This window comes from Flavobacterium flavigenum, assembly GCF_027111255.2.
GTDB lineage: Bacteria > Bacteroidota > Bacteroidia > Flavobacteriales > Flavobacteriaceae > Flavobacterium > Flavobacterium flavigenum.
On the sequence record NZ_CP114285.2, the window covers coordinates 1,499,459 to 1,557,129 of the forward strand.

At 33.4% G+C, this 57,671-nt stretch carries 51 protein-coding genes and 2 tRNA genes (1 of these 53 cut by a window edge); 16 read left to right on the forward strand and 37 right to left on the reverse strand.

Translation table 11 applies throughout. The features are described 5' to 3' along the window. The first annotated feature begins 441 nt into the window (after nucleotides 1–441). Both OZP09_RS05600 and OZP09_RS05605 read left to right on the forward strand, forming a co-directional pair. Nucleotides 442–1,527 carry a Ppx/GppA phosphatase family protein gene (locus OZP09_RS05600; RefSeq protein ID WP_281310436.1) on the forward strand — a complete coding sequence of 362 codons (1,086 nt, stop codon included), beginning with the start codon at nucleotides 442–444 and terminating at the stop codon, nucleotides 1,525–1,527. 47 nt (nucleotides 1,528–1,574) lie between these two features. Beyond that, on the forward strand, nucleotides 1,575–1,949 hold the full coding sequence (locus tag OZP09_RS05605; protein WP_223683395.1) for a hypothetical protein: 375 nt from the start codon (nucleotides 1,575–1,577) through the stop codon (nucleotides 1,947–1,949). Nucleotides 1,950–2,129: 180 nt separating this feature from the next. Here OZP09_RS05605 and OZP09_RS05610 read toward each other — a convergent pair whose 3' ends face one another. The 9 genes from OZP09_RS05610 to OZP09_RS05650 all read right to left on the reverse strand — a co-directional run bounded on the left by OZP09_RS05610 (nucleotide 2,130) and on the right by OZP09_RS05650 (nucleotide 11,661). Next, nucleotides 2,130–3,395 (reverse strand): MFS transporter, encoded by a 1,266-nt coding sequence (locus OZP09_RS05610; protein WP_269236936.1) that lies wholly within the window; start codon nucleotides 3,393–3,395, stop codon nucleotides 2,130–2,132. A 68-nt stretch (nucleotides 3,396–3,463) separates the two neighbouring features. Continuing rightward, nucleotides 3,464–3,928: a GNAT family N-acetyltransferase gene (locus tag OZP09_RS05615; RefSeq protein ID WP_269236937.1), complete on the reverse strand. Its 465-nt coding sequence runs from the start codon at nucleotides 3,926–3,928 to the stop codon at nucleotides 3,464–3,466. Between the two features lie 194 nt (nucleotides 3,929–4,122). Next, a complete protein-coding gene (locus tag OZP09_RS05620; RefSeq protein WP_269236938.1) occupies nucleotides 4,123–4,599 on the reverse strand; it encodes a hypothetical protein in 477 nt (158 codons plus the stop codon). Between the two features lie 116 nt (nucleotides 4,600–4,715). After that, nucleotides 4,716–5,975, reverse strand: coding sequence for a cysteate-C-fatty acyltransferase (gene capB / locus OZP09_RS05625; RefSeq protein ID WP_269236939.1), 1,260 nt, complete (start codon nucleotides 5,973–5,975; stop codon nucleotides 4,716–4,718). Nucleotides 5,976–6,131: 156 nt separating this feature from the next. Next, entirely contained in the window at nucleotides 6,132–7,346 is a 1,215-nt protein-coding gene (locus OZP09_RS05630; protein WP_269236940.1) for a hypothetical protein, read from the reverse strand. Nucleotides 7,347–7,593: 247 nt separating this feature from the next. Continuing rightward, a complete protein-coding gene (gene ric, locus OZP09_RS05635; RefSeq protein WP_269236941.1) occupies nucleotides 7,594–8,325 on the reverse strand; it encodes an iron-sulfur cluster repair di-iron protein in 732 nt (243 codons plus the stop codon). A 16-nt stretch (nucleotides 8,326–8,341) separates the two neighbouring features. After that, the gene (locus OZP09_RS05640) at nucleotides 8,342–10,576 is read right to left on the reverse strand and encodes a nitric-oxide reductase large subunit (RefSeq protein ID WP_281310437.1); all 2,235 of its coding nucleotides are present in this window, start codon (nucleotides 10,574–10,576) and stop codon (nucleotides 8,342–8,344) included. Nucleotides 10,577–10,668: 92 nt separating this feature from the next. Next, entirely contained in the window at nucleotides 10,669–11,190 is a 522-nt protein-coding gene (gene azu, locus OZP09_RS05645) for an azurin (RefSeq protein ID WP_281310438.1), read from the reverse strand. Between the two features lie 21 nt (nucleotides 11,191–11,211). Next, nucleotides 11,212–11,661, reverse strand: coding sequence for an RrF2 family transcriptional regulator (locus tag OZP09_RS05650; RefSeq protein ID WP_163394196.1), 450 nt, complete (start codon nucleotides 11,659–11,661; stop codon nucleotides 11,212–11,214). A gap of 203 nt (nucleotides 11,662–11,864) precedes the next feature. Between OZP09_RS05650 and OZP09_RS05655 the strand changes: the two genes are divergently transcribed. Further along, on the forward strand, nucleotides 11,865–12,644 hold the full coding sequence (locus tag OZP09_RS05655) for an NYN domain-containing protein (protein WP_269236944.1): 780 nt from the start codon (nucleotides 11,865–11,867) through the stop codon (nucleotides 12,642–12,644). A gap of 35 nt (nucleotides 12,645–12,679) precedes the next feature. Continuing rightward, nucleotides 12,680–14,194, forward strand: a complete 1,515-nt coding sequence (locus OZP09_RS05660) for an FMN-binding glutamate synthase family protein (protein WP_269236945.1) — start codon at nucleotides 12,680–12,682, stop codon at nucleotides 14,192–14,194. Between the two features lie 161 nt (nucleotides 14,195–14,355). Here the strand turns inward: OZP09_RS05660 and OZP09_RS05665 are convergent, their stop codons facing one another. The 3 genes from OZP09_RS05665 to OZP09_RS05675 form a co-directional block, all read right to left on the reverse strand. Further along, nucleotides 14,356–14,793: a hypothetical protein gene (locus tag OZP09_RS05665; protein WP_281310439.1), complete on the reverse strand. Its 438-nt coding sequence runs from the start codon at nucleotides 14,791–14,793 to the stop codon at nucleotides 14,356–14,358. Between the two features lie 231 nt (nucleotides 14,794–15,024). Continuing rightward, a complete protein-coding gene (locus OZP09_RS05670) occupies nucleotides 15,025–15,441 on the reverse strand; it encodes a hypothetical protein (RefSeq protein WP_269236947.1) in 417 nt (138 codons plus the stop codon). A 5-nt stretch (nucleotides 15,442–15,446) separates the two neighbouring features. Next, on the reverse strand, nucleotides 15,447–15,896 hold the full coding sequence (locus tag OZP09_RS05675) for a NanQ anomerase/TabA/YiaL family protein (RefSeq protein ID WP_269236948.1): 450 nt from the start codon (nucleotides 15,894–15,896) through the stop codon (nucleotides 15,447–15,449). A 149-nt stretch (nucleotides 15,897–16,045) separates the two neighbouring features. On the opposite strand from OZP09_RS05675, the gene OZP09_RS05680 reads away from it, so the two are divergent. From OZP09_RS05680 to OZP09_RS05695, 4 genes are all read left to right on the forward strand, one after another. Beyond that, a complete protein-coding gene (locus tag OZP09_RS05680; protein ID WP_269236949.1) occupies nucleotides 16,046–16,450 on the forward strand; it encodes a ribosomal maturation YjgA family protein in 405 nt (134 codons plus the stop codon). Then, nucleotides 16,416–16,994 (forward strand): non-canonical purine NTP diphosphatase, encoded by a 579-nt coding sequence (locus OZP09_RS05685; RefSeq protein ID WP_269236950.1) that lies wholly within the window; start codon nucleotides 16,416–16,418, stop codon nucleotides 16,992–16,994. Before OZP09_RS05680 ends, OZP09_RS05685 begins: the two co-directional genes overlap by 35 nt. 194 nt (nucleotides 16,995–17,188) lie before the next feature. Further along, a complete protein-coding gene (locus OZP09_RS05690; protein ID WP_269236951.1) occupies nucleotides 17,189–19,087 on the forward strand; it encodes a DEAD/DEAH box helicase in 1,899 nt (632 codons plus the stop codon). A 172-nt stretch (nucleotides 19,088–19,259) separates the two neighbouring features. After that, the gene (locus tag OZP09_RS05695; protein ID WP_223682626.1) at nucleotides 19,260–20,033 is read left to right on the forward strand and encodes a carboxypeptidase-like regulatory domain-containing protein; all 774 of its coding nucleotides are present in this window, start codon (nucleotides 19,260–19,262) and stop codon (nucleotides 20,031–20,033) included. 91 nt (nucleotides 20,034–20,124) lie between these two features. On the opposite strand, the gene OZP09_RS05700 is transcribed toward OZP09_RS05695, so the two are convergent. Continuing rightward, nucleotides 20,125–21,585: an aminoacyl-histidine dipeptidase gene (locus OZP09_RS05700; protein ID WP_269236953.1), complete on the reverse strand. Its 1,461-nt coding sequence runs from the start codon at nucleotides 21,583–21,585 to the stop codon at nucleotides 20,125–20,127. Nucleotides 21,586–21,694: 109 nt separating this feature from the next. Between OZP09_RS05700 and OZP09_RS05705 the strand changes: the two genes are divergently transcribed. The 3 genes from OZP09_RS05705 to OZP09_RS05715 are packed head-to-tail and all read left to right on the forward strand — an operon-like array spanning nucleotide 21,695 to nucleotide 23,935. Beyond that, on the forward strand, nucleotides 21,695–22,756 hold the full coding sequence (locus tag OZP09_RS05705; RefSeq protein ID WP_281310440.1) for a DUF3810 domain-containing protein: 1,062 nt from the start codon (nucleotides 21,695–21,697) through the stop codon (nucleotides 22,754–22,756). A gap of 42 nt (nucleotides 22,757–22,798) precedes the next feature. Continuing rightward, nucleotides 22,799–23,293, forward strand: a complete 495-nt coding sequence (locus tag OZP09_RS05710) for an RNA polymerase sigma factor (RefSeq protein ID WP_269236955.1) — start codon at nucleotides 22,799–22,801, stop codon at nucleotides 23,291–23,293. Between the two features lie 9 nt (nucleotides 23,294–23,302). Next, nucleotides 23,303–23,935, forward strand: coding sequence for a DUF8845 family protein (locus tag OZP09_RS05715; protein WP_269236956.1), 633 nt, complete (start codon nucleotides 23,303–23,305; stop codon nucleotides 23,933–23,935). Nucleotides 23,936–23,968: 33 nt separating this feature from the next. Here OZP09_RS05715 and OZP09_RS05720 read toward each other — a convergent pair whose 3' ends face one another. Both OZP09_RS05720 and OZP09_RS05725 read right to left on the reverse strand, forming a co-directional pair. Then, nucleotides 23,969–24,799 carry a lysophospholipid acyltransferase family protein gene (locus tag OZP09_RS05720; RefSeq protein ID WP_269236957.1) on the reverse strand — a complete coding sequence of 277 codons (831 nt, stop codon included), beginning with the start codon at nucleotides 24,797–24,799 and terminating at the stop codon, nucleotides 23,969–23,971. 126 nt (nucleotides 24,800–24,925) lie between these two features. Further along, complete coding sequence (locus tag OZP09_RS05725; RefSeq protein WP_281310441.1) at nucleotides 24,926–25,576, reverse strand: NUDIX hydrolase; 651 nt, start codon at nucleotides 25,574–25,576, stop codon at nucleotides 24,926–24,928. 91 nt (nucleotides 25,577–25,667) lie between these two features. Between OZP09_RS05725 and OZP09_RS05730 the strand changes: the two genes are divergently transcribed. Then, nucleotides 25,668–26,102 carry a DUF4268 domain-containing protein gene (locus OZP09_RS05730; RefSeq protein ID WP_281310442.1) on the forward strand — a complete coding sequence of 145 codons (435 nt, stop codon included), beginning with the start codon at nucleotides 25,668–25,670 and terminating at the stop codon, nucleotides 26,100–26,102. Nucleotides 26,103–26,181: 79 nt separating this feature from the next. On the opposite strand, the gene OZP09_RS05735 is transcribed toward OZP09_RS05730, so the two are convergent. From OZP09_RS05735 to OZP09_RS05755, 5 genes are all read right to left on the reverse strand, one after another. After that, nucleotides 26,182–26,592: a hypothetical protein gene (locus OZP09_RS05735; RefSeq protein WP_269236959.1), complete on the reverse strand. Its 411-nt coding sequence runs from the start codon at nucleotides 26,590–26,592 to the stop codon at nucleotides 26,182–26,184. Between the two features lie 16 nt (nucleotides 26,593–26,608). Then, a complete protein-coding gene (locus tag OZP09_RS05740; RefSeq protein WP_281310443.1) occupies nucleotides 26,609–27,553 on the reverse strand; it encodes an NAD(P)H-dependent flavin oxidoreductase in 945 nt (314 codons plus the stop codon). Between the two features lie 7 nt (nucleotides 27,554–27,560). Continuing rightward, nucleotides 27,561–29,165, reverse strand: coding sequence for a S8 family serine peptidase (locus OZP09_RS05745; RefSeq protein WP_281310444.1), 1,605 nt, complete (start codon nucleotides 29,163–29,165; stop codon nucleotides 27,561–27,563). A gap of 44 nt (nucleotides 29,166–29,209) precedes the next feature. Further along, complete coding sequence (mnmA, locus tag OZP09_RS05750; RefSeq protein ID WP_269236960.1) at nucleotides 29,210–30,397, reverse strand: tRNA 2-thiouridine(34) synthase MnmA; 1,188 nt, start codon at nucleotides 30,395–30,397, stop codon at nucleotides 29,210–29,212. A gap of 211 nt (nucleotides 30,398–30,608) precedes the next feature. After that, on the reverse strand, nucleotides 30,609–31,334 hold the full coding sequence (locus tag OZP09_RS05755; protein ID WP_281310445.1) for a toxin-antitoxin system YwqK family antitoxin: 726 nt from the start codon (nucleotides 31,332–31,334) through the stop codon (nucleotides 30,609–30,611). Between the two features lie 244 nt (nucleotides 31,335–31,578). Here OZP09_RS05755 and OZP09_RS05760 point away from each other — a divergent pair, with 244 nt between their 5' ends. Further along, the gene (locus OZP09_RS05760; protein WP_269236961.1) at nucleotides 31,579–32,022 is read left to right on the forward strand and encodes a hypothetical protein; all 444 of its coding nucleotides are present in this window, start codon (nucleotides 31,579–31,581) and stop codon (nucleotides 32,020–32,022) included. A 149-nt stretch (nucleotides 32,023–32,171) separates the two neighbouring features. Then, entirely contained in the window at nucleotides 32,172–33,950 is a 1,779-nt protein-coding gene (locus tag OZP09_RS05765) for an AMP-dependent synthetase/ligase (protein WP_281310446.1), read from the forward strand. Between the two features lie 80 nt (nucleotides 33,951–34,030). Here the strand turns inward: OZP09_RS05765 and OZP09_RS05770 are convergent, their stop codons facing one another. Then, nucleotides 34,031–34,732, reverse strand: coding sequence for an outer membrane beta-barrel protein (locus OZP09_RS05770; protein WP_269236962.1), 702 nt, complete (start codon nucleotides 34,730–34,732; stop codon nucleotides 34,031–34,033). A gap of 85 nt (nucleotides 34,733–34,817) precedes the next feature. Here OZP09_RS05770 and OZP09_RS05775 point away from each other — a divergent pair, with 85 nt between their 5' ends. Further along, nucleotides 34,818–35,621, forward strand: coding sequence for a hypothetical protein (locus tag OZP09_RS05775; RefSeq protein ID WP_269236963.1), 804 nt, complete (start codon nucleotides 34,818–34,820; stop codon nucleotides 35,619–35,621). A gap of 91 nt (nucleotides 35,622–35,712) precedes the next feature. Here the strand turns inward: OZP09_RS05775 and OZP09_RS05780 are convergent, their stop codons facing one another. The 16 genes from OZP09_RS05780 to OZP09_RS05855 form a co-directional block, all read right to left on the reverse strand. Continuing rightward, a complete protein-coding gene (locus OZP09_RS05780; protein ID WP_281310447.1) occupies nucleotides 35,713–40,779 on the reverse strand; it encodes a DUF4132 domain-containing protein in 5,067 nt (1,688 codons plus the stop codon). A gap of 92 nt (nucleotides 40,780–40,871) precedes the next feature. Next, nucleotides 40,872–41,306 (reverse strand): hypothetical protein, encoded by a 435-nt coding sequence (locus OZP09_RS05785; protein WP_281310448.1) that lies wholly within the window; start codon nucleotides 41,304–41,306, stop codon nucleotides 40,872–40,874. A gap of 205 nt (nucleotides 41,307–41,511) precedes the next feature. Further along, on the reverse strand, nucleotides 41,512–42,141 hold the full coding sequence (locus tag OZP09_RS05790; RefSeq protein WP_269236967.1) for a putative polyvalent protein kinase domain-containing protein: 630 nt from the start codon (nucleotides 42,139–42,141) through the stop codon (nucleotides 41,512–41,514). A gap of 30 nt (nucleotides 42,142–42,171) precedes the next feature. After that, the gene (locus OZP09_RS05795; RefSeq protein ID WP_269236968.1) at nucleotides 42,172–43,269 is read right to left on the reverse strand and encodes a nucleotidyltransferase domain-containing protein; all 1,098 of its coding nucleotides are present in this window, start codon (nucleotides 43,267–43,269) and stop codon (nucleotides 42,172–42,174) included. Beyond that, on the reverse strand, nucleotides 43,266–44,996 hold the full coding sequence (locus tag OZP09_RS05800; protein WP_269236969.1) for a hypothetical protein: 1,731 nt from the start codon (nucleotides 44,994–44,996) through the stop codon (nucleotides 43,266–43,268). Before OZP09_RS05800 ends, OZP09_RS05795 begins: the two co-directional genes overlap by 4 nt. Next, nucleotides 44,996–46,867, reverse strand: a complete 1,872-nt coding sequence (locus OZP09_RS05805; protein ID WP_269236970.1) for a hypothetical protein — start codon at nucleotides 46,865–46,867, stop codon at nucleotides 44,996–44,998. Before OZP09_RS05805 ends, OZP09_RS05800 begins: the two co-directional genes overlap by 1 nt. 4 nt (nucleotides 46,868–46,871) lie before the next feature. Next, nucleotides 46,872–47,618: a nucleotidyltransferase domain-containing protein gene (locus OZP09_RS05810; protein ID WP_269236971.1), complete on the reverse strand. Its 747-nt coding sequence runs from the start codon at nucleotides 47,616–47,618 to the stop codon at nucleotides 46,872–46,874. A 245-nt stretch (nucleotides 47,619–47,863) separates the two neighbouring features. After that, complete coding sequence (locus tag OZP09_RS05815) at nucleotides 47,864–48,661, reverse strand: TatD family hydrolase (protein ID WP_269236972.1); 798 nt, start codon at nucleotides 48,659–48,661, stop codon at nucleotides 47,864–47,866. 419 nt (nucleotides 48,662–49,080) lie between these two features. Next, the gene (locus tag OZP09_RS05820) at nucleotides 49,081–49,980 is read right to left on the reverse strand and encodes a phosphatase domain-containing protein (RefSeq protein WP_281310449.1); all 900 of its coding nucleotides are present in this window, start codon (nucleotides 49,978–49,980) and stop codon (nucleotides 49,081–49,083) included. A 10-nt stretch (nucleotides 49,981–49,990) separates the two neighbouring features. Further along, a complete protein-coding gene (locus OZP09_RS05825) occupies nucleotides 49,991–51,175 on the reverse strand; it encodes a DNA ligase-like domain-containing protein (RefSeq protein ID WP_269236975.1) in 1,185 nt (394 codons plus the stop codon). 3 nt (nucleotides 51,176–51,178) lie between these two features. After that, complete coding sequence (locus tag OZP09_RS05830) at nucleotides 51,179–52,456, reverse strand: class I SAM-dependent methyltransferase (RefSeq protein ID WP_281310450.1); 1,278 nt, start codon at nucleotides 52,454–52,456, stop codon at nucleotides 51,179–51,181. Between the two features lie 204 nt (nucleotides 52,457–52,660). Next, complete coding sequence (locus tag OZP09_RS05835; RefSeq protein WP_269236978.1) at nucleotides 52,661–53,680, reverse strand: RNA ligase; 1,020 nt, start codon at nucleotides 53,678–53,680, stop codon at nucleotides 52,661–52,663. Nucleotides 53,681–53,767: 87 nt separating this feature from the next. Beyond that, a complete protein-coding gene (locus OZP09_RS05840) occupies nucleotides 53,768–54,391 on the reverse strand; it encodes an AbiV family abortive infection protein (RefSeq protein WP_269236979.1) in 624 nt (207 codons plus the stop codon). Nucleotides 54,392–54,475: 84 nt separating this feature from the next. Beyond that, nucleotides 54,476–56,716: a hypothetical protein gene (locus OZP09_RS05845; protein ID WP_269236980.1), complete on the reverse strand. Its 2,241-nt coding sequence runs from the start codon at nucleotides 56,714–56,716 to the stop codon at nucleotides 54,476–54,478. Nucleotides 56,717–56,957: 241 nt separating this feature from the next. Beyond that, nucleotides 56,958–57,082 (reverse strand) — tRNA-OTHER (locus OZP09_RS05850). A 181-nt stretch (nucleotides 57,083–57,263) separates the two neighbouring features. Then, a tRNA-OTHER gene (locus OZP09_RS05855) sits at nucleotides 57,264–57,380 on the reverse strand. Nucleotides 57,381–57,583: 203 nt separating this feature from the next. On the opposite strand from OZP09_RS05855, the gene OZP09_RS05860 reads away from it, so the two are divergent. Further along, a protein-coding gene (locus OZP09_RS05860) for an HD domain-containing protein (protein ID WP_269236981.1) crosses the window boundary here: on the forward strand, nucleotides 57,584–57,671 show its 5' end (the start). The gene runs 527 nt beyond the window's last position; 88 of the gene's 615 nt are visible here — the first part of the coding sequence; it begins with the start codon at nucleotides 57,584–57,586; its stop codon lies beyond the right edge, outside the window.

The following is a 57,671-nucleotide window of genomic DNA, read 5'->3' on the forward strand; positions in this document are numbered from 1 at the left end:
GCTTGACTTTAGTTAATCATTAATAAAACCTGATTTATCATTAACAAAATTCCTACATAAACATTTTCAGCAATTAAATTTAATAACATATACGGGATTTTGAGGATTTAAGTTTTTAAAATCGTTGTATAACGTTGTTATTTTAAAAAATCCGAGAATTTTCTGTAGATGAAGGACTGTAAAATATTTAGCAGAATGAATCTTTAGTAATATCAAATAAATACAAATTTAAATCCGATATATTATTTAGAATCATTTATCTATCAAAGCTAAAAAATAAAGAAAGAAAAACATTGTAGAATTAATTCTACACAAGATTAATTGATCGACTACAAATTTCTCTCCAGTTAATAGTGAAATTTGTCCTTTTAAAAAACTTCACTAATTGATACCCTGCATTCAGAAATAATTCAGTAATTAAAGTATTCAACAAAAAATACAATGCATACAAAATCAATATATTATACATTAATCGTAATTCTTTTTTTCTGCTTAAAATCTTTTGCCCAAAAAGATATGTATGCGGGAATAGAAATTGGAAGCAAAGGAATAAAATTTTCGGTAATTGATGTAAATAATATCAAAAAAGGTGATTACAGCATCATTGCTTTCTGGACAGAAAATGTTGGTATTGCTAAAAATATTTCTATTGATGGCAGCCTTGCCCAGGATGATATAAATAATGCAGTAAATATTGTGTACGGGAATTTGCTGACCATTAAAAAAAAATACAATGTTGCTGATGAAAATATTTTTATTGTTGGGTCTTCCGGAGTAGCAATGGCAAATAATACGGCAGATTTAATTAATAAAATAAAATCCCTGACCAACAAGGATCTTGATTTTATTGATGCTGATACTGAGGGTAAAATGCTCCTAAAAGGTTCTATACCTCCAACAGAATACGGTGACGCATTAATCCTTGATATTGGGGGAGGCAATACCAAAGGAGGATACGTAAATGTTTTGGAAAATAAATTTGAATTTTTCCCTCTAAATCTGGAATATGGTACGATTACTTTAACAGAAGCTATAAATAAAACCATTGTAATCCCAAGTGAGATTAATAGTATGTCTGTTTACAAGGAAAAAGCATTTGAATACGCTCCTATTTTAAGAGAAAAAATAAAGAATGTACTTAACTCTAAACCAACTTCACTAAATAAGAGGAAAATTTATTTATCCGGAGGTGCACTTTGGGCTTTTACCACTCTTTTTTATAGCAAAAATAATGAAGACGATCATTTTGTACCGCTACAATTGCAGGATATTATTGATTATGATGCTATTTTAAAAAATAATTTTACTGTATACGAAAACTTAGCTAAAACCAATAAAAATGCGGAGAAAGTTATAAATACCTACAGTCAGAGGCATTTAATTGCTGCCAATACTATTTTAATAGCCAGCCTGGAGAGCATTCCTAATCTGAAGTCAAAAAAAATATATTTTGCGAAAGAAGGGCAAATTGCATGGTTAGTATCGTATGTAGTAGACCGTTCAAAAAAGATTAAGAGTGTTTTTTAACATTTAGAAACAAAAAATTATATAAAAACAATTAAAAACAATTTATAATGTCAGATTTTTTACAACAGTTTGGGGATGAAATTAAGAAAAACGTTCCTGGTTATATCGCAATTGCGATAACCGAAATTAAAAGTGGTATTTCTTATTACAGCAATTCCGCAGTATCCAGTTTTGATCCTGAACTTGCTTCTGCCTTCAATCTTGAGGTAGTTAAAGCAAAACTGAATGCCATAAATGCACTTGGATTATCCCAATCAATCGATGAAATCATGATTTCGCTTACAGAACAGATTCACATCATTGACATTTCAGAAAACAATGAATATTTTATTTATTTAGCAGTAGATTCTACAAAAGCCAATTTAGGATTAACCAGAGCTTTACTGAATAAATACAAGAAAGAGATTTCAGGTAAATTATAATGCTTTGCAAATCTTGCCTGAATATTAAATCTGATGAAACTGAATGAAGTTCTCATAAAATGATTGAGAAATTTACTTCGTGATTAAAAAGCTTATTGAGAATTATTTCAATAAGCTTTTTTAGTTGTATTGATTTAATAAAATTGGACTGGCATTTATTTGTGATAAACGGACACTATTCTACTCCATTTTTGATTCAGAAAACAAGGATTGAATAATTTTAGCCTTAATCTGTTCCTTTTCTTTCTTCACAATAAAGATCAGCTGATATGCCAAAATAAAGCCTGCAAATCCAAGGCAGGACAAGAATATCCAGTTTGCTTTATAGCCGTACAATTCGATAATTGCCATGCCCGATTTGGTACTTAATATATGGGCAACACTATAACTCATTGTAAAAGCAGCCATGAATTTACCTTCCTGTTTTTTAAGAGACCTTTTTTTAACAAATGAATTAGCAAACGGAAAAGTCAGCATGATCCCAATTGTCATAAAAATCATCATCAAAATTAAGGCAGCAACATTGTGTTCAATCAATAAAAATAAATAACTAACGCTCATGGCAAGAATACCGTAAGAAACCATTAGTAGTTTATTGATATTTCGCGATTCTACAAAAGAAACAATTGAGAGTTCAAAAAGTAATATTATCACTCCGTTTAAAGCCAGAAACAACCCGCTTTCGACACTTGTAAAGTTAAAGACTTCCTTATAATAAAGGGATAAGGTAGTAAACATCTGAAAAAACAATATGCCTGTTATCAATGTAACTACCAGATGTATTAAAAATGGCTTATCCTCCAGTAATGAATTTTCTTCTTTTAAGTATTTAAAGGCATTGAGCTTATAGAGCAGTTTTTTCTCTTTCACAAAAAACGCAAATAATAAAATACTCAAAATACAGGTCAGCCCGTCAATGTAAAATAAAAAACTATAACTTGAAAGTGTAATAATAATTCCACCTATCAAAGGGCCGAACATAAAACCTAAATTAACTGAGGAACGAATTAAGGATATTGCTTTTGTTCGCTCTTTTTTGTCTGCGTAAGTATCTAATGAAACCAGCATTGCCGGCCTGTACATATCTGAAATTGTGGTGAGAAGTAAAACACCAAAACAGAAGCTGTAAAAAGTAGTTAGAAACTGAAGCAGAATAAACAGTAAACCACTTGTAAAAAGACTAAACACCATTACTTTGTAAAAACCTATTTTATCTGATAATTTACCGCTGATCCAGGTTCCGATAAAAGAGCCAGTACCAAAAAAAACCATAACCCAACCGATCTGACTATAACTAAAGTGCAATTCTTCCAGCATATATTTAGAAAGAAATGGAACAACCATTGCGCCTAGCCTGTTAACAAATGTAGTCACTGCCAGAACTTTTACTTCGGCAGAAAACTGCGTAAAATTTTTAATATAATTTTTAAGTAATCGTATTATCATATGTTTAGCACTTATATTTTATTCTAAAATTTTAATTGGATATTTTACATTTAAGCAACTTTATATTCTCATAGTTTAATTTCGTAGTAATAATAATTAGAAATAAAACTTTTCCGGATGAAGCCAAAACTTTCGTAAAGCTGGTGCGCTGCAAAATTTTCGGTATCTGTATTTAATGAAATATGCTTAACATTATTTATCCGGGCATTATCAAAACATGCTGTCATGATTTCCCTGCCAATTGATTTTCTTCTAAAATCTGTTTTAACATAGAGATAGGAGATATGCCAATTGTATTCAAAAACAGACAATGGGTTTATTTTATAATGCAATACAGCAAAAGCAACTACTATATCCTGCTGCTTCTTGACAAATATTTTTGCCTTATTCCGGCATAATTTATCTTTAATAAATAATACGGCATTTTCTAAATTAAGAAGTTTCTCATCAATTAGTTTAGATTCATAAATGATGTCTTTTACCGAGTCAAAATCATTAGGGGTAATCTCATAAACATCATTTAATTTATTCATATCAAATTTCCACCAACGCTTAATTTACATTAGCTTAACAGAAGCAAATTTAATTTTTATACGAGAAAAAACAGATGCTTTAGAGTCGAATAATATTAATGCTGGTGTAGAATTAAAACTACATGAGAATAGCTATAAAACAAAACGTCCGAAAAAATTCGGACGTTTGTTGTTATTATATGTTTTATAACTAGTTACTCAGTACAGTCTACTTTAGTCAATGTATTTTTCGAATCAAATTTTAATTTCTTTTTATCTTTAAAACTTACCTTATCATTAGCGGTAACAGTTTCTCCATATCCTTCGATAAAAGTTCCGTCTTTTTGCAGAAATACAACCTGTCTTACAGAAGAAACTCCCTCTGAATTAAATGTGTAATCAGCAATCAGGGTGTCGCCAACCATGTTCCCGATTATAGTGCCTTCGTTTTTGTCTTTACCTGCTAAATTATAGCTTAGTTTTCCGTTTACTTCCTGATGCGAGTTTACGTTAAAACTCATTTCGATTACACTTCCATTCGAATTCCAGGTATAACACTGATCTCCTGCAGGCTCTACAATTTCTGCTTCTTTAGGAGCGCTTGGAGTAATTTGAGGTTGCGGCTGTGTTGTTTCTTTTTTACAGGACAAAACACTAAACATAATGATTACTAATACTGATACTTTTTTCATGATTTTTTATTTTTACTGTTTATTTCTATAAAATTAATTCAATATAAAAAAATCCACTCTTATCAGGAGTGGATTTTTTTTATATAATTTCCATATCAGGAATTGAATTTTTTTAATTAAGAAACATCAACTGTAGTGCGTTCTGCAATCTCTTTGTATGTACCATTAACTAATTTTTCGCGAATGGCTTCGAACGCTGTAAGTGTCTCTTCAATATCCGCCAAAGTATGAGAAGCAGTAGGAATCATTCTTAACAAAATAATCCCTTTTGGAATAACAGGATACACAACAATAGAAAGGAAAATACCATAGTTTTCTCTTAAATCGTTTACCATCACCATCGCTTCAGGAATACTTCCTTCTAAATATACTGGTGTAATACAAGTGTTTGTATCACCTATATTGAATCCTTTTTCTTTAAGGCCACTTTGCAATGCATTTACGTTTTCCCAAAGTTTATCTTTAATAGCAGAAGATTTACGTAATAATTCTAAACGTTTTAAAGAACCAAGTGTCTGGATCATTGGTAATGCTTTTGCAAACATTTGAGAACGTAAGTTGTATTTCAGATAATCGATAACTGTTTTGTCAGCTGCTACGAAAGCACCAATATTAGCCATAGATTTTGCAAAAGTTGAGAAGTAAACATCAATACTATCCTGAACTCCCTGCTCTTCTCCTGCTCCTGCTCCTGTTTTTCCTAAAGTACCAAAACCATGTGCATCATCTACTAATAATCTGAAATTGTATTTTTCTTTGAAGGCAACGATTTCTTTTAATTTTCCCTGCTGACCACGCATCCCGAAAACACCTTCAGTAATAAATAAAATACCTCCGCCTGTTTCTTCGGCCATTTTTGTAGCACGCTGCAGGTTTTTCTCCATACTTTCAAGATCATTGTGCTTGTAGGTAAAACGTTTACCCATGTGCAAACGAACACCATCAATGATACACGCATGCGAATCTACATCGTAAACAATAATGTCATTTTTAGTCACCAAGGCATCAATGATTGAAACCATTCCCTGATAACCAAAGTTCAATAAATAAGCTGATTCTTTCATTACGAATTCAGCCAGTTCATTTTCTAATTGTTCATGATATTTAGTGTGTCCAGACATCATACGCGCTCCCATTGGGTAAGCAGCACCAAACTGTATTGCTGCCTCTGTATCTGCCTGACGAACTTCCGGATGATTTGCTAAACCTAAATAATCATTTAAACTCCAGTTTAGAATATCTTTTCCGTGAAATTTCATTCTTGGACCTAATTCACCTTCTAATTTTGGAAAAACATAATATCCTTCTGCCTGAGAAGCCCATTTTCCTAGAGGCCCTTTATTGTCCTGAATTCTTTCGAATAAATCTTTTACCATAATATAATAATGTCGTAATAATTTTAACTTAAATCAGCGAGCAAAAATAATCATTATTATTCTAAAATTCAGAGAGTCATTTATTTTTATTGAAAAATACTCAGTATAATCTATTTAACAAGACTAAACCTGAAATAATTCATAAAAAAATAAATATCAAATTACACTTCTTTTAGTTGTCAGAGATGCCATAATTAAAGCCAGCCCCAGTACCAAAAGAATGCTAAAAATTAGAATACTGTGATAATAACCTGAAATACTTCCTTCTCCAAAAAAGAAAAACAAGCCCTGAAGAAACAACAAAACTTCTGTCAAAATATATCCTGAAATAAAGCATTTCACCCCTGTTTTTAATAGGGGAGAATTGGGAGAAAGCATTTTATTCTGAAGCAAAATTCCAAACAAAAATCCGGTTATAATTCCTAAAGTCGTTAAATGAATAAATCCAATTACAAAATTTCGGATTTGATGGGATACTTGAGCTAAATTTGAAAAAATAGTTAGCAATTGGATTCCGACTTTGAGAAACAAAGAACATAAAGCCAAACCGTAAACACTTTTTGTTGTTTTATCTAAAGTATTTTTGAAATGATTGATTTGAGGTTTGAGCATTTTGTAGAAGTAAATAAAAGCGCCAAATTGAAGCAAAACTCCCAAAGCATTAATATAGCTTAAAATATCTTTTTCGACAAACCAGCGAACTGGAAAACAAACCGTTAAAAGCGTAGAAACAATCATCAAAAAGTAAAACTTCTTAAACTTAACCTCATCAATTTTATCCTGAAATTGTTTTAAAAACAAAGCCAAAATTGCCAGTATAAACCAGCCATTAAACTGAAAATGAACAAAAAACTGAATCGCAATCTGATAAAAAGCACTTTGTTTTCCTAATGTACTTACAGCTGGTCCAAGGCACCAAACCCCTAAAGTCGATAACATCATAAATAATACTGAAGTCAATAAAAGTTTTTGTGACGGAGATTTATCTCTCAAACTGTCTTTCCAGACCAAACGACAAAAAACGTAACTCAATACAATATGCAGTGTCGAAAACATAATCGAAAACAAAGCATATCCCTGGATTGGAAAAGCAATCATCATTCCGATAACCGAAAATTCTGTCAACCAAAATAAACGGTTGTAAATTGGTTTCAGGCTTTTTTCTTTTGGAATAAAAAAATGAACCACCAAAACATAAACAATCATATAAGCCCAGCCCAACATGGCAACATGCGAATGCGCATGAAGCAGAAAACTATAGTTTAAAAAATCTAAAGAAAAAAGATACATAAAACGCATTAATAATCCGAAAACGCAAGCAATCAGAAAATTAAAAAAACAGCAAAATATCCAGCTTTTTTGAGAATTCATAAATGAATAAATTTTGTTTAAACACATAGATACATAGCTTCTGCAATAGTATAAAGGCATTTCACTTGCATAAATACACATAGCTCTATGCGTTAAAAATCTAGATTTACTCCCTTTTATTCGTAAAAAATCTATGTTTCTATGTATTTAATTTGAATTAAAATTAAGATTTCCTGAAATAAAAAACACCGATAATTATCATGTTTAGATATTTTATCGATGCTTTTCGAACTATTAAAATTAACCTTTATTGTACTTCTACAAATTCTTTTTCTAAAATCACCGCTTTTGGAAATAAAATATTGTTTTCCAAATGAATGTGTTTGTGCAAATCTTCTTCGAATTCCTTGAGCATTGCAAAAGTTACTCTGTAAGTGGTACAGGCATCAGCCGGCGGATTGTAATTATCTGTTAAAGCAGCAATTTCCCTAAAACGCTCTCCTTCATTATCGTGTTCGTGCATCATCATTTCAATCGGATTTGAAACTGTTCCGAAAGAAGGCTGAGATAAAATACCATCAGATTCTTTGGTTTTCACCATTCGTTTTATAAATGGGAATAAAACCAATTCTTCTTTTTTCATGTGCTGAGACAATTCGCCTGCACAGCCAATAAAAAGCTCATTAATTCTGAATAATTCTGGGTGATTAGCGCCATGCACTTTACATAATTTGTCTAAAAACGGAAGCAGTACATTTGTCTTTTCTTCAACATAACGGTGATGCGTTTTCTCAATATAATCTGCTAATAAATCTAAAGGCCATGAATTAAAATCGATGGTTCCACCGTTTTGTGATTTTAAAACTTCATAAACATTTTCTAATAAAGTAGCCGCATCAATATTTTGTTTTTCGCAGACTTCACTAACTGTCCGGTTTCCTTTGCAGCAAAAATCAATTTTATATTTTGAAAAAACTGCGGCTGTTCTAAAATCCTCAGCTACAAATGATCCTATTGTTTTGTTTTTTAAATTTTCCATGATAATCAATTTTATATTATTTTTTGTTTTTTAATGTCAGTTCAAATACGAACCACGCCATTGTAATAAATCCGATTCCGAAAATTGAATCTCCAATGGCACGAAGCCATTTTAAAGTAATCATTGCTGGCTGCTGCATTAACTCTGATGAACGGGCATACCACATTCCGTGATTGATACTTTCAATTGCCTGCCAAACTCCGATTGGAAGAAGGCTCAAAATTGCCATTAGGAATAAACCAATGTTTAAAGACCAGAAAGTAATTTTAAGTAGTTTATTGTTCCAGCTTACATTTCGGTATAAACTTCTTAGTACAAACAATACCAAACCAATTCCTAACATTCCGTAAACCCCAAATAAAGCCGTGTGCCCGTGTAAAGGCGTTGTGTTTAAACCTTGTACATAATAAAGCGCAATTGGCGGATTAATAATAAATCCGAAGATTCCGGCTCCAAGGAAATTCCAAAATGCCACAGAAATCATAAAGTAAATCGGCCATTTGTAATCGGCGATCCATTGTGTTGATTTTGAGATTTTATAGTTTTGATATGCTTCAAATCCGATTAAAGTTAGAGGCACAACTTCTAATGCGCTAAATGTTGCTCCCAAAGCCATAATTGCTGTTGGCGTTCCGGAGAAATACAAGTGATGAAATGTTCCTAAAATTCCTCCGGACATGAAAATAATCGTTGCAAAAAGCACATTTAAAGTCGCTGTTTTCGTTTTCAGTAATCCCAAACGAACAAATAAGAACGCAATTACAACCGTTGCAAATACTTCAAAGAAACCTTCAACCCAAAGGTGAACTACCCACCATCTCCAATATTCGGCAATCGCTAAATTAGTTTGTCGTCCCCACATTAATCCAGCTCCGTAGAACATGGCAATTGCGGTACAGGAAACTAAGAACAATATGATTAAGTTTTTCTCTTCTGTTTTTTGTTTTAAAACTGGAAGCAAAGGTCGAATCATTAAAGCCAACCATAAAAATAATCCCACTAAAAGGAAAATCTGCCAGAAACGGCCTAAATCAACATATTCGTAACCTTGGTGTCCAAACCAGAAGTTTTGTACTAAATTCAGTTTTTGCATTACCCCGAACCATTGTCCAATCATTGAACCTAAAACGACAATCAAAAGCGCAACAAACAAGAAGTTGATACCAAAACACTGGAATTTGGGATCCTTACCAGAAACCGCCGGAGCAATATACAAACCAGTTGCGAGCCAAGCCGTTGCAATCCAGAAAATCGCTAACTGTGTGTGCCATGTTCTTGTTACAGCGTATGGTAAAATCTGATCAATAGGAATGCCGTACAAACCATTTCCTTCCACTCCATAATGCGCAGTGATGATTCCGAAGACCATTTGCAAAACCATCAGTAAACTCACAATCCAGAAATACTTGGTCACCAATCCCATAGATTTTGTCTTGCCTTGTTTGATAATCGGATCTTCTTTTGGCAGAGGAAATTCTTCTTCTTCACCCGATTTTGCGTGATAAAAAACTAAGATTCCGACACTCAAAATCAGTAAAATAATACTTACCCCTGACCAGGCTAAAAGTTCAGTCGTTGCTTTATTTCCAACCAATTCATCAGAAGGCCAGTTATGTGTGTATGAAATATTTCCATCAGGGCGATTGGTAACAGTTGCCCACGTCGCCCAAAAGAAAAAGGCATTCATTTTATGCATTCTATCTCTATCTTTAATAGAGTTTTTCGGAATAGCATAGTCGCCGCGCAGTTTATCAAACTTCGGATCGTTTGTAAAAAGACCTTTATAATATTCGCTTAGATATTCTATTGCTGCCAAACGGTTTTCAGAAATCGTAAGAATACCTGTATCTGGATTGTAACGATTGATTCTAACATCATTCTGTAAACGAATCTTTAGAGCCGATTGTTTCTCGGCATCTAATTCTTCATATTTTTTATTGAAATCTTTTTGGGCGTAAATATCCAATATAAACAAAGCTTCCCTATGCAGCCAGTCAGCTGTCCAGTCCGGAGCCACGTAGGCGCCATGTCCCCAGATAGATCCTACTTCCTGACCACCTATACTCTGCCAGATATTTTGCCCGTCTTTTATTTCGCTTTCGCTAAAAATAACTTTTCCGGAATCGGTTACGATTTCTTTTGGAACCGGCGGCGCCTGCTGATAAATTTCATAACCATAATAACCAAGCACTGCAAATGATATACTCATTACCAATGCAAAAACAATCCATAATTTTTTTTCTCTTTTCATCTTTTTTTGATTCAATAAAAGACTTTTTTATCTTTTATTAGTTTTTAAAAAAACTCCAAAATCTATTTTAAAGTATCTGGAGTGTTTGTTATTTACTCAACAATTAATACCCCTTTCATCATGGCTACGTGACCTGGGAAAGAGCAAATAAATGGGTAAGATCCTTTTTTATCAATTGTAAACTCAATTGTATCTTCTTCCCCGCCTCCAATTAATTTAGTGTGTGCAACAATGGAAGCTTTCTCAGATTCCGGGATATAGTCCGTTGCTTTAGCTTCATTGGCTTTCAAGGCAAAGGCTGACTGGTCTGTTCCTTCCTGAAGGATCACTAAATTGTGTCCCATTGCTTCTTTTGGAATTTTACCAACGTGTTTTAAAGTCAGTTTAATTGGTTTTCCTGCTACAGCTTTCAATTCGTTTGTATTAAACTGCATTTGGTCATTTCCTTCAATAAGCAAAACATTTTCTTCAGCTGCTACAGGTTGTACACCCTCTGTTGATGGTTCCGTTACTTCTGTTGATTCTTCTGTCGGAACAGTTTCTTTTTTTCCACAAGAAGTTATGGTTAAAAATCCCATTAGGATTAGTAATGAAAGTTTGGTTTTAGTATTCATTATTAAAATATTTATTAAATGTTAATCATTAATATTCAGTGTTTTTAAAAAGAAATCACCAGATTTTACACCTGAAGCAAGCTGCTCTAAAGTCGTTTTAGCAAGCATTTCTAAAAGAAGCCCTCTTATCTTTTTAAACTCATGGTGTACCGGACACGGATGATCTTCAGAACATTCTTTTAAACCAATGCCACATCCTCTGTAAATTTTATCACCGTCAATGGCATCTACAATCTGAATCAGCTTGATGGATTTTACAGCTTCATCCGAAACTTCAAAACCGCCCCCTACTCCTTTTGCCGAATGAATGATTCCGTTTTTAGTGAGAATCTGCATAATTTTCGCCGTAAAAGGTTCCGGAGAGTCAATTTCTTTGGCAACATCTTTTATTCCAACCCTAATCCCTTTCGAAGAATTGGTTGCAATAAAAATAGAAGCCCTGATTCCGTATTCACATGCTTTTGAAAACATACTTTTGATAATTTAATTTCTTTACAAAGATAAAGAGGTTTTTAATTAAAGACAAATTTATCCTTAATTAATTTTGATGAAGCAAAATTTATTTATAACCAAAATAATTATTGCTCCAGAAAACACTTATTCAGCTACAAATTCTAATAAAAACCAATTTTAATTTTAACTTTGAAAGTAATTAATGTTATAATATCCAAACAATGGCTCTGAGCAACTCAAAAGAATTAAAACTGGCCGTTCTTATTGATGCAGACAACGTTCCTTACAGCAATGTAAAAGGTATGATGGAAGAAATTGCAAAACTGGGAACTCCTACTACAAAAAGAATCTATGCCGACTGGACTAAACCAAATTCTAACGGATGGAAAGGTGTATTACTGGAACATGCAATTACCCCTATTCAGCAATACAGCTATACAGTGGGAAAAAATTCTTCAGATTCGGCCCTTATTATTGATGCGATGGATTTGCTGTATTCAGGCAAATTAGACGGTTTTTGCATTGTATCGAGCGATAGTGATTTTACGCGTTTAGCCATTCGGTTAAGGGAATCCGGCATGAAAGTAATTGGTATTGGGGAAAAGAAAACCCCAAACTCCTTTATTGTGGCCTGTGACCGTTTTATTTATATTGAGGTTCTGGATGGTGCTATTCAAAAGAAAAAACCAAAAACAAACACAACAGATTCTAAAAAGCCTGTTGAAAAACCATCTGCAAAAGCATTAAACAAAATAGACGATGGCACTATTGATTTAATTGAAGCCACAATCGAAGATATCGAAGATGATGATGGCTGGGCATTTTTAGGTGATGTCGGAAACCTGATTGTGAAGAAAAAACCCGAATTCGATCCCCGAAATTACGGTTTTTCCAAACTTACACCTATGCTGAAATCATTAACAGATATTCTCGAAATAGACGAAAGAGAGTCTGACAAAAAAGGAATCAAGCACGTTTATGTGAGATTACGATTTAATTAATTCAAATTATTATATTTTTTTAAAGTTTTATAAGCATGAGAAAAAAATTCTTTATTTACGGAGTTTTATTGTTTCTAATTGTTGCCACAATTTATTATTACACCGGACGAGGCTATTTACTCGTTTTTACTATCCCCGTTTTATTGGTTATTGGATTTTATAACACTTTACAAAAGAAACATGCTATTTTACGAAACTTTCCTGTTTTAGGCTACTTCAGGTATTTATTCGAAATGATTGCACCTGAAATTCAACAGTATTTTATCGAAAGATCGACTGATGGAAAACCTTTTTCAAGAAATCAGCGCTCAATGGTATATCAAAGAGCAAAAAATATCGATTCAAGCACTCCTTTTGGAACGCAACAAAATTTAAATACAGACAGTTACGAAGGAATTAAACATTCTATCTTTCCGGCTAAAGTTAACGAAGAACTTCCTCGTGTACTGGTTGGCGGAAAAGACTGTAAACAGCCTTATTCTGCTTCTTTATTTAATGTTTCCGCAATGAGTTTTGGTTCACTGAGCGAAAATGCCGTTCGCGCCATCAATATTGGCGCTAAAAAAGGTGATTTTTATCAAAATACAGGAGAAGGCGGATTGACTGAATATCATCTTGCAGGAGGCGGCGATATTACCTGGCAGATAGGTACAGGTTATTTTGGATGCCGTGATGCGGATGGGAATTTCAGTCCTGAAAAATTTTCAGAAAAAGCAAATCTCCCAAATGTAAAAATGATCGAAATCAAACTTTCGCAAGGAGCAAAACCAGGTCATGGAGGCGTACTGCCTGCTGCTAAAAATACTGAACAAATTGCAAAAATCAGAGGTGTCGTTCCTCACACCATGATCCTATCTCCTCCCGGTCATACTGCATTTTCTGATGCAAAAGGCCTGATTCATTTCATTAAACAATTACGTGACTTGTCAAACGGAAAACCAATCGGATTTAAATTGTGTATCGGAAACACAGCTGAGTTTGAAGCTATTTGTCACGAAATGATTGCTGAAGATATCTATCCTGATTTTATTACGGTTGACGGCGCTGAAGGAGGGACAGGAGCTGCCCCACTGGAATTTGCAGATGGTGTCGGGATGCCTTTTGAACCGGCTTTAATATTTGTAAATCAAACTTTGAGAGCATTAAATATTCGTGACAAAATACGTATTATCGGGAGTGGAAAAATCATTTCTGGCTATTCTATTCTGCATGCTGTTGCTTTGGGTGCAGATATGTGCAACAGTGCGAGAGGCTTTATGTTTTCACTTGGATGTATTCAGGCATTGCGCTGTCATAATAATGAATGCCCAACAGGAGTCGCAACTCAAAATAAGATGCTCATGAAAGGTTTGGTCGTTACCGATAAGTCCGAACGTGTATATCATTTCCATAAAAATACACTTCATTCCGCCAATGAACTTTTGGCAGCAGCCGGAAAAACATCCTTTGCTGATGTTGATATCAATATATTCATGAGAGGTGATGAATTCACCAATCTCTCAGAATTATATTTCCCGGATAACTTAAAAAATGTTACCGGGCGCAATTAATACAAAAGAGAGTGTCCGAAAAGTCGAGCTACCTTTCTGAGAATCGTTTATATGAAAATTGTTTCCGATAGGTATCCGAATATTTAACACATAAAAAGAGGCTGTCCTTACTTTTCGGACAGCCTCTTTGTTTTATTTCAGCTGTACTCCAAATATTAAAATTAAAGCTTTGCTGTTACTTTTTTTTCTGTTGTAGCACCTGATCCTGTTAATGCGGCTAATTCTTCCTGACCTATTAATTTTTGTGCAATTATGGAATTATTATAAGCCAAAAAGTAAACATCAAACTTGACACCTTCATCAACTAACTCTTTTGAAATTTGATCGTTTTGTATCATTCCTTTTAACAAATCAGGAAATGACTCGCTATACGTCTGTTTATTCTCATCTGTTTCCTCGAGATTAGTTTCAATTCTAATCTCAATTTTATTGTCATTTAAAAATGCTTTAGCACTTGTACTAGTAATATTGGAACCTTTAATTGAACTTGAGGTATTGTAGGCAGTTACATGTTCCTGTATTTTTTGTTTTGTGTTTTTACAGCTTGCCAACATTAATACGACTGCAAAACAAAATGCGATTTGAGTAATTTTAATCATAATTTTTTAGGTTTTTAGGTTAATTTTATTAGACTTAACTCAAACATAATGAAATATTAACACAAAAAAAACGTTTGTATAAATTAATAAAAATTACATTTTTAAAAACCAATCGAATCTATAAGAATAAGATTAACAAACCTTTACGAAAAATAAACAAAAAGAGCCTCAATAATAGACTTAATGAGGCTCTTTGAAAAAAAACTTTGATTTTCTTCCTAAAAAATAATTTTACAAAAATTTACTTAGTCCCTCCTTATTTAGAATTTCGTGGACAAAAACTGTATTATCATCAGCTAAAAAATAAACATGAAATATTACTCCTTCCTCAATTAGCTCTTTAGGAATTTGACTTTTCTTAATCATTTCTTTCAACAAAAGAGGAAAACTTGCTTCAGCATTTTTTTTATTCGTTTCGTTCTGTTCTAAATCTGTTTCGAATCTTAATTCAATTTTACTATCATTGATATAACCTCTGGCTGTAGTAAGTGTGACATCATCTGCTTTAAAATGTGCAGCCTCTTTATTATAAGCAACAACATACTCCTGCAATTTTTGTTTTGTGTTTTTACAGCTGATTATCACTAATAAAGCCAGGACAGTAAATACAATTTTGGATGTTTTATGAATCATATCTTTATACTTCATAAATGTTAAATTTCAACTTTAATTACAATTTTATTCAGCATTCCGTCAGTTATCATTGGTGCATGAACATCTTCCGGGAAAAGAATTACAAATTGATTTTTATTTAACTTGAAAAACATATCAGGAGCATCACTAAAGAAACGTACATCTTTCTCATCATTATAACCTCCGTTTGGCGTTTTACAATTGGCTCTCGGTTTCCATGCAAAAGTTTCAGTTTCACTGATGCAAAACTGGATATCAATATTTTTGTCATGACATTCAAAAGTGGCTAAGCTTTCTTCAACAGTTTTTCCTTTTCCCTGAAATCCAAAAAATTTTACTCCTTCAGTTTCATATTTAAAATCCGCAGGTAGATTTTCTAAATCATTTTCGCGCAAATAATCAAAAGCCTTTTTGAATGACGGATGTAACACTTCATATTTCGCTGCATTTTCTAACGAGTCTATAATCATAATTCTATTGTAAATTGAGTTGAATTTTTATTGTAAAAATAGGATTTAATTTATTCCAATCTATAATTTATCTGATTTAGTAAATCAATTGCAACTTCTTCGTAACTTTGTTTATGCCAAATTTTCTTTAGAACAAGCAAACATTTCCTTTGAAAAATCCCCGAATCCATTATATCTCATCATTTATTATTGTTGTTTTTCTTGGAATTATTTCACGAAAAATTAATTTTATCCCTCTATGTTTCGGAGATTTTCTTTACGCAGTTATGATTTATATTTTGACAAGAATCTTTCTTTTTAAACATAAACCGGTTCAAATCGCAATTATTTCTTTACTTATCTGTTACAGCATTGAATGCTTTCAGCTTTATCAGGCTGGCTGGATTGCCGCAATTAGAAAAACTATTTTTGGAAAATACATACTGGGACAAGGTTTTCTATGGACGGATCTTATAGCTTATACCTGCGGAATTACAATTACATTTATTATTGAGAAAATTATTTTAAAAAAAACATCATATGAAACTCGTCTTCGCATCAAACAACAAAAATAAAATCAAAGAAATCCAGAGCATTCTAAAAGAATCAATACAATTATTGAGCCTCGAAGAAATTGGCTGCCATGAAGAAATTCCGGAAACGGCAGATACTATTGAAGGAAATGCAGTTCTAAAAGCCAATTATATAACCCAAAAATATGGCTATGACTGTTTTGCAGACGATACCGGTTTAGAAGTTCATGCATTAAATGGGGAACCCGGCGTTTATTCAGCAAGATATGCAGGAGAACAAAAAGATTCGAATGACAATATGAACAAACTCCTGGAAGCTTTAAAAGACAAATCAGACAGAAGCGCGCAATTCAAGACCGTTATTGCATTAAATTTAAATGGTTCGCAGCATTTGTTTACCGGAATAGCAAAAGGAAATATTACTTTAGATAAAACAGGAAACAACGGTTTTGGATATGATCCGGTTTTTCAGCCAGAGAATTATACCGAAACATTTGCCGAACTGGCTTCTGAAATAAAAAATAAAATCAGCCATCGTGCGAAAGCAACTCAGCAACTAATTGATTTTCTGAATTCAAGAAAATAATTGTTTAAAATACAACATTTAAATAGGTAAAATTTATATTTTCAGACGTAAAATTCTTCATTTAATTATCAAATCGATTTTACAAGAAAGATAACTTTTTGATTATCAAATCATAACAAATACATAATTCTTAAAAATGGATTAGTTTATCTGAAATATTAACAGTAATTTTGCACCCTATTTTAAAAATACATATGAATAAATTTGAACAATTAGGATTGAATGAATCGTTACTGAAGGCGATTTTAGATCTAGGATTTGAGAATCCGTCAGAAGTACAGGAGAAAGCGATTCCCCTATTATTGGAAAAAGATACAGATATGGTTGCGTTGGCTCAGACAGGGACAGGGAAAACGGCAGCTTTCGGTTTTCCGCTAATCCAAAAAATTGATGCTGACAACAGAAATACACAGGCATTAGTTTTATCGCCAACAAGAGAACTTTGTTTACAGATTACCAACGAACTTAAAAACTACTCAAAATACGAAAAAGGTATTAATGTGGTAGCAGTTTACGGCGGGGCTAGTATTACAGAGCAAGCTAGGGACATTAAGAGAGGAGCACAAATTATTGTGGCAACTCCGGGAAGAATGCAGGATATGATCAACAGAGGTTTGGTTAACATTAAAAATATAGATTACTGTATTCTTGATGAGGCTGATGAGATGTTGAACATGGGATTCTATGAAGACATCGTATCTATTTTATCTGATACTCCAGACGAAAAAAACACATGGTTGTTCTCTGCAACTATGCCGCAAGAGGTTGCCAGAATTGCAAAACAATTTATGAGCGATCCACTAGAAATTACTGTTGGAACAAAAAATTCAGGTTCTGCAACAGTTTCTCACGAATTTTACTTAGTGAATGCACGTGACCGTTACGAGGCTTTGAAACGTTTAGCTGATGCTAATCCGGATATTTTCTCTGTGGTTTTCTGTCGTACTAAAAGAGATACTCAGGCTATTGCCGAAAAACTTATTGAAGACGGATATAGTGCTGCTGCATTACACGGAGATTTATCTCAGGCACAGCGTGATGGTGTTATGAAATCTTTCCGCGGAAGACAAATTCAGATGCTTGTTGCGACTGACGTTGCTGCACGTGGAATTGATGTAGACAATGTAACTCACGTTGTAAACTACCAATTACCGGATGAAATTGAGACATACAACCACCGTTCAGGACGTACAGGTAGAGCCGGAAAATTAGGAACTTCTATTGTAATTGTTACAAAAAGTGAGTTGCGTAAAATTTCATCTATCGAAAGAATCATCAAACAAAAATTCGAAGAAAAACAAATTCCTTCCGGAATTGAAATCTGCGAAATTCAATTGCTGCACTTAGCTACAAAAATTAAGGATACTGAAGTTGATCACGAAATTGACAACTACTTACCAGCTATTAATACTGTTCTTGAAGGTTTATCTAAAGAAGAACTGATTAAAAAAATGGTTTCTGTAGAATTTAATCGTTTCATCAATTACTATAAAAAGAACAGAGATTTATCATCTCAATCTGGCGAAAGACGTGAGAGAAATGATTCTGAACTAAGAGAATTCAATAATAACGGAGCAGTTCGTTATTTTGTAAACATCGGTTCAAGAGACAATTTCGACTGGATGACATTAAAAGACTACCTGAAAGAAACATTAGACTTAGGTCGTGATGACGTTTTCAAGGTAGATGTAAAAGAAGGTTTTTCTTTCTTCAACACTGATCCGGAACATACTGACAAAGTAATGGAAGTATTAAACAACGTACAATTAGAAGGACGTCGTATTAATGTTGAGATTTCTAAAAACGATGGCGGCGGAAGACGTGACCACAATAACCGTGGTGGAGGAAGAAGTTCAGGACCAAGAAGAGAAGGTAACTTCGCTCCAAGACGTGAAGGCTCTGGTGGTGGATTCAGAAGCGACAGAAACTCAGCTCCAAGACGTGAAGGTTCCGGAGGTGGTTTTAGAAGCGAAAGAAACTCTGCTCCGAGAGAGGGAGGTTTCAGAAGAAATGAAGGAGGTTCAGACAGAGCGCCAAGACGTTCTGAAAGCTTTGGTGATTCGCCAAAGCCAAGAAGACCAAGAAGAGACTAATCATTTGATTATCTTAAATATAAAATCCCAAATTCCAGACAAAATTGGAATTTGGGATTTTTTTTACATCTAAGAATCTTCCTTCTGTCTTTGTTAATTTTCTGATAATTATATTCAGATACTGCAAAATATTTAATCCTGATTTACTACTTTTAGTGCTTTAAATCAGGATATGAAATATTTCGCAGTTTTCTTTTTTACATTATTGTCAGCTATTGGTTTTTCACAGGAAACTACACCGACTTTTCCTCAAAGGGTTTCCGGTTACATCTATAACGATAACAGTAAAGAACCTATTCCTAATGTAAATGTCATCAACACCAACAAAGTCCGTGGTGCTATGTCTGATGCCAAAGGATATTTTGAAATAGATGTACAGGTTAATGACACACTCCATTTTTCTATTTTAGGTTTTCAATCCCTAAGAATCAGAGTAACAAATGACTGGGTAAAAAATAAGGTTACGAGAATTCAGCTTACAGAAAAAGCAATTGCCCTGGAAGAAGTTGTTATTGCACCATTTCATTTGACAGGTTATCTGGAAGTAGACTCAAAATTAATTCCAACAAAAGAAAACTACCGCTACAGTATTTCAGGACTCACACAAGGTTATGAAGCTGGTGAATATTCTCCAAACGCTTTTGGAAAAGTTTTAGGTTCTATTTTCAACCCCGCCGATATGCTTTATAATTTCTTTGGAAAAAATGGAAGAGAACTCAAGAAGCTTAAAGAAATGAGAAAAGATGATACTGTTAGAAATTTACTGGAATCAAAATATGATCGTGAAACAGTAGCTGTTCTTTTAGGAATAAGTAAGGATGAAATTCCTCAAATTTTAGAGCGCTGCAGCTACTCAGAAGCTTTTATCCAGGAAGCAAATGATTTACAGATTATGGATGCTATCAGTGCCTGTTATGAGCAATATAAAGTATTGAAACGAAATTAAATTTTACTATAAAAATTAAAATCCTCAATCGTAATAATTGAGGATTTTTTATTTTCAGTCCTAAACGGATTGCAATATTTTCTAAAAACTATTATTTAACTGGAATATTTGCCAGAATTTCCAGAACAAATTTCCAGTATTTCTGAGCAGAAGAAATACTCGCTCTTTCATCCGGAGAATGTGCACCGTGAATTGTTGGCCCAAAAGAAATCATGTCCATATCAGGATAATTAGTCCCTAAAATACCGCATTCTAAACCAGCATGGCAAGCTACCACTTTTGGTTTTTCGCCATTTTGTTTTTCATAAATATTTTTTAAAACTTCTAATATTTCAGAATTTACATTTGGCGTCCAGCCCGGATAAGAACCTGAAAGTTCTACTTCACAACCAACTAATTCAAAAGCAGAACGCAAAGAATTTGCCAGATCAAATTTGGATGATTCTACAGAAGAACGCGTTAAACATCCTACCAAAATCTCTCCGTCCTTGATAATAACACGAGCAATATTATTTGAAGTTTCTACTAAATCAGACATATCTGCGCTCATTCTGTAAACACCGTTATGAGCAGCATAAATTGCCCTGATAATACCTTCCTGAACACCTAAATCCATTACTTTTTCAGGCAAATCAGTTTTTACGATTTCTATAGATAAATTCGGTTCAGTAGTTTTATATTCCGTTTTAATATCGTTGATAATTTCCTGCATATCAAAAATGTAAGCTTCATCAAACATTTCAGAAATAATGACTTTTGCAACACTTTCTCTTGGAATTGCATTTCGTAAACTTCCACCATTAATTTCAGCAATCTGAAGTCCGAAGTTTTCAAAAGCATCAAACAACAAACGGTTCATAATTTTATTGGCATTCCCTAATCCTTTATGAATATCCATTCCTGAATGACCACCATTTAATCCTTTTACTGTAATAGTGTAACCTACAGAACCTTCCGGAACTTCCTCGTCATGATACGTTCTTGTTGCCGTTACATCAATTCCTCCGGCACATCCAATATCAATTTCATCATCCTCTTCAGTATCCAGATTCAACAAAATCTGACCTTGCAAAATTCCGCCTTTTAAGTTTAAAGCACCAGTCATTCCGGTTTCTTCATCAATTGTAAATAAAGCTTCAATTGCAGGATGCGGAATATCTTTGCTTTCCAGAATTGCCATAATTGTCGCTACTCCAAGCCCATTATCAGCTCCAAGTGTAGTTCCTCGCGCACGTACCCAGTCACCATCCACATACATATCGATTCCCTGAGTATCGAAATCAAAAACAGTATCAGCATTTTTTTGGTGTACCATGTCAAGGTGTCCCTGCATTACTATTGGTTTGCGGTTTTCCATTCCCGGTGTTGCCGGTTTTCTGATGATTACGTTTCTGATTTCGTCTTCAAAAGTTTCCAAACCTAAACTGTTCCCAAAATTTTTCATAAACTCAATTACACGTTCTTCCTTTTTTGACGGACGCGGAACTGCATTTAAATCTGCAAATTTATTCCAAAGTGCTTTTGGCTCCAGATTTCTTATTTCCTGACTCATATATTTTGTTTGATGTTTAACAATTAAGAGCTCCAAAGTTACAAAGTTTAAATTCTTTTTCGATACTAATTAATATTGTATTTATATTTACGTATCCAAAATATATACTGTGAAATCAAAATACATTTTACCTTTATTTCTTTTAATTCAGATTATCTTTTTAAAAATCCTGCCTTTCTATCCGGATTTTGTTGAAGGAGCTTACAGCAACAATTTTTATATCCGAATTTCACATTTCTCCAGAACACTTTTAGGCAAAATTCCGTTTTCTGTTGGTGACTGTATTTATGCTGTTTTAATTATTTCAATAATCAGCTGGTTTTGGAAAATCAGAAAAACCTGGAAGACAGAATGGAAAGATCATATCCTGATAATCTTAGGCAAAATATCTGTTTTTTACTTTTTCTTTCATCTTTTATGGGCTTTCAATTATTACCGTGAACCCCTTTTTCAAAAGATGGATATTAAAAAAGAATACACTGATGCTGAATTGCTGGCTTTCACTAAAAGATTAATTATCAAAACGAATGAAATTCAGCTACAGATTACCAAAAATGAAAACACGAAAGTGATTTTTCCGTACTCCCAGAAAGAAGTTTTTAAGATGAATCTAAACGGATATGATAATCTGGCTAAAGAATATCCTTATTTTAAATACAAAACCTTAAGTATTAAAAAATCATTATTCAGCATTCCTCTTACTTACATGGGCTTTGGCGGTTATCTGAATCCGTTTACCAATGAAGCCCAGGTAAATGATTTGTTACCCATGTACAACTTCCCTTTGACCAGTGCGCATGAAATGGCACATCAAATGGGGTTTGCTAGCGAAAGCGAATGTAATTTTATTGGTGTTCTGGCATCAGTTAAGAATGATAATTTATATTATCAATATTCCGGGTACAGTTTTGCACTTCGCTATTGCCTTGGTATCTGGCAATTCAAAAACGAAAAAATTTTCGAACAGTTAAAAGAACAAACCCACACCGGAATTTTGAAAAATTATCAGGAAAGCCGTGATTTCTGGAAAAAGTATGACACTTTTATTGATAAAGGTTTTCATTTCTTGTATGATAATTTCCTGAAAACAAATAATCAAAAAGAAGGAATGGAGAGTTATAGCAAATTTATTGATTTGATGGTGAATTATTATAAAAACAGAAAATTATAATTATGTTGTAACAAAACTGACAACATCACTACTAACACCATTATGAGCGATAACCTAGAACATTCTTTTGTTGTGCAATTGCAGGCAAACCAGAATATAATCCACAAGATTTGTAGATTATATACTGCCGGCGAAGATGCTCACAAAGATCTGTTTCAGGAAATTACCATTCAGCTCTGGAAGGCATATCCTAAATTTAGAGGCGACAGCAAATTCTCGACCTGGGCTTATCGCGTTGCCTTAAATACCGCTATTACCTTATACCGAAAAACAAAGCGAACCGTATCTACGGTAGAATATGAAAACCAACAGCATTTTGTTAAAGATGTTGACTACAATTATGAGGAAGAAGAGCAGATTAAACTGATGTATAAAGCAGTATATCAGCTCAATGATATTGAAAAGGCATTGGTTTTTATGTATCTGGAAGACAAAGATTATCAGGAAATAGCCGAAACTTTAGGAATCAGTGAAGTGAATGCACGAGTGAAAATGAACCGAATTAAAGGGAAACTTAAAAAAATATTAAATCCTTAAAATACCACCATGAAAGAACTGGATTTATTAAAAAAAGACTGGAAAAAGAATGCAAATTCTTTTGCACAAATTTCAGAAATTGAAATTTATAATATGATTCATAAAAAATCATCTTCGATTGTGAAATGGATTTTAATTATAAGTATTCTCGAAATTTCTTTCTGGACTTTTTCGAATATATTTATTAATACTGATGATGTTTTACAAAAAACAAATCATCCTGAAATTGTGTATGCTTTAGAATTTCTAACCTACTTTAATTATATTGTAGTACTCTTTTTTGTTTTTATTTTCTATAAAAATTATAGAACAATTTCAACAACAGTTGCAACCAAGTCACTTATGAGTGCTATTTTAAGAACGCGTAAAACAGTTCAGTATTATGTTTGGTATAATTTAGGCATGATTTTAATAACTGCTATACTGAGCATCTTTGCTGCCTTTGTTTACAATCCTGACATGGCATTTTTAAAAGAAAAAATAGCAAATAACGGGAAAGCAATGTTTCTTACTATTAGCATTTTAATTGTAGTAATATTAAGCTTCCTTGGGGTTTTCTGGTGTTTTTACAGATTGCTGTATGGCACTTTATTACGTCGATTATACGCAAATTACAAGGAATTAAAGAAGATAGATTTTTAGAAAAAGTTTTAAGTTGAAATATTTACTTCAAATTTAATTTTCACCTTCAGGGGCTTTATAGCTCCATCTTCTCATTTCATTAAGTTCTTCTTCAGCTTTGATTTCTTCTGCCGGAATAACTTTTAAAAATGATGGATGCTGCTCTATTGCATATTCAACTTTTTCAACAATTTCCTCAATAGTATCATTTTCATAATCAATCTCAAGAGGCTCTTTGATAATGAATGATTGAAGGATATTTTTCTTTTTCATTCGCAATCCTTTCTTATCAAATGAACGACGGAAACCGTCAATAACAATTGGAATAACGATTGGTTTGTGTTGTTTGATGATATGAGCAGTTCCTTTTCGGACAGGTTTAAACGATTTTGTAGTACCTTGTGGAAACGTAATTACCCACCCGTCATTAAGTGCGATTTTAATATTTTCAGTATCGTTTGGATTAACATCTCGTTTTTCTGTTACGTCAACCCCTTTTGCACGCCAGGTCCTTTCTACAGTTATTGCCCCAACATAAGCCAGAATTCTTGGCAGCAAACCAGCCTGCATTGTTTCTTTAGCGGCAACATAATAAATATTCATTTTAGGCTGCCATAAGTAGCCTATGTTTTTAATGGTATCCTGACGTCCACTTAAACTGGCATTAAAAACATGAAACATTGCTACCACATCAGCAAAATAAGTCTGATGGTTGGATATAAACAAAACGTTGGTATCCGGTAACGTTTTAATAATTTCAGATCCTTCAATCTGTAATTCATTAAAACCTCTATATCGCCTATGTGTCATGGTGCCCAAAATACGGATCAGCCATTTTTTGATGAATAATATATGTCCGAAAGGATTTCGCTTAAACAATCCCATAGCAGTGAATTATGTTGTTTTTGTTAGGCCGCAAACATACAAAATTTATTTTTTTGGAAAATTTTATAAAAAATTCTGCAAAAAAACAGTTATTGTAATGAATATCAAATCATTAAATTTACGTTTTTAAATCTTTTCTTCAAAAGTAATTTTCAAAACTTCTCTCAATTCACTTAACATCATAGCAGTTGCGCCCCAAACCACATGATTCTGAATATTAAAAGCCGGAACCGAAATATTCTCTGCATAAGAAGTTGATAACGTGGCTTCGATTATAATTTCATCATTTAAAAAAACAGATAGTGGAAGTTCAATAATATCAGCAACTTCCCTGACATCGGGGTAAAACGACAATTCCCGCACAGAAATACCTAAAAAGGGATGCACCAAAAAATTACTTGGCGGAATATACATTGGCGTAAATTCTTTAACAATTTCTATTTTTTCAGATGAAACGCCTATTTCCTCCTGTGTTTCCCTGAAAGCTGTTTCCCGAAAATCCGCGTCCGAAATTTCATACTTGCCTCCCGGAAAAGCAATTTGAGAAGAATGTACTCCATTATAAGCATTACGTACAATTAAAACCAAATGTGTTTTATTATTTTTAGGATACAGCAGCATCATAACCGCAGCAGTCCTCGGACTTTTATTTGACAAATCAAGGCTTTTCATTAGCTGAATCCTTTCTGGGGGAGCCATTTTTACATGTGCGTTTTCTGCCGGAAGTGCAACCGGAATTAAATTAGGAACATGTTGTAAAAAATCCTGAAATTCCATAATCAAAGTTTATTTTTGTACTTTCAAATAAAATATAAATATAGTCCAGAAAACGCGGTTGCACAAGTTTTCTAAAACCAAACCCCTGAAAATGTACAGCAGAGAAGAATCACAAAAACTAAAAAGAGAATTCTGGGTAGCATTTGCCGAGAAATATCCCAGAAAGTGGGTGCTTTATGATACTAAGATCAAAGACTTTTCTTTTAAATTTTATATAGATAATAAAAAAGCGCAGGTCTTAATTGATATCGAACACCGAAGCGATGAAAAACGAATGGCTTATTTTGAAAAATTAGAAGCATTAAAAAACATCTTAGAAGAAGAATTCATCAAAGATTTGGTTTTCGAAAAAAATTTCACATTAGAAAGCGGAAAAACCATCAGTCGTATTTGGGTTGAAAAAACCGGGGTTGGGTTCAGCAATCGAAATAACTGGGGGACCATTTTTGATTTCTTTTTCGAAAAAATGAATGCCTTGGAAATGTTTTATTTAGAGTATGATGAGTTCATTAAGAATATAGAATAAGCAGCTCTTAAAATTTATGGAATCCGCTTATTAGCTTAAACTTAATAAGCGTTTTTTTCTATTCAAAAATCTTTAATCACTAAACAGTAAAAATATTATACACAATAATCTGTTTATCATAATTGATATACAATTGTTTACGGTAGTCCTGCTTTTTGCGGGTAATAATTGAAATTTTACAGTCAATACCACTATTGTCTTTGCATACAAATGAATAGACAATATCGGTATCATTTTCTTCCCGCTCGATGTATTCAATGATATTAAAAAGCTGTATTTCCTGTGAATACACCACAATTCTATGTTTTTCTGTATCGAGTATCACAGAAAGGTTAACCAAATCAAGATTTGACCATTCACCCCATTTACCTTTATCGTTTTTTTCTAAAACACTGAAACCCGATGTTCTAAAACGATAAGACTGACTGTAAGTTTGCTGGATTCCCAATGCAAGAAAAAGAAGTATGATATAATTGCGTAAAATATTCATAATGTTAGAGAGGCTATTAAAACTCAAATTTACTTTTTTCCTGATAAGCAGCTTTAAAATCGGCTATTATTTCATGAATTATTTTTTCTGCTGGTAAAATTTCATGGATTAATCCTGCTATTTGTCCTATTTCAAGCTCCCCTTCTTCAAGATCTCCTTCAAACATTCCTTTTTTTGCTCTTGCTCTTCCTAAAAGCTGTACTAAGTCTTCTTTTGAAGGACACTTTTTATATAATTCCTGAATATCTTCGTAAAATTTATTTTTAATCAAACGAACAGGCGCTAATTCTTTCAGGGTTAATTGTGTATCACCTTCTTTTACACCCACTATCTTTTGCTTGAAATCAGGGTGTGAAGATGATTCTATTGAGGCAGCAAAACGGCTCCCAACCTGAACTCCGTCTGCACCAAGTATCATAACTGCCAGCATTCCTTTTCCGGTCGCAATACCACCTGCTGCAATAATGGGAATCTGAATTTTTTCTTTTACCATCGGAATCAAAGTCAATGTTGTTGTTTCATCACGACCATTATGACCTCCGGCTTCAAAACCTTCTGCTACAATTGCATCAACTCCGGCTTCTTGTGCTTTTAAAGCAAAAAGACTGCTGCTAACCACATGAACCACAGTAATCCCCTTTGATTTTAAAAATGAAGTCCATGTTTTAGGATTTCCTGCCGAAGTAAAAACAATCTTAACTCCTTCATCAACCACAATATTCATGATTTCTTCAATATTTGGATATAACATCGGAATATTGACGCCAAACGGTTTATCAGTATTTTTTTTGCATTTCTGAATGTGTTCCCGCAAAACTTCCGGATACATTGAACCAGCTCCAATAAGTCCTAATCCACCGGCATTACTAACTGCTGCAGCTAATTTATAACCGCTGTTCCAAATCATACCTCCCTGAATGATTGGGTACTTTATATTAAAGAGCTGTGTGATTTTATTCATTGAAAACTTATTGTTTTAAAATCTTTCCGGTTTTGTGCAAACCATTCACATCAAAAGTATAAAAATAGAGTCCGCTTTTTAATGATTCTACTGAAAGATTTGGATTTTGACCTGTTATCTTTTGATCAATTACTTTTTGACCTAAAACAGAATAGACAATAACCGATGCATCATTTATTTGATCAGAAAACCTGAATGTTATAGTGGATTTAGCAGGATTAGGATAAACAGCAAAATCTTTATTTACAAAGCTATCAACTGCTAATGCAGTACTAAAATTCGGAATTCCATAACCGTAATTATTATCAGGTAATGAATATTTATCTGAAGACTGAATCACCATGTTTCTAATCTCCTGATTTGTTTTTTCAGGATACGCCTGCCATAAACAAGCAATCATTCCGGCCATAATGGGGCATGAAAAAGAAGTACCGTCAGAAACACCAATATTCCCCGAAACATCGGCAACCACAGCATCTTTACCTTGTGCCATAACATCTGGTTTTATCCTTCCGTCATAACTTGGCCCTATAGAACTAAATCCTGATCTTACTTTAGAAGCTGTAACAGCGCCAACTGTAATAACAGAAACTGCATCTGCAGGTCCTCCAATATGTTTTTCGGTCTGTATTCCTTCATTTCCTGCTGAAGCAACAACAATAATTCCTTTACTAAAGGCAATTTCAGCACCCCGGGATATAAAATTGGTTGTTCCGTTCATATCGCTGTAGGTATGATTATATTCCGGTCTTGTAAAATCACCAAAATATCCTAACGAAGTTGTGATGATATCAACACCCAGCCTGTCTGCTTCTTCTGCAGCCTCGACCCAAAGCGATTCCTCAACCGGACCTTCTGAAGTATCATCTTCTGTAATAAACAAATAATAAGAAGCATCGGGAGCAGTACCTACAAGTTGGTTTTCTTTATATCCTCCCATAGTCGAAAGAACTAAAGTCCCATGACTGTCGCCGGTATAAAAATCGGCATTTCTGGAAACATAGTCATACCCACCCAGAATTTGATTATTATCTCTTAATTTTTGAAAAGGCTGCGCCGTATTTACTCCAGGAAAACCGCCGTCTAAAACTGCAATTATTTTTCCGGAACCCGTGTAATTCTGCTGGTGCAGAATATGTCCGTTCAGCATCTGAATCTGGTTTGTAGAGGTTCCGTAATTATAATTAATGGTCGTTTTAAGTTTACTGTTTGTTGCTGCAATTTGATTTTCACCAGCCTTCTTAGAAGTTATGTTTAATACTTTATTTGCAAAAACAACTTTATCAACAAATGATAACGCTTTTAACCCATTAATATTTACCTGAGTTCCCCTGATATGAAGTGCATTCAGCCATTTAGACTGTGCGAGGACAGTAATTCCGGTACTCGCTTTTACCTGATTGACATACGTTGTTTCCAAAGGAACATCAGTAAGATTCAGCGTTATACTTTGAGCAGATCTTCTCTCGAGGGCACGCTGAGAAAGCATTAAAGCAGGATTATCAAAATAGGCTTGTGCATTGGGTTTATCCTTAAAATAGACCCAGGCATCTTCCTGTGAAAACATTGCAGTTGAAATCCATAAGAAAAAAAACAAGTAATTTACCTTCATAGCAAACTCATTTAAAAGCAAAAGCCTTTGTTAAAAGTATAAAGCTATGAAATTACTCCCGAACCAACTAATTCATTTTCTAAATACCAGGCAACAAATTGTCCTTCGGTTATAGCAGATTGCGGTTCCTCAAAACGCACATACATTCCGTCTTCAAATTGGTGCAATGTTGCTTTTTGTAAAGGCTGTCGATAACGGATTCTTGCCATCACCTCCATAGTTTCGCCTACTTTTAAAGTCATATCGGTACGGATCCAATGGACTTCTGATTTTTCTATAAATAATGCTTTTTTAAACAACCCGGGATGATTACTTGTCAGACCGGTGTATATTGTATTGGTTTCAACATCTGTTGCAATAACAAATAACGGATCAGTAGTTCCGCCAACGTTTAAACCTTTTCGCTGTCCAACCGTAAAATAATGAGCCCCCTGATGTTTACCCATAAATTTCCCCATTTCAGGACGATAATCCAATTTTTGAGCTTCGATTTTTAATTGTTCTTCCAAAGATAATCCAACTGGTTTTTCAACGTTATAAATGGGATTATTTTTATCAATCTGAACAATTTTTCCTTCTTTAGGCTGCAATTTTTGCTGTAAAAATTCCGGCAAACGCACTTTTCCAATAAAGCAAAGTCCCTGTGAATCTTTTTTCTCAGCCGTTACCAATTCCATTTCAGCTGCAATTTCACGGACCTGGGGTTTAGTCAAAGCTCCAATTGGGAATAATGCTTTAGATAACTGTTCCTGAGACAACTGACATAAAAAATACGATTGATCTTTATTATTATCTGCTCCGGCAATTAATTGATAAATAGTTTTTCCATCAACTTCAGTTTCACTTTTTTGACAATAATGACCCGTTGCTACATAATCTGCACCAAGGCTTAAGGCAATTTTCATGAAAACATCAAATTTTATTTCGCGGTTACAAAGCACGTCAGGATTTGGAGTTCTTCCTTTTTCATATTCGTTGAACATGTAGTCCACGATTTTCTCTTTGTATTCTTCGCTTAAATCGACTGTCTGAAACGGTATCCCTAGTTTTTCAGCAACTAACAAAGCGTCATTGCTATCTTCTAACCACGGACATTCATTTGAAATAGTTACAGAGTCATCGTGCCAGTTTTTCATAAAAAGCCCAATAACTTCGTATCCCTGCTGTTGCAGTAAATAAGCTGCAACACTCGAATCTACTCCTCCGGAAAGTCCAACAACTACACGTTTCATTCTAAATCTTTTATATTTTTACAAGGGTGCAAAGATAAATCAAATTATAGATAATTAGGGTAGTTTTGATTACTTTATAACATACTGAAATTGACAAAGCTTATTGTAATTAATTTTTCCCGATAAACTTTTGATTTTGTTTTTTCTTGTTCGGTAGATTAAATTTTGTTTATATCACGGAAGTAAAATTATCCCCGCAATACCTTTACTATTATTTCTTTTCAGCCGGATTTTTATTAGTTCCTGTTTTTTCAGAAATTTTATTGATATTCTTCGGATCACTCATATTGACTTCCTTCGTAAGCTTTCCTTTTACATAAAATTTCCAAATTCCTGCTTTTTTTCCATTCAGGAATTTACCTTCTGAAGCCACTACTCCATCTAAGTCATAAAAAACCGCGTCACCATTATACTGGTCATTTGCATATGTTGTTTGTTCTAAAATGATTCCGTTTTGGCCAAATTTTTTATATACGCCTTCTTTCAGACCATTTTTATACGTCATTTCTTCTGCCACTTTTTCATTTGGATAATAAACGGTTCTTTTTCCTTCCAGTTTACCGTTCTTATAGTTTTCAAGCGTCATGATTACTTTTGAAGCTTTATGGTAATATTTCCATTCTCCCTCATATTTTTTGTCAACCACTTTTCCTTCACTTACCTTGTTTTTTTTCTGATCATAGAAAATTGTATAAGCACTTCCGTCATTTGCACTAAAGTCACGGGTTGCAATTACATCTCCTTTTTTAGTATCATCAAAAAATTTAAAAACCCCAACTTCTTTTCCGTGGCTGAAAGTACCTTCATAACGAGGTCGTTTCGAAATTTCATAAGTCCCTTTCCAGACACCATCTTTTTTTCCGTTGGTATCCAGTTTATTAAAATCCTGCGCAAAACCTGCGGCACTTATCAAAAACAAAATCCAAAAATTTCTCATATTTTCTTTTTCTATATAACAACAAAGATTGATTTTTAGTATTGCAAAGGTATAACCATTATACAAAAACTCCTTTATCTATTACTAAAAAGTCGTTAAGAGCTGAGATTTGAATCTTTTTCATGCCAGTAAATAAAATTTAAAAAAAGCTTTTATAATAATTGAATAACTTTTGCAAATTAACCTATATTCGCAAAAAATAATATAGCAAAAAAAATATAACGCAAATTAAATCCGGAGCCTGATGAAATCCTTAAAATTATTCTTACTTACACTTTTTATAGGTGCCTCACAATTACATGCACAAGCAAAAGTGGAATCTATCATCTATAAATTCCACCCACATTATATGACTACTGATATAGGTCAGACTGTCGCAGGAACTTATTTGATCGAAGGAAAAAAACAACCCATTATTGAAATCAATGCTGATGGTACCGGTATTATTCAATTAGCCAATTTATCTAAAAAGAAATTAACCTGGGGAATAGAATGTTCTGATGAAGGCATTCCTATCTTCAAAGAAGGCTACGACAGTTCTTCTTATACATTTTGGTATAAAATAACAGGAACAGGTGAATGGCTTTATACACAGTTTTTAATTATTCCTGGCAAGAAAAAAATGTATCTTATGGGAGATCGTGTAAAATATTATGGAGAAACCCAAGTAAAAACTGAGGAGGAATAATTACCCTTTTTTATATGAAGTAAAGCAAAAATAAAAACGTTTTATCTGATTTTATCAACACTTCTGAAAATTTCAGCTTTTTATTTCATGAAATAAAAAATTATACCTAATTTTTATTTAATTTGCAATAAACTTCAATATCTCATCTAATGGTTACAATCACACGCCTTTTTGATTTCCCTTATTATCAACAAGAAACTTACAATCTTCAGGTTGCATTCGCTACCAAAAAAAATGGGGTTTGGGAAAAAACATCCAGCAGTGAATATATTGCTAAAGCCAATGCTGTTTCAAGAGCACTATTGCGCCTGGGTGTTCAAAAAGATGATAAAATTGCCCTGATCACTTCAAATAACCGTACGGAGTGGAACATCATGGACATTGGGATTCTCCAGACCGGAGCGCAAAACGTTCCAATCTACCCTACAATTGCTGAAGAAGATTATGAATATATTTTAAATCATAGCGGCAGTATTTATTGTTTTGTTTCTGACGAAGAAGTGCTTCAGAAAGTCAATGCGATAAAAGCAAATGTTCCAACATTAAAAGAGGTCTATTCCTTTAACGAAATCACAGGCTGCAAACACTGGTCGGAATTACTGACTCTGGGTGATAACGAAAGCAACCAGACAGAGGTTGAAGCCAGAAAAGACAGTATCAAAGAAGACGATTTAGCTACTATAATTTATACTTCCGGAACTACCGGAAGACCTAAAGGCGTTATGCTTTCGCATAAAAACATTGTATCGAATGTATTGGACAGTGCGCCAAGAATTCCGTTTGATGCGGGAAAAAGTACCGCTTTAAGTTTTCTCCCAATCTGTCATATTTTTGAAAGAATGATTTTGTACATCTATCAATATTATGGTGTTTCGGTTTACTTTGGGGAGTCCATTGAAAAAATAAGTGATAATTTAAAAGAAGTACGCCCTACAGTAATTACAGCTGTACCAAGGCTTTTGGAGAAAGTTTACGATAAAATTTATGCCAAAGGAACTGAACTGACCGGCATCAAGAAAAAACTCTTTTTCTGGGCGATTGATTTAGGCTTAAAATATGAACCATACGGCGCCAATGGATTTTGGTATGAATTTCAGTTAAAAATTGCCCGAAAACTGATTTTCAGTAAATGGAAAGAAGGCTTAGGCGGAAGGCTGGAGTTAATGGTTTCAGGAAGTGCTGCTTTACAAACCCGTTTATCGAGAGTTTTTGCTGCCGCTGAAATCCCGGTAATGGAAGGTTACGGTTTGTCTGAAACTTCTCCTGTAATTGCTGTAAATGATCAAAGAAATAAAGGTTTCAAGATTGGAACTGTAGGAAAAGTAATTCGCAACGTTGAAGTTAAAATTGCCCAGGACGGTGAAATCCTTTGCAAAGGACCAAATGTAATGTTAGGTTACTACAAAGATCCTGAAAAAACGGCTGAGGCTTTACAAGACGGATATTTCCACACGGGCGATATTGGAGAAATCGATAATGAAGGTTTCCTAAAAATTACCGATCGTAAAAAAGAAATGTTCAAAACATCGGGGGGAAAATACATTGCACCTCAGCTGATTGAAAATGCAATGAAACAATCCCGTTTTATAGAACAGATAATGGTAATTGGCGATGGTGAAAAGATGCCGGCAGCTTTTATTCAGCCGAATTTTGAATTTGTAAAAGAATGGGCGAAAATCCATAAAATCAATTTAGGGAATTCTACTGCTGAAATCGCTTCTAATCCTGATGTGATTAAACGAATTGACGAAGAAATAGAAAATATCAACAAGAAATTCGGACACTGGGAACAAATCAAACGTTTTGAGCTTACCCCGGACATATGGTCAATAGATGGCGGACAGCTTACTCCTACCTTAAAATTAAAACGTAAAATTATTAAAGAAATTTATAAAGATCTTTACGCAAAAATCTATGGTCAAAATTAAATAAATCAGAATAATATAACCAACGAGAAACGGCTGTCTTTTTTAAGAACAGCCGTTTTCAATTTTAAGAAATTTACATTTTAGTCATTATCAAAAAAGTAAGTAAAAGAAAGACTAAAATAATTCTGTTTCGCTTTAGTTTCATAAGCAGCATTATAAAATGGAGCTTTTCTAAATGGATCAGATAATCCCATATTATATCTTAAATTACAGGCTATGTTATGATATTCTACCCTAAACCCAAGTGGCACATACGTATTGATCGATATTCTCTCATTCTCTTGGTCAAAATTTACATATTTTACCTGTAGATTTAGCGGTTCCAGAATATAGTTTTCTTTACTACCATCTGCAGGCATATATTGTTGAACAAGACTAACTGTTAAACCTGCGTTTAATCCAATCTTAAGGTTATCATTATAAAAACTTAAAAAGTTATAGTTCAAAACAAATGGAATATCAAAATTGTCTAATGTAAATTTTAGATCTTCAGGTTCAGCATTTAAATCGGCTTTACCAACAAATATCATTCTGTGGTGCACATAATTTAAACCAATTGAAAATTCAAGGTCTTCTGTAAATTCTGCTGTTCCAACTATTCCAATCATGTAGCCTGGCTGAGACTTAGTGAAAAGCACATTTGAATCTAATGCATAATTGGTATAACCGGCTGTAATACCAAACCTACCATCAAAAGCGCCACGCTGACTATATTGGCTATATGTATTAGAACTTAAAATGATAAATAAAAGAATAAAAAAGTGGATTTTGAATGACTTCATGAAAGAAAAAAAGTGAAATTATTGTTAAAAATTATAGTACAAATATATTGTTAAATTTATACTTTTGGCGAAAAAATACTTTTGCATGAAAAAAATTTTCACTTTGCTTTTAATCCTAATTTTGACTGGATGCGAAATAGAAAACATAAACTACATAACACCAGTTGTTTTGAGTTATGAACCCGAAAATGTTTTAACTAATTCTGCAAGCTTGGGAGGGGAAGTTGGAAGCGAAGGTGGGAAAAAAATCACCGAGTATGGAATTGTCTGGTCTAAAACAGAACATCCAACAACAAATGACAATAAAATAGTAGAAGGGTCTCGAATAGGAGAAACTTTTAAGACTTATTCTGTATTTGAAGGCAACACCATTTATTACTATCGCTTTTATGCAATTAATGAAATTGGGACTGGATATGGCAAAGAATATTCATTTAAAACTAGTGCAGAAGCACCTTGTAATCCGATCACAAATAATAAAGTCTATTTAATTGGTAATACAGATCCGATAAATATAACATATGTTGATATATCACACCCGAGTTGGGGATTTAATGAAGGCAATGTGGAGTTTGAAACCAGTACCAACAAAACAGCCCGAATTTTTGTTCAGTTTAATGAATACAATGAAAGAATGCCTTTAACAGGTATTTATACAGTGGTTTCAGGTGATTTTGGGAATGGCCTGAATTTATCAACTGGCAAAGCCAAATTATTTATTCAGGATTATGGACTTTACGGCTATGGTGGAGCAGACGCTGAACCAGGAACAAAGTTTTATGTTAAAAATGAAAATAATGTTGTGACCATTATTTTTTGTGATACTCCGGTCGGAAAAAAGTATGTCCTTAACGGAAAATTTTCTTTTATGACATCAAATAAATTCTAATCAATTAGATAAATCAGAATAATAATAAACCAACGAGAAACGGCTGCCCTTTTAATAGCAGCCGTTTTTATTTAGAATTAATTGCTTTTCACTATTCATACGTTTTATCAATCTGACTTAAAATAGTTGGATCCTGAATTTCATCATCTTTAGCAAACAATAAAACTTTAGACATTACCTCAGCAGATTTCGGATCATCATCTGCAAAAGGAATGAACAAACGTCCTCTGTGCTGCGAATGAATTGGCAGGACCGATAAATATTTACCCGGAAGCTGATGCACAACCGCGCTTCCTAAATGCACGCTGTAATCAGCTAGTTTTCCTTTTATGATGGCATGATTTTCTTTTATTTCAACATTTTTGACTTTAAATAATCGCAATGTTTCTCTCAATAAAACGCCTCTCATTTCGATAGAAGAATGACTTGCTTCCGGATCTACGCCTCCAACATGAGCCACACTTACCACCAAGTCAATATCACGCATTACTTCTGAGAAAATTCTCGGATTGATATCTTCAAACGCAATGTTTTTATAATCCTTTAAAGAATGGAATTCGATCGTTTCTAAAGTCGGACTCTCCACATCTGCCGGCGAAAACCAGTCTGCCATCGCATACATTTTTACCTGATAACCTTCTTTATGGAAAACTTTCTGCAATCCCTCTTCGTAATCTACTTTCCAGCCACGTGTTTTTAATAATGCCAAAGTTTTATTCGGCTGAACCTGATGTCCTGCATAACGTCTTGAAATTGATTTTTCTTTCAACTCGTCTGGCGTTGGAACATACAATTCTCTGAAAATCTGTTTAAAAGGCTGTTGCAATTTATTATCAAAACAATACGATTGAAAATCAACCCAAACGCCATTTTTATGGAGATCATAACAATGTGCAATTCTAAAAGTCTGATTTTCGTTTAACGAAATCATTTCTCCCAAAGCAGAAATCAGATTTCCATCTACATAAAAGCCAATCTGATTGTCATTCGAAATAAAAACTAACTTTTCTAAATGTTTCGATATAATCGGATGCTCAAAAAGGTTCTGCATTTCTGTGAATAAAAACTCATCACCACGAATCATACTTTCTTCCAAACCTTTTCTGGAGCGTGTCCATTGTTCACGCATCGTTTTTCTGTAAGCGGTTAATTCCAGAATGCCTTTGTCTTTTTTATATTTTGCCGGAATCGCTTTTATTTCTTTATCCTCTTTAAAAGTAACCAGATCGGCTTTTCCTTCTTTATTAATTACAAGACTTACCGTAATATCATCCAGTTTTACTTCTGTTTCTTTCGATAAAATATTCTGAACTTGTTTTGTTTCCATTGCCCAAGTCAAACGAACCGGATCCGGATAACCGGCATTTCTCGCTAAATTTTCTAAAGCCACACGAATCGCCAAAGCTTCGCTCGCCTGTTTCATCGAACCGAATTCTTTGCTTTCTTTTTTAAACTGCTGTAAATATTCGTAACGCGCCAAAATATCTTTTTCCGGACTTGCTTTGCTTAACGGAACCAATCCGTAAACTCTTAGATAATCCTGATCGCGTTTGTCTTTTACTTTGGCCGTAACTTCCCTAATTTTTAAATCGCCCGTAATCGTATCCGCGTACAATCTGGCGCGTCTGTGGCCGTTTCCGTCTGTTACATATTTCGCAGATTCATATAAAAGTTCCCATTTTGCTTTTCCTAATTTTTTGTACGCCGATGTAAACCAATCTTTATCGACAGCACCATCTTTAAAATCCTGTAAATCTAAAGTCGAAAATCTCGCTGCTTCACTTTCTAGTTCTGAATTGGTAGCGCTGTAAGATGCCGTTTTCGTATGTGCATGAAACCACCAGATCCCTTCATCCAGACCATTCCAATCCAAATAACTGCTGATAAACTTTTGCCATTGTGGCGCATAAATCGCAGTCTGAATCAATCTTTCTTCAGAGATTTTGGCTTTTTTAATTAAGGCATTAAAACTTTCCTGTGTATCTGTTTCTAACGGATAACATCTTTTCAATAAGAAACTGAATAATTTCTGTTTTGTTAAATCGGTGTAACTCCATGAATAAATATACCCTTTGTACAAACTTGCTTTTCCCAGTGCTGTAATCAATTCGACTAAACGGTTAGCACCAAAAATCTTCTGGAAACTCTGCACCAAATGCGTTACCGTTGTATTCGAATCTCCTCGCTTCACCTCAACATCCAAAAATGTTTCCCTGATTTTATCAATCATCGGAACCAGGAACGGAAACTTCTTAATTAAGTCTTCGCTCCCAAAATGCCTGTAATGTTTGGTTTCGCTGGTTAAAACAGAAATTCTTTCGCTTTCTAAAATACCTTCGTACAATTCGCCTTCGGTAATTAATTTTTGTTCGAAAGCCACGCAAAACAAGTGAATTGGCGGTTTGGCAAACGGTCTGTTTTTTTCCAATCCGTTCAATTGCCTCCATCTGTACAGATTCCAAACCTTAGCATTTTGTTCTTCCGTTAAATCAAGTAAGCCGATTTTATTCAAATAAACATCAAAAAAGCCTTGGTTTTGCCAACCGTTTCCGTTGTTGTTATTATAATAGTATTCGTCTTTAGCAGGTTTGTATTCAAACTCAATTATCGATTCCGGAAGATCTGCGTATAAAGTACTGCAGGCATCGATTAAGAAATCGGCTTTTTCTTCAAAAGCATATTTTAATTGCAAGGCATTCAGAATATTTAAAATCGCATTGTCCCAATCGTAACCTCTTTTGTTCTGATGCGGTAATAATTCTTTATAATAAAAAACATGTTTTTCCAGAAAATCCCTCCACACTTTTCGATCACAATTGCTGACCATCGTCATCAAAAACAAATCTCTATTGGCAAGACCCGATTTTGTAAACCATGCTGACCAAACTTCATACAACGGATAATTTGTCTGTGCTAATTCTGAGTCTTTTTCGTCTTTCAAATATTTTATTGTTCTAAAAGTATTACCCAATAAAACAGTCGATTTGCTATTATCGTAGTTCTCGATTTCGTATTCGTAGTTTGTGTTTTCTTCAAACAATTTGTAAAGCTTCGCAATTTCAGTTTTAATATGCGACATCGATTTGGAGAAACCATATTGGTATTCTTTTACCGCTTTTGTGTACAAAGAATCTGCTTTTGGTTTTGGCAATTCGTAAGCCGAAATTTCGTTTGGCGTAAAAAATCCGTAACCGTTTTCTTCACTTAAAAGATCTTGCTTTTTTGAAGGCTCTAACTGCTCAATAAACCTGGTTTCTTTCTCGGTAATTTTTGGTCTTTTCAGATAGTCTTTTACCCAATCGTTAACCTTGTCCGTCAATTTATTGTTTTTCTGAAGCTGCAACATTACATCCAACATCGACATACGCTGTTCTAAATCGCCTTTTTCTACAGTCTGATCCACAAAATTGATTACTTTTTGATCTTCTTGTTTGATCAGAATTGCGGTTAGGTTTTTCTTTAAATTCGAGTTTTTACGTTTAAATAATTCCTGAAAAATCGCCAGTTCCTCTTGTGTTAAACTCATATCTTTTAAAACATTAACTGCTGAAGCCACAAGAGATTCTCCCCTGTCTTTTATAATGCGTAAGGCAAAATTTCTTTGAAATTCAGTCGGTTCTGTTTTGGTTTGATTGTTTTGATTGTTGTAGTACGAATAGCTGTAAAAATTGCCCAATAAATTTCTGGTCAGTTTCTCTCTTAAATTGATCGAAAAACCTTCAAAATGTTGTAAAACCGCTTCTAATCTTTCGTTGTTATCGCCAACTAAATTAATAGCTGAAGCATAAAGTGTATCTCTTTCAAACTTTACATTCAGCCACGAAAATACTTTGCCTTCAAAAGTTTTTTCTTTCTCGGTAATGCTTTGCGCCAGATTGTAAACTTTATCAAAGAAGTTTGGATAATCTGTGTTTTCGATATAGAATTTCGATTTGGTATTGGCTTCCAACAAAGCATTCATTCTTGGAACTGCAAAGGCTAAAACCTGTAAATTCTCATCTTCTAAAGCTTTAAAATAAAGTGGCATCTCGATATAAGGATCATTCGTTTCTCCTGCAAATTTCAGTGCCAGTGATTTCTTTTCGACCGAACCTTTTTCTACTAATTCGTGCAGATACGGAACCGTTTTCTCGACATCCAAAACGCCCTGAACCCAAAGTGCCATATAGACTTCGTTATTGTTTTTGCTTTTTACGCCAGTCGGAATCGTTTCTGGTTTTGAAAAATAACCCGAGGCCAACTCGATAATGTTACGAACCGTTGTTTCTTTTTCAGATTCCCAGCCCAGACCTGTCCACGTATCAATGGCTCTAACGACTGATGAAAAGCGAGTCAGTTTATTATCGATCAAAACTTTGATCATGTATTGCAAAGCGCCAATACTTGTTTCGTCTAAAGCTTCGAGAATCGTCTGGCGCAAACCTTCCTGACGTTGTGCTGCCAAAAGCAATTTTTCTACCAATTCCCAGTTTTCTTGTTTTTCGCTGTTTAAAAGCGCTTTGATGCTATTTCTGGATACTTTTCCGTGGGTATCTTTATTGAAAATAATGTCTTCAAACAATTGATAAAGTCCATCTTTTCCAGCATCCAACGCAGCCGACCAAACCATGAATTTATTCATTGAATTTGAAATCTCGGTATCGTAACGAATTTCGTCCTCAATACTCAAATCATAATAAAAAGTAGTGCTGTCCTGATAATTGTATTTACTGGGGCCGTTTAATAAAGAACGCAGAAAATTAATCTGATTGACCAGCAAATATTTCTGATGATTGGGCGCCCTAAAAGCTCTTCGCGTGTAACCCGTCTGATACATTTTTTGAGGCAATCTGTTCCAGGCTTCTTTTACGTATGAAGCATTTTCTTCCCCAAAAAAGAAAAGCAATAAATCGTAGTAATTTTTATCATCCCAGATATTCTCTTTTACCAAAGTCGCAAACTTTTCGGCTTCTTTAGAACCCAGTGAAATATAATTGCTGTAATAATTGTCCTGAAGTTTCAATAGTTCAAGACCAAACTCGGCAACTTCTTTTTTGAGTTTTGTTCCTGAGAATAATTTCGAAAGCAAATTGCTGTTTACAATTTCTTCCAGTTCTTTTTTAAATCTCTTAATCGGATTTTCGATTGCTTTACTTTTTAAAAGATCTTCTATTGTCATGATTTTTATTTTAGATTGCAGATTTTAGATTTGAATTGACATTGCAATTGATTTTTGAAATTGAATTTTGAAATTGCCATTGCCATTGAAAACTACCAGTAGCTTCCCGCCAAAAACGTAAGTCTGATAAACATCAGTGGTTTGTTTTCTTGGAGGTTGATTTCCTGATGTAAAGTTTCCAGCTGATCATCTCCGTAGAAAACAGCGTACAAACCATCTTCAAAAGCCTGAAGGGCGGTTTCCTGCGCTTTTGCTAAATCGACTTGATTGTGATTGTAAATCGCACCGAAACCTACTTTTCCGGTATCGGTTAGAATAGGCAAATAATTTTCTTTGGGAAGATGGATTTTGTCTTCGTCTTCAAATTCAAAAGAAGAAGCCTGAAATAGTTGTACCTGATAATCCACTACCAGGTCAATAAGGTTTTGTGTAGAAATAACAGAGTTTGCTGCAGCGATTTCGATTGTTTTATCCTGAAGAATGGGATGTTTTTTTCCTAACTGCTTTACTGATATAGTAAGATTCATTTAATGCTAAATTATAATTTTTCAGATCTGTAAAATACTAAATACAAATTAAACCTACATTAAAATGACATCTTTTTTCTATTAAAAAATCACCTCAGCGTAGTACCGGATAAAATTAAAAATTCATCGTAAAAAAATACCCCGCAAATTGGTGTCTGTGGGGTTTGGGTTTTTATTGGGAGTGAATTCATTATCTGAAAGATGTTCACGGTTTGTAAAACTGCTCAGTAATGTAGAAAACCGTATCGATAAAATACAAGTTCTTTTCAAACGTCAATACATTTTCATCATGCAAATCTTCGAGAATTATTCCCAGATCCGGATTAAAATAATCATTATTTCTTGTATTTACAAAGCCGTTTTCATTTAGAAACTTTTTGACAATTTCTAATTCTGTTAATTCATCAAATTTTATAAAATCCTGCTCAACAACGGCATAAAGAACTTCTTCCGATTCATAGAACCCAACTAATTGATAAGCTGTATCTGGAAAAAAGAAATTATTCAACAATAAGTTATTGAAATAATCTTCCCACGATAAATAATAAATAGAATCATTGAGTTTAAAAACCTTAAACTCGTCCTGATGAAGATACACCTTTTGTTCAGCACCACTGGAAACAAAAGAATTGATATCGATATTTGCATTCCAAAAATTATTTTGGTTGCAAAATTGCTTTATGATCTCTGCTTCTTCTCTTTTGATTTGCTTGCTATCTTTAGCTTCGCAACCTGCGCTCTTGCTTCTTCTAAGGTAACAGGAGATCGCTTGGATAGCATCTCCATACCTAACTTGGCTCTTTCCTGAAATGATATTTTGTAGTTCATGTTTCATGAAAATTTAAAGTTCAAAGATAAGGATTATTTACTGATATAATTCTTCACGAATTTTAATCAAAGCCTGAATCGCTTTTTCTTCATTAGGTTTCTCAGGCAAAGTCGAAATTTTATAATGATTTTCGATTGAAGCAATTAAATTATCTGCCATTTCGAGTAAATCATCGTATTCTCTGTTTCCTGCTTTTATGTCTAATAACTCTTCACGGTTTGAAACTCTGATATTTAATTTTCCGGTTGAAAGAATTTGCTCAGCCGTTTGCAACAACCTAATCGTGTGCATCATGTTTTTGCTGTCGTAATTTTTTCCGTGCTGCTGATTGGTGTTGTAACGTTCTTGATTGCGTTTTTCAATCCAGTTCCAGTACTCAGTGTATTCTTTACAGTATTTTGAGTATCCGTCCTGATTGCAGGATAAATAACCGATCGATTTTTCGTTTTTAGGAATCGACGAAACCGACACTTCATTAGAGTTTTCTTTCTGAATAATGCCTTTGTAGCCTAAGGCTTTATTTTCGTCATAAAACATGGCAAACATATCCTTTATATGCGGCATTTTTGAAAATCCAATCTGCGACGCATGACAGGAATTCGCTATTAACCAATTTTGAACAGAATTGCTCCCTGCGCGGACAAGTACGGACAAGTCGCGACTTGTCCCTGCCCCTGCAGGCAATACATAACAAAAATTCAAAAGGCTTTTCTTTTCCTTTGGCAGCGGATTTACGATTTTCTTGTTTAAACCTCTCGCCTTTTTGATCTGCGTAACGGCATAACCCGCAAAAGAATCTTTACAGAGTTTTGATAGAAAATCTTCTATTCTCAGGTTTTCCATTAACGGATGTTTGTACAAAATACAATCTTCCGGCGAAGCCAGAATCTCCAATATATTAGGATTGTTTTTAAGCAGTAATTCTACAAAACGACCAATTTCATAATAAACCTCATCATTCGTCTCATTTGCAATCTGCGGAATATAATCTAAACCAAAGAATTTGTCTTTCGGAAGATAATAAACGCCTTTTATATCGGTATCTGATGTTGGTGTATTTAAACCAAAAGATCTGCTTCCTGAAATTACTTCGAAAAGGATTAGGTTTTGGGATTTTAGGTTTTGGATGGTCATTTTAATTTATTTATATGATTACGCCAATAATCGGGAAAATAAGGTGTTTTAAAATAATAATGTGCAATTGTTCTTAAAGAAGAAAAACCATATTTATCAGTCCTGTATTCATATTGAAATTCATCTTTTCTTTTTAGAAGTTTATTCTTGAAATCTTCAAATGATAATTCCTTATTAAATTCTGAAAACATACTTGTTTCAATTTGATACCCATCATTAACTGATATTGAGAATAATTGTTCTTCTAAATCATTTTCAGTATTTTCAATAAGGTGTTTTGAAATTGAATTTATGCTATGATGTGGTACAAATAATCCTAAAGTAATATCACTTTCAATTACAAATTTTCTTGTTTCATAATATGTTTGATCTAAATCTAAAATTGCAATATATTCTAATAATACAGCCAGCAACGGAGAAATTGAATCTATATAATAGACTGGTTTTACACTTGTAACTGTATATTTTATTACACTTTCAATGTTATTAGATGCATCGGGAAATTTATTATAATTCTTTTTAAGAAACTTTAAATAACCTAATATGTTCAAAAGATATTGCTTTGCGGATTCAATATCCCCAAAATATATTAATAAATTAATATTATCAATTATTGGAATTGAGTGAATATCTATTAATGGCCTAGATAGAACATTAATATTTTGTAAGGTGTTATTAATTCTAAAAATATAACTTTTATATTGATCTTTTTGAATTTTATCTTTTAATGAGTTAATAAAATAATTTAAAGTAACATTAAAATCATAACTTCTAACAGTATATCCTATTTGCTCATATCTACCGCCATTTTCATAATGTAAACCATCTTTCAACTCTAATAAATTTAAATTTCTTTCTAAGTATTCTTCAATAGTAGAATTATAGAATAAATAAAACTGATTAAATAAATTTATAACCTCTTTAATAGTTTCTAATTTGTTTTTTAATATCCAAAACCAATACTTTAATATTAAATGGGTAAGATATTTTTTTGCTATTGATAAGTTATTGTAGTTTTTTGATTCTGTATAAATTATATAGGCTACCAAATTAACAGATTGAAATATAAGTTTTTGCGATCGACTTAATTTACCTTTAGTTTTAGAAAATGAATTTTTAAATAAAAGATTATTTAATAAAGAATCAAAATCATTTGAAACATTTTCTCCTACATTCAAATTCACTAAAACTCTATTAAAAAGTCTTATATTTTCATCATTAATTAATAAATATCTACTAAAAATTTCATTTGAGAGTAAATCAGATATTTTATAAATATTCCATTCTTCAAATTCAATTCCTTTTTCAATAAATTCTTTTTGAGAAAATCCATTTAGTGATGTCCTTATTTTTTCACTTACCATACCGTTGAATACCAATACAACTTTAATTGGTAGCTTATCAAAATCTTTGTAAGTTGTTTTAAAATCAGCATCAACAGTCATTCTTAGTGTGTCACGAACCCCATTATCAGGTTTGTTCCATTTTTCACTGTCAATATTTCCCGCTTTTAATTCAAAATAAAAACGTTTCTTTATTCCATCTACTGGATCATTTTTTACAGCAACAATATCTTTTCCATATTGTGAAAATCCTTTGTATTCTTTCGGAGTAGAGAGAATTTCATATTCCAAAGTTTGAAGAAGAATTGTAAAAATCACATCTAATTCATTATCTTCCTTTAAAGATTCTAAATAGTCTTTTATTATTGTTGGCTTAATATTCATTATTTATTAAATCTTTCAAGTTGATATTCGTATAATTCTGGATTTTTATATATTCTAGTATCTATATACATTTGAGATTCAACTTTGCCTAATCGCATCACATTATTTTCATGTTCAAATTTCCAACTGTTACCCCTGATAATTGAAGTGCTTTTAAATAAACTTGAAAGTCCCGAAGGACTATTCCTTGCACTTTCCATCATTTTAGCTCTATTTTCGTTTTCTAAGCTATAATACAAATCCATAAATGATTTTTCATTGTAATAAGGATTTAAGTCGTTAGTCTTGTACTTTAACTTTTTAATCTCTTCATACAATTTAAGTGATTGTTTTACAGGTTTCAAGAAAGATGCTTTTTTTCTTGATTTAGGGATTAAGTTTTCCAGCCATTCAATTAATATTTCGTTATAACATTCATAAACTAGGGTACTTAACTGCATTTGAAGTTTTTCAATTACTTTGGGAAATCTAGAATCTATTAAGTTAATTAATATCGGAATAAGTTTATCAAAAGAATGAGGGAAATTGCAAATCATTTCGATTGCTAAAATTTGGTCTTCTTCAGTTTCAAGTTTTAATAAATCAATTTGCATTGGATTCTCTCTACCACTCATTATTATTTCAATAGGTAATAATCCTGTTCTTTGTTTGGTAGATATCAATGACAATATAAATTCTTCTGTTTTTTCTCTTGAAGTTGACCAAAAATGTGATAATGGTTCTTCGAAAAGACTTATAGAGCTTCTATGCCAACCATTATTATAAATAACTCCAATTAAGTGAAATAAGTATTTTGGCTCTTTAAAATTATAGAAAAAAGAACTTATAACATGTATGTTCTTTGTACGGTTTAGGTAGCCATGCAAAAGTTCGTATTTTAAGTCTTCAAACTTTTCATAACCATATGTAATTGTATTGAAATAGCTGTTTATTTCATCATCATTGGGATTTTCAAAATACTCAAATAATTTACTAGAAAGTTTTTCAAAATCAATTGAAGTATTAAACGGAGAATTTATTAAATTTTCAATAATTCTAGTTTTGTGGTATAAATATTCTGTACTATTATCATTTATTAATATTCCAAATAATTCATTATAGATTATTTCTGAATTTATATCCAATAATGAAAAAGCCCATAACGCTTCTTTTGTGGAGTTTGTTAATCTCTCTTTAAGTTTTTCTAGATATTCAATTTTTCCTTTATTGATTATTTTACTAATTAAAACTATTAAATAATGAGGTATTTCATTTTCAAATTTATTTAATAGAAACTGAATCAAACAAATTGAAAAGTCCTCTTTTTTATCGATAATCGAATTCAGATAATCATTTAAATAATGTCTACTATTTACTTCACTATTTGACTCTAAAAATTCACTAATTTCCTCAATACTTATATCTTTTAAAACAAGAAAAATATAAAATATTTTTTGAAAGTTTCTTAGCTCATAAATTACATTAAATTTCTGTTCCAGTTCATTTTTATATGATATAATATCAATTCCCTTAATATCTAATTCTAATAAATAATTAACTCTAAACGCATCAAATATTTTAGTATAAGCATTTATTATATTACCATAATTATATTCTTTTTTTATAAGTTCTTCAAGTTCGTGAATAGTTTTAAAAGATTCTTCAATGTTGTTAGTTAAGGAACTCTGTAGTTTATTAACAACCATTTCTTTAAAATAACCATATATTTCTGGCAAATATAAATTCACTTCAAAATTACCATCTGAGAGTTTTTTAATAATCCCTTTTTTTTCTAATTCAGAATACTTTTTTAGCTCAAGAGAATCAATTAAAGTTTCTCTAGTTTGAAAAATGTACACGAATAGATTCTCTAACTGTTTTAGTTGTTTCATAATTCTATTTTATCATGTCCCTAAAAAACAAATCCAACTCCTCATTCAACTTCTTCCCGCTTCCCAACTTACTTGCATTTTCCTGATTAAATTGAACAGTTTCCAGTAAAAAATCAGTTATTAAAGTTTCTTTTGGGTGCAAGTAGGTTTCGTTTTGGCTGGCTTTTATTTGTTGTAATTCCAGTATTTTTTCCTGTATGTTTTTGGGTGAAATTGGCGAAATTTCGGCAAAAGCTACGGGCGGAAAAGTATTCTTTTCTATAATCCATTTTCCGGCCAATGCGGTGCGGAGGGCGTAGAAATAACTTTTTAGTTTTACTTCTTCCATTTCGCAGACTTCCATAAAGTTTTTTGTTGTTCCCAAATAATGGTGTAAAACCGCTATTGGCGAAAAACATTCTACGGCTAGCTCACGCATTTGTCTGGCAAAAACTTCATTCTCAAAATACACTACAGGCGAAAACAACCATTCTAACAAAGGTGCGTTAGATTTTGCTGCTAATTTTACGGCTTTCCGTAAATCCCAGCCGGAACCGTCAAGATCGTCTTCGGTCATGAATTCGATTACATCGGGTTTTTCCCAAAGCGATAAATAATAATCGGGTTTGTGTTTGTATATAAAACGGATATCGTAGTCGCTGTCCGGAGAGGCAAATCCCCAGGCACGGCTTCCTGATTCAACAGCAAAGAGTATTTCTACGTCTTTCTGTTTCTCGATTTCTTTTAATTTTTGGAGTATTTTTTGTTTCATGGCTGGTTTCAAATGTAAGTAAACAGAAATGTTTTAAACTAAGTAGTTACACCTGATTTAGAGGCTAACATCTTTTTTTCTACAAAGGCGTTACCTTTTTTGTTTAATCGTAATTTTTGTCATTTCGAGGAACGAGAAATCACACGCGGGATTCTACAAAGATTGGATACATTCGTTGTGGAGCTTCTAGTGTGATTTCTCTCTTCGTTCGAAATGACAAAACAATAGCTTCTCATCCTTAAAAACTAAATCCCAAAAAAGCTTTTAGCATTCCTCGTCGTTTCCTCTGCTACTTTATCCAAAGTAATTCCTTTAAACTGTGCAATTGTTCCAGCAATATAGGGCAGAAAAGCAGGCTCGCATCTTCGTTCGTGGTATTTCTTCAAAAGACTGTTCGGAACATTTTTCGGAAGCATAAACGGTGCATCGGTTTCAATCATCATTTTGTCGAGCGGTACGTACTGAATGACTTCTTTTAAATGTGCGAAACGTTTGCTGTCTGAAATCGCTCCGGTAAAACCAAGATAAAATCCGTTATCGAGATAAGTTTTGGCTTCTTGCAAAGTTCCCGTAAAACAATGTACCACGGCTTTGGGAAGTTTTGGCAGATACTCTTTTGTGATATTCATAAAAGAATTAAAAGCCGCTCTCTCATGCAAAAACAAAGGTTTCTGAATTTCGATCGCCAGTTCTAAATGGGCTTTGTAACATTCTTCCTGCTTGTTTCGGGGCGAAAAATCACGGTCAAAATCGAGTCCGCACTCGCCTACTGAAACGACTTGTTTTTGTTCTAATAATTTTTTCAGCTTTGCAATACTTTGATTGTCAAAACTTTTCGCATCATGCGGGTGAATTCCTGCCGTAGCATACAACACGCCCGGATATTGTTTCGCAATCTTTGCTGATTCTTCGGAGTTGCGTACGCTTGTTCCTGTTAGAATCATTTTTGTTACGTCGGCATCTATGGCGTCTTGTACGATATCGTCTGTATCGTTTTGGAATTGTTTGTTGGTTAGGTTGATACCTATGTCTATGTAATTCATTTTTTTAAGGTTCTAAGGTTCTGGGAGACTAAGCTTGTAAGCTTCCTCTTTGGAACGTTTATTATTTTTTTGCCACTAAGGCACAAAGTTTTTTTTTTTTGTGTTGGTTATTATTTTATTAATCTGGCAGAGTCGCAAAGTTTTTTGCCACAGATTATAGGATTAAAAATGATTAAAATCTGTTTCAATCTGTTAAATCTGCGAGAGACAAATTTGCGTAAAGTTTGTCATTTCGAGGAACGAGAAATCACACGCGGGATTCTACAAAGATTGGACTCTCTTTGTGGAGCTACTAGTGTGATTTCTCCTCACGTCGAAATGACAAAAAATGAGGATAATCTTTGCGTAAGAGGCACTGCCGTGTGCATCTACATCGCCAACTGACGGAAATCTGAAATCTGAACATTGAGTACTAATCTCTAGAAATCTCCATAATAAACCTGGAAGCAAGGTAGTTTCAGGTCATTTCGCCATGTATCAACCACCTGATTTCTATCGTCCAACACAAATTCTACAAAGTATTTATCTTTTATAGACTCGTTATAAATTTCTGTTTTAATGATCGAATCTTTTCGGCTGTCTTTGGTTTTACGCATGATTAAATCGTCGTATTCAATTTCGTGCGTTTGAAGAAATCGCAATGTTGGTTCTTTGTATCGGTCTTCTCTTCCGGAAACCAATAGTATTTCGTATCCAAGCTTCTTGTAGTTCCGTAACACATTGGCTACCGGATTGTTGATTTCGTCTTCATCACATTTGCTGGCATCAAACGGATTTCGTCCGTTCATTAAAGCCAGTGTTCCATCCAGGTCACAGATAATTGCTTTTGGCAAATCGGGGTTTTGATTACAGTATTCTAAGTTTTTATTCACTTTTTTAATGGGTTTAAAATCAAAATTCTCTTTGGTTTTCTGCAATTGATAAAACATGTTTTCAATCACTTTTTTAGGCACTTTTCGGTCTCTTTTTTCATTTCGGCTAAAAAGTTCTTCTAGTGGTAAATCAAAAACTTTAAACTCAATATTTGCCATTTCCGAAAATTCAGCGATGGGCTGTTTGATGTAATCCAGCTTTACATTACAAGTATCCAAAAGCACATTCCAGCCATTTGAAAGCAGGGTTTTAATCTGAACATTGATGATCTTCGAAATCATACTTTCGACCGAATTATCCATCACTTCCTGAAATTGCGAAAAACGGATTTCGTCACGACTTATTCGCATTGTTTTAGCCTCAGTACGCACTTTCCATTCGGCAAACGTACTTTTTCCAGATGCCGGGCAACCTACTAATATCGTTAATGTTGGTGTCTTTTTCATTTCGCAATTTTTATAATCTTGGATCTAATGTTTTTTCTATTTCTTCGTTATTGATTCTTTTCAAAAGCAATAAACGCATCAAATAATTTTCTTCTTCTAAATCTTTGTACGGAATCTGAAGCATTTTTTGGTTGATTTCCCAGCCGTTTATCGATTGTTCCAGTTTCTTTTTTATGTTTCTCTTGTCTAAATAATGGTCAAAATCCTGATGAAAATTAACTCCGTAAATCATCGTCAAATAATTATTGTTTCTGACTTTAAAACAAGGAGGTACATTTTTAATGTAATTCTGAACTGGTTTAATCATAATGCCTTCTTCGTTGGCTTCTGTCAATTTTTCGAAGAAAGAATAGATTTCTGCAAGCTTTTCTTCTTTGTTCAAATCCGTAATTTCCAAATGCAAAAAAGAATCATCATTTACCAATCCGTAAGTCAAATTGCTGTTCGGAATCGATTCCTCACCAGAAACTCCAACTACTTTTAAAATCGTAAAAGGTTTAAAGTGTATTTCGCCTTCGTTTCCAAAAGTTTCAATCTGATTTTTAAATACTTGTAAAGATTCTTGCTGCTTGCCTAAATCTGGAATTTTAACCGTACTCAAAGCTTCATACTGACGTACAATATGGGTTTTATGTTTACTGCTGAATTCTTTTCTGCTCAACTTCTTTTTGTCTGAAAGATATTCTGTAAACAAAGTATCTTCTTTTACACTCGCTAATTTTTCAAGCAATCCTGACGTCTTCAAATAATCATTATGCGTTTGCAAAGCATCATAATAACCAGTAAACTCTTTGTCTATTAATCCCGCTCCCAAAACTTTCCATGGCAATAATTCTGAAGCGATTAAAATAGTTTCGAAATTGGGAAACGTTAAAAGCATTTTAGCATGCAGTTCTTCTAAACTATTTATTGCTTTTTCTACATCGATATGATCCATTTTGAAACCATTTCTCGAAACAAAATAGGTTTCTTCAAGATTTCTTTTCAAATAAATCGTGCAGTACGAACCCATGTATTTCTTTTGAACTACAAATTCTGCCACACCATTTTTCATGTAATAATTTATAGCTTCTTCGATACTTTCGATTTCGTTTTTGGCTTTACTTTTTGGAGCCGGAGATATGGTTGGTGAAAAATCATTGATCTTATTTTTGCAAAACCATTCTATTCTGTTTCTTACTTTATAGTCTAACATTTTTTACTTTTTTTGAATGATTACGGCACTCGTTGGATAAACTCCTTTTACACAATCGCCTACTCCGTGAAATGTTTTTTGATTTGGAAAAATTTCATCAATCAAATTTCTGAACTCACTATTTGATAATTCAAAATCATGATCATCATGTCTAAATTCTTCTGTCAATTCGTAATTTACATTAAAATCTTTGTCTGGCGTTGTGACAAATAATCTTGTGAAATTTGTATTATCACGGATCCAGATTAGTAACGCTTTTGCTTCTTCTAATGAATTGTGTTCTATTACTTCGCTTAAAATAATCTGTCCTTCAAAATCTTTAAGTTCTTCCAAACTTTCAATCCATTGCAAATTATCAGCTCTTTCTGTTGCCTGAATTTTTTCTGCAATGTGTTTGAAATCAACCTCATCATAAGCCAAATATTCCTGTTCAAATCCTCTCTTTTGCAATAATTTGTAATACTGCAATTCACCGCATCCAAAATCCAAAACAGCTTCTTCAAAATTGATTTCTTTGCAGATAAATTCTTTTCTGGATTGATGTGTATCGGTAAAAACAAACTGAACTTCGCTATTAAAATACGCTTCTAACTGCGGTTTAAATTTCTCAAACTGCACCGGCGAACGCATGATTCTTTTTATAAAAAGATAAAATACGAAGTACGGAATGCCCGTAAGATTGGTAAACATTGTAATATGCTTCTGGATAAAATAATCATCTATAAAGGTGTAAACAGCATATCTGTTGGTAAAATGACTAAACAAAGCCACTAGCGAAAATTTCTGAATTGCTTCTCTTACCGTTGCACCTACTATCTTTAATTCGAAATTATTTCCGATTTTATGCTTCAAAGAAATACCATCGATATATTTTGACAAAAGATATTTTTCGTTTTTATACCAGTTTGAATCGATAAAAAAAGTGGGAACTTCGATCGTACATTTTTCAGTATCAACATCATTATAGCTTTTTTCTAACCAGGAAATTACCGTTTCGTTCAAAACTTCGTTCTCTTTATACAAATGATTAAAAAACTCCGTCATCATATTTAAGGCCAATAACGGACTGCAGTAACTTTGAAAATCGATTTGATTTCCTTCTTCCGGCAGATAACTTTTTTTGCCGTCAAGGAAAATACAGTGATATTCGTTTTCAGAAATTACGTTTCCAATTACAATTCCGTTTTTTAATTCTTTCAAATATAATCCCTGATCCGTATTTGGATTTTTGTACAGAATATCTAAAAAGTATTTATTCTCTGATTTCAATTTTATAATCATGGCTTTTATTTTGCTTTGACAAATATAGTTTTGGAACTGCGCAATTATTTTGCGCAGTTTTGTTTTTTTTATGTTTACGTATATTTAAACGCTGATTTTACGGATTCGCTATCGCGAAGACGCGAAAAAAAACGGATTTCTTTTTTTTATAATTAAATCTGCGTAAATATGCGTTTTCGCGATAGCGAATCTGTTCCATCCGCGTTACAATTCTTCTTCTCTGTTAAACGGTTTTTGAAATGTTGGCCGAATCATTTTCCAGATTGTCTCTGAATAATCTTTTCCGTCCAGCATCCAAAACAATACATTTGGATGTTTACAAGTCTGAAAATACAAAGCGGTTTCTTTTCTGGATTCTAAAACCTTGAAATCTAATTTACATTGATTTTCTATCGTTTGATATTTGGCTTCTAAATCGAGTTTGGTTTGTTTTACCCAATTAAAAAATTCATCAGGAACGCGTTCCAGGATTTCTTCAAAAGACTCGTTTGCTTTCAGATATTCCCAGATATTCACATTCGAAACCTGAGTGATAATACGGTGTAAACGAAGGTATTCTTCAAACTTGATTTTTATCCGAAAGTTATTGGCATATTTAATAATGAAACCTTCTTTGTTGGCAATATTCAACTCTTTTAAAAGTGAAATATCGTTTATTCCGTCGTATTTTTCAACCACAGGAAAACCAATGTTTTCAAGCGGAAATTCTTCTCCGGTTTGAGTATCAATAATGGCCAGTAAAACCAATTCCTCATTTGCTCCGTAATCTAAAACGATTCGGTTTTCAGGATAAATAATTTCGAACAAATATGTTTTTGATTTATCTAAAAACGACCAGGTTTCTTTGTATTTCCCATGAAGCATTTCATTTGCTCTATCGGATTGTTCGCTGGCGAATGAACCTCGGCTTGCCATAAAAGGCACATCATTTATGAAATACAAAATTCCAAGTGAACCGTCCATTTTATCGTAGACTTCAAAAGTTGTTTTTGGCAGAATTTGATTTTCAATTTCATCCAAATTAAAAAACTTAGGAAAAGGTCTTGCTACAACATTTCTGTCCTGATCTAAAATAAGACCGCGACAGCTCAACGTAACTTCATTCCAAATTCTCTCGAATTGCGCATTTTGAGTATAATTATAAATATACAAATCATGTTCAGGGTGTTTGTTTACTCTGACATAGTTTTTTGAAATCATTTCGTTTAAAAGTACTGTATTCATGTGTTCTAATCTTTGAAGCAAAGATTCAAAAACTACTGCGCAATTATTTTGCGTAATGGATTATTTAATTTTACTCTATATCAAACTTTATTCTATTTTAAATTTTAGAAGTTCTTCTATCTTTTTTTGTGCTTCAGCGGAAGCTTCTTCTTCACAAAGATTGTCTCGAGTTTCAAAAAGAATATCATAATTTTTGACCCCAAGTCTAATAAATGGCCCTCCAATTTGTAACCTGAATTTTGCGTGTTTAGAAATTTTATTTAACATCTCTTTAGTTATTATTTCGGATGGTTGATAAAATTCACCGTCTTTGAATGAACTATATAAACTATAATTTTTATAATTATTTGAAATATTTACATCAATTCTTTCATATATAAATTCTTCCAATAACTTTTTTGAATAAGAACTTTTTTCAATTTGTAAAGCAAACATAAAATCAATGCCCTGAGATGTTTCAGTTTTAATTGTATGACTAGTGAAATTTTTGAAAAACTTTTTGGTTTCTTCGACATCTTCTATATTCCCTTTTAAAACAAATTGAAATGTTAAAAATGCTTTTCCTACTTCTTCAATACAAAATTGAAAAAGTGTATAAGCTCGAGCATTCTTATTATATTTTGCTAAAATTTCAGCTTCTTCAATTAGTTCTTCAGCATTATTTAAAGCTTTTTCAATTGCTAGAAAATATTTTTCTTTATTAAGTCTCATAAGTTTAGTTTTGAACAAGATAAGTTTAGATTAGAAAATTAGCTAAAAAACCACGAACCCATTTAAGAATCCGTGGCTTTAAAATTAATCAATTAACAATTGTGTCACCGCTGCAGCGCTCATTGCCCATTGCGCGTTGTACACTTCATCAGCATTTTCATCTTCGATTATTGTCAAGCCTTGGGCTTCCGCTTTTAATTGCAACAATCTACCGATGTTTAATTTACTGTTCAATTTTGCCAATAACGCCTGAACTCCTTTGAAATCCAAACCTTGTACAACCTGACCTCCGAAAGTCATCTCTAACCAAACAATTTCTCGTTTGGCTACATCCAACACTCCAAAAACCAAACCTTTGGCAACATTCTGCGTCACACGAACCTGATGATCTACACACGACGGATCGTACGCAACACCAGTTCGTTCCGAAATTTTCATCGGATATTTACTGTTCATCCAACCTACAACCAAATTTGGCGTGATACTTCCGTTGCTGTACGCATTGCAGGTAAAAGTCACAAATTTTGCTTTGGCTTTCGCCAATTCGTCGATGTTGATGTTGATATATTCAGCCGTTCCAATTTTATTCGGAATACTTCTGATATCACCACTATGCTGACAACCTGTAGTTGTCAATCTGCTGAAAGAACAAATATCTGAACGAGTTTCGTATGCGATATGACAGCTCAAATCCATATCCAGATGCTGTGCTGGAAGATCTTTACCCCATTGCATAAACAATCGCACTTCATTTCCTTCGATTGGGAAACGTGTTCCCATTAAAGCAACCGGCAAATCCTGAACTGTATCGCTTCTATCACCAATTGAAACTGGCATATTGTACAACTGGGAATCGATATAGATCGTTTTGTTTGGGTTTGAAACCGACGCAAATCGTTTTTTCATGGCCAAAATAGTCAAGTCTTCGATTTGATTTTTCATTGTTTCCAACTGCGCATCATAGTACAAATTCAACAATTGGTTTGATCCCACACGTTTGTTTGTTCCGCCTAAAGGTTTCACACTTCTTTGCATGTTAACATCAAAGTAATTTTGTGCATACATATTTAAGGTAAACACCAATCTTGCCGGAACTTTATCCACCACTTCTTCGAAATGCGCGATGGTTTCATCGGCTCCAAACCAAAGCATATTCGAAAATAACGAACGGGCAAATAATCCTGGACGCTGCTTCAATAATCCAAATGTTTTATCGGCATCAAATTTCAATCTTGACGAATTCACTTTGCTCTGCCAAACATCATACACCTGGTTGTAAAATACATCCATTAAAAAATTCAATTTCTCAAATCCTTTTCTTTTGCTGTATTCTGCCAAACGCAATGCACGGATAAAACGAACCCACATTCCTCTTTTTGGATGCATAATTTCGCACATTGCTTCGACATCCAACTCCATATTATTTAACCAATTTGCAACCATTAAACATTCTTTTCGGGAATATTTAAGTTTTAAATCATTTGCAGATGAAAGTCTTGTTTGAACACTTATATCTAAAATATTATGAAAATGATATGCATTTTTGGACGTTCTTTTTATGATCGTTTTTGGCTCAATAATCTGAAGCATTCCTGTGTTTTTAAACCACAAATATCTTAAGATATCTGTAGGCGATTTAAAATAGTGAGACGCATTTTCGACCTGATCGTTTTCAATCAAAAGATCGATTACCAGCATCAAAGTTTCCTTCATTGCAACATCTGTTTTTGGCAATGGCAAATATTTCAAAACGATTTTTAAACTATCAACCTGAGTCGCGTCTAAAGCTGTTTTTGATTGTAATAATGAAATATAGAAGTCTTGCAACTCTTTTTCATTCCATAATTCAAGGACTTTTAATTTGCTTCCCTGACCGATTTTTTCCAATTTACCAAATTCAAACGGAGTTCCGCAAAACGGACAACCATTGTATCTTTCTAATGGAAAAGTATTATCTGGAATTATATGTCCACATTGCAAAGTTGTTCCGCCAGTCATTCGAAAAGTGTTTCCGAAAAATGTCAAAATATGATCTAAAACAGATTCACCTGTTGGCACATTCCATTCTTTTACCAATGGCGTCCAGTTTTTATCCGTTCCTAAAACTTCTCTTAGAACTTCTAAAACTTCAATTTTATATTTTGGATTTACCTTATTCAAAGCATGCAAAAGCGGTTCAGAAAATGTGAATCCGAGTTTTGAAACATTGGCTACTAAAACCGAAGTTGTTCCAGATATATTTTTAGCCTCATTCGCCATCATTTCTGAAGGAATGAAAATGGCATTTTGACGTAAACTGATTTTTAATAATTCTTGTGTTTTCATTTTTTTTAATTTTTAAAATTTAGATAATGGTGTTTCTGAGTTCTACCTAAAAGAGTTTTGAAGTAAGAAACACTTGACCTGAAATTTGAGTGTAATTGACCAACTAATTTACCTGATGGGTTTCCCCGAGAAGTAAGTTAATCTTGACCCTCATTTTTTTATTAATGATGATTTTAAAACTTGCTGGACTCGAACCAGAAAAACCAATTTCTAGAAGTAAGTTTTAATTGACCATTACTAGTAAAGCAGATGGGATTCGAACCCATAACCCCAGGAACCCTGATTGAAGTAAGTTTAGATTGACCTCCAATAAGATAATTTCGAAACTAATATGACCTGTGCTCTATCCGTTTGAGCTACTGCTTCAGAATAATCGAATAAAGAGATAATAGATTAAGTGTAAATCGGTTGGTGTTTTATTGAAGTAACTTAAACTTGACCTGCTTTAGTCAATTTATATTTATGAACGTATTTTTTTTATTTCCTGAACAAAGATTTTAAAACCACTGCGCAATTATTTTGCGCAGTAAAAAATTTATTCTAATTGTGGAGCAGGCGGGATTCGAACCCGCGACCCGGACATTAAAAGTGTAATAAGTAAATTCTGATTGACCTCTCAAGGTAATTTCAAAATTACCTGCTCTAACCACTGAGCTACTGCCCCAATTTGTAATATGAGTATAAAAGGTAATGGTGTAAGTGTGTACATTAGAAAGTGTTTTCGAAGTAACTCAGACTTGACCTATTTAGAACTCAATTTTTATTTCTATAAACGTTGTTTTTATTTCCTGAACAAAGATTTCTAAACTACTACGCAATTATTTTGCGCAGTAAAATTTAATTTTTATTTTTGAGTAAACTTCACTTATGAATCTCCAAGAAAGATACTCACTGATCCTCGGTAAAATCGGATTTAATTATAAAGAAATCAATATTTTATGGTTTGATTTAGAAA

Excerpts from the sequence above, each read along its gene's own strand:
- OZP09_RS05600 (WP_281310436.1), top strand. The coding sequence starts at position 442 with ATGCATACAAAATCAATATATTATACATTAATCGTAATTCTTTTTTTC.
- OZP09_RS05605 (WP_223683395.1), top strand. The coding sequence starts at position 1,575 with ATGTCAGATTTTTTACAACAGTTTGGGGATGAAATTAAGAAAAACGTT.
- OZP09_RS05610 (WP_269236936.1), bottom strand. The coding sequence starts at position 3,395 with ATGATAATACGATTACTTAAAAATTATATTAAAAATTTTACGCAGTTT.
- OZP09_RS05615 (WP_269236937.1), bottom strand. The coding sequence starts at position 3,928 with ATGAATAAATTAAATGATGTTTATGAGATTACCCCTAATGATTTTGAC.
- OZP09_RS05620 (WP_269236938.1), bottom strand. The coding sequence starts at position 4,599 with ATGAAAAAAGTATCAGTATTAGTAATCATTATGTTTAGTGTTTTGTCC.
- capB (WP_269236939.1), bottom strand. The coding sequence starts at position 5,975 with ATGGTAAAAGATTTATTCGAAAGAATTCAGGACAATAAAGGGCCTCTA.
- OZP09_RS05630 (WP_269236940.1), bottom strand. The coding sequence starts at position 7,346 with ATGAATTCTCAAAAAAGCTGGATATTTTGCTGTTTTTTTAATTTTCTG.
- ric (WP_269236941.1), bottom strand. The coding sequence starts at position 8,325 with ATGGAAAATTTAAAAAACAAAACAATAGGATCATTTGTAGCTGAGGAT.
- OZP09_RS05640 (WP_281310437.1), bottom strand. The coding sequence starts at position 10,576 with ATGAAAAGAGAAAAAAAATTATGGATTGTTTTTGCATTGGTAATGAGT.
- azu (WP_281310438.1), bottom strand. The coding sequence starts at position 11,190 with ATGAATACTAAAACCAAACTTTCATTACTAATCCTAATGGGATTTTTA.
- OZP09_RS05650 (WP_163394196.1), bottom strand. The coding sequence starts at position 11,661 with ATGTTTTCAAAAGCATGTGAATACGGAATCAGGGCTTCTATTTTTATT.
- OZP09_RS05655 (WP_269236944.1), top strand. The coding sequence starts at position 11,865 with ATGGCTCTGAGCAACTCAAAAGAATTAAAACTGGCCGTTCTTATTGAT.
- OZP09_RS05660 (WP_269236945.1), top strand. The coding sequence starts at position 12,680 with ATGAGAAAAAAATTCTTTATTTACGGAGTTTTATTGTTTCTAATTGTT.
- OZP09_RS05665 (WP_281310439.1), bottom strand. The coding sequence starts at position 14,793 with ATGATTAAAATTACTCAAATCGCATTTTGTTTTGCAGTCGTATTAATG.
- OZP09_RS05670 (WP_269236947.1), bottom strand. The coding sequence starts at position 15,441 with ATGAAGTATAAAGATATGATTCATAAAACATCCAAAATTGTATTTACT.
- OZP09_RS05675 (WP_269236948.1), bottom strand. The coding sequence starts at position 15,896 with ATGATTATAGACTCGTTAGAAAATGCAGCGAAATATGAAGTGTTACAT.
- OZP09_RS05685 (WP_269236950.1), top strand. The coding sequence starts at position 16,416 with ATGAAACTCGTCTTCGCATCAAACAACAAAAATAAAATCAAAGAAATC.
- OZP09_RS05690 (WP_269236951.1), top strand. The coding sequence starts at position 17,189 with ATGAATAAATTTGAACAATTAGGATTGAATGAATCGTTACTGAAGGCG.
- OZP09_RS05695 (WP_223682626.1), top strand. The coding sequence starts at position 19,260 with ATGAAATATTTCGCAGTTTTCTTTTTTACATTATTGTCAGCTATTGGT.
- OZP09_RS05700 (WP_269236953.1), bottom strand. The coding sequence starts at position 21,585 with ATGAGTCAGGAAATAAGAAATCTGGAGCCAAAAGCACTTTGGAATAAA.
- OZP09_RS05710 (WP_269236955.1), top strand. The coding sequence starts at position 22,799 with ATGAGCGATAACCTAGAACATTCTTTTGTTGTGCAATTGCAGGCAAAC.
- OZP09_RS05715 (WP_269236956.1), top strand. The coding sequence starts at position 23,303 with ATGAAAGAACTGGATTTATTAAAAAAAGACTGGAAAAAGAATGCAAAT.
- OZP09_RS05720 (WP_269236957.1), bottom strand. The coding sequence starts at position 24,799 with ATGGGATTGTTTAAGCGAAATCCTTTCGGACATATATTATTCATCAAA.
- OZP09_RS05725 (WP_281310441.1), bottom strand. The coding sequence starts at position 25,576 with ATGGAATTTCAGGATTTTTTACAACATGTTCCTAATTTAATTCCGGTT.
- OZP09_RS05730 (WP_281310442.1), top strand. The coding sequence starts at position 25,668 with ATGTACAGCAGAGAAGAATCACAAAAACTAAAAAGAGAATTCTGGGTA.
- OZP09_RS05735 (WP_269236959.1), bottom strand. The coding sequence starts at position 26,592 with ATGAATATTTTACGCAATTATATCATACTTCTTTTTCTTGCATTGGGA.
- OZP09_RS05740 (WP_281310443.1), bottom strand. The coding sequence starts at position 27,553 with ATGAATAAAATCACACAGCTCTTTAATATAAAGTACCCAATCATTCAG.
- OZP09_RS05745 (WP_281310444.1), bottom strand. The coding sequence starts at position 29,165 with ATGAAGGTAAATTACTTGTTTTTTTTCTTATGGATTTCAACTGCAATG.
- mnmA (WP_269236960.1), bottom strand. The coding sequence starts at position 30,397 with ATGAAACGTGTAGTTGTTGGACTTTCCGGAGGAGTAGATTCGAGTGTT.
- OZP09_RS05755 (WP_281310445.1), bottom strand. The coding sequence starts at position 31,334 with ATGAGAAATTTTTGGATTTTGTTTTTGATAAGTGCCGCAGGTTTTGCG.
- OZP09_RS05760 (WP_269236961.1), top strand. The coding sequence starts at position 31,579 with ATGAAATCCTTAAAATTATTCTTACTTACACTTTTTATAGGTGCCTCA.
- OZP09_RS05765 (WP_281310446.1), top strand. The coding sequence starts at position 32,172 with ATGGTTACAATCACACGCCTTTTTGATTTCCCTTATTATCAACAAGAA.
- OZP09_RS05770 (WP_269236962.1), bottom strand. The coding sequence starts at position 34,732 with ATGAAGTCATTCAAAATCCACTTTTTTATTCTTTTATTTATCATTTTA.
- OZP09_RS05775 (WP_269236963.1), top strand. The coding sequence starts at position 34,818 with ATGAAAAAAATTTTCACTTTGCTTTTAATCCTAATTTTGACTGGATGC.
- OZP09_RS05780 (WP_281310447.1), bottom strand. The coding sequence starts at position 40,779 with ATGACAATAGAAGATCTTTTAAAAAGTAAAGCAATCGAAAATCCGATT.
- OZP09_RS05785 (WP_281310448.1), bottom strand. The coding sequence starts at position 41,306 with ATGAATCTTACTATATCAGTAAAGCAGTTAGGAAAAAAACATCCCATT.
- OZP09_RS05790 (WP_269236967.1), bottom strand. The coding sequence starts at position 42,141 with ATGAAACATGAACTACAAAATATCATTTCAGGAAAGAGCCAAGTTAGG.
- OZP09_RS05795 (WP_269236968.1), bottom strand. The coding sequence starts at position 43,269 with ATGACCATCCAAAACCTAAAATCCCAAAACCTAATCCTTTTCGAAGTA.
- OZP09_RS05800 (WP_269236969.1), bottom strand. The coding sequence starts at position 44,996 with ATGAATATTAAGCCAACAATAATAAAAGACTATTTAGAATCTTTAAAG.
- OZP09_RS05805 (WP_269236970.1), bottom strand. The coding sequence starts at position 46,867 with ATGAAACAACTAAAACAGTTAGAGAATCTATTCGTGTACATTTTTCAA.
- OZP09_RS05810 (WP_269236971.1), bottom strand. The coding sequence starts at position 47,618 with ATGAAACAAAAAATACTCCAAAAATTAAAAGAAATCGAGAAACAGAAA.
- OZP09_RS05815 (WP_269236972.1), bottom strand. The coding sequence starts at position 48,661 with ATGAATTACATAGACATAGGTATCAACCTAACCAACAAACAATTCCAA.
- OZP09_RS05820 (WP_281310449.1), bottom strand. The coding sequence starts at position 49,980 with ATGAAAAAGACACCAACATTAACGATATTAGTAGGTTGCCCGGCATCT.
- OZP09_RS05825 (WP_269236975.1), bottom strand. The coding sequence starts at position 51,175 with ATGTTAGACTATAAAGTAAGAAACAGAATAGAATGGTTTTGCAAAAAT.
- OZP09_RS05830 (WP_281310450.1), bottom strand. The coding sequence starts at position 52,456 with ATGATTATAAAATTGAAATCAGAGAATAAATACTTTTTAGATATTCTG.
- OZP09_RS05835 (WP_269236978.1), bottom strand. The coding sequence starts at position 53,680 with ATGAATACAGTACTTTTAAACGAAATGATTTCAAAAAACTATGTCAGA.
- OZP09_RS05840 (WP_269236979.1), bottom strand. The coding sequence starts at position 54,391 with ATGAGACTTAATAAAGAAAAATATTTTCTAGCAATTGAAAAAGCTTTA.
- OZP09_RS05845 (WP_269236980.1), bottom strand. The coding sequence starts at position 56,716 with ATGAAAACACAAGAATTATTAAAAATCAGTTTACGTCAAAATGCCATT.